The organism is Variovorax sp. UMC13 (genome assembly GCF_014170375.1).
Lineage (GTDB): Bacteria > Pseudomonadota > Gammaproteobacteria > Burkholderiales > Burkholderiaceae_C > Variovorax.
The window spans coordinates 1-57671 of record NZ_LZZW01000005.1 but is presented as its reverse complement, the minus strand read 5'-3'; the positions used below and the strand labels follow the sequence as shown (position 1 = coordinate 57671).

At 68.9% G+C, this 57671-nt stretch carries 44 protein-coding genes and 1 pseudogene (1 of these 45 running past the window's edge); 17 read left to right on the top strand and 28 right to left on the bottom strand.

The window, feature by feature from the left end:
- From A9977_RS03470 to A9977_RS03445, 6 genes are all read left to right on the top strand, one after another.
- Window positions 1-106, top strand: partial view of a sialic acid TRAP transporter substrate-binding protein SiaP gene (locus A9977_RS03470; protein ID WP_183023488.1) — the 3' end only. It extends 905 nt beyond the left edge of the window; the window shows 106 of its 1011 coding nt (coding positions 906-1011); its start codon lies off the left edge, out of view; it ends in the stop codon at window positions 104-106.
- A 166-nt stretch (window positions 107-272) separates the two neighbouring features.
- Window positions 273-827 (top strand): TRAP transporter small permease, encoded by a 555-nt coding sequence (locus tag A9977_RS03465; protein ID WP_183023487.1) that lies wholly within the window; start codon window positions 273-275, stop codon window positions 825-827.
- A gap of 12 nt (window positions 828-839) precedes the next feature.
- On the top strand, window positions 840-2234 hold the full coding sequence (locus A9977_RS03460) for a TRAP transporter large permease (RefSeq protein WP_183023486.1): 1395 nt from the start codon (window positions 840-842) through the stop codon (window positions 2232-2234).
- 42 nt (window positions 2235-2276) lie between these two features.
- The gene (locus A9977_RS03455) at window positions 2277-3803 is read left to right on the top strand and encodes a UxaA family hydrolase (protein WP_183023485.1); all 1527 of its coding nucleotides are present in this window, start codon (window positions 2277-2279) and stop codon (window positions 3801-3803) included.
- Between the two features lie 147 nt (window positions 3804-3950).
- Window positions 3951-5036: a malate/lactate/ureidoglycolate dehydrogenase gene (locus A9977_RS03450; protein WP_183023484.1), complete on the top strand. Its 1086-nt coding sequence runs from the start codon at window positions 3951-3953 to the stop codon at window positions 5034-5036.
- A 145-nt stretch (window positions 5037-5181) separates the two neighbouring features.
- Window positions 5182-6621, top strand: coding sequence for a catalase (locus A9977_RS03445; protein ID WP_183023483.1), 1440 nt, complete (start codon window positions 5182-5184; stop codon window positions 6619-6621).
- A gap of 25 nt (window positions 6622-6646) precedes the next feature.
- On the opposite strand, the gene slmA is transcribed toward A9977_RS03445, so the two are convergent.
- Window positions 6647-7294: a nucleoid occlusion factor SlmA gene (gene slmA, locus A9977_RS03440; RefSeq protein ID WP_183023482.1), complete on the bottom strand. Its 648-nt coding sequence runs from the start codon at window positions 7292-7294 to the stop codon at window positions 6647-6649.
- A gap of 132 nt (window positions 7295-7426) precedes the next feature.
- On the opposite strand from slmA, the gene galE reads away from it, so the two are divergent.
- Entirely contained in the window at window positions 7427-8446 is a 1020-nt protein-coding gene (galE, locus tag A9977_RS03435; RefSeq protein WP_183023481.1) for a UDP-glucose 4-epimerase GalE, read from the top strand.
- Window positions 8447-8555: 109 nt separating this feature from the next.
- Here galE and argB read toward each other — a convergent pair whose 3' ends face one another.
- From argB to A9977_RS03420, 3 genes are read right to left on the bottom strand one after another with little or no spacing between them, the layout of a single operon-like run.
- Window positions 8556-9449, bottom strand: coding sequence for an acetylglutamate kinase (gene argB, locus A9977_RS03430; protein ID WP_183023480.1), 894 nt, complete (start codon window positions 9447-9449; stop codon window positions 8556-8558).
- Window positions 9446-10774 carry a flippase gene (locus A9977_RS03425; RefSeq protein ID WP_183023479.1) on the bottom strand — a complete coding sequence of 443 codons (1329 nt, stop codon included), beginning with the start codon at window positions 10772-10774 and terminating at the stop codon, window positions 9446-9448. Before A9977_RS03425 ends, argB begins: the two co-directional genes overlap by 4 nt.
- Before the next feature lie 25 nt (window positions 10775-10799).
- Entirely contained in the window at window positions 10800-11894 is a 1095-nt protein-coding gene (locus A9977_RS03420) for a glycosyltransferase family 4 protein (protein WP_183023478.1), read from the bottom strand.
- A gap of 44 nt (window positions 11895-11938) precedes the next feature.
- Between A9977_RS03420 and A9977_RS03415 the strand changes: the two genes are divergently transcribed.
- The 3 genes from A9977_RS03415 (at window position 11939) to A9977_RS03405 (ending at window position 14354) form a co-directional block, all read left to right on the top strand.
- Complete coding sequence (locus tag A9977_RS03415) at window positions 11939-12691, top strand: glycosyltransferase family 2 protein (protein ID WP_183023477.1); 753 nt, start codon at window positions 11939-11941, stop codon at window positions 12689-12691.
- Between the two features lie 152 nt (window positions 12692-12843).
- Window positions 12844-13647: an ABC transporter permease gene (locus tag A9977_RS03410; RefSeq protein ID WP_183023476.1), complete on the top strand. Its 804-nt coding sequence runs from the start codon at window positions 12844-12846 to the stop codon at window positions 13645-13647.
- A gap of 2 nt (window positions 13648-13649) precedes the next feature.
- Entirely contained in the window at window positions 13650-14354 is a 705-nt protein-coding gene (locus A9977_RS03405) for an ABC transporter ATP-binding protein (protein WP_183023475.1), read from the top strand.
- A 33-nt stretch (window positions 14355-14387) separates the two neighbouring features.
- On the opposite strand, the gene A9977_RS03400 is transcribed toward A9977_RS03405, so the two are convergent.
- The 14 genes from A9977_RS03400 to rfbB all read right to left on the bottom strand — a co-directional run bounded on the left by A9977_RS03400 (window position 14388) and on the right by rfbB (window position 29108).
- Window positions 14388-14819, bottom strand: a complete 432-nt coding sequence (locus A9977_RS03400; protein ID WP_183023474.1) for a hypothetical protein — start codon at window positions 14817-14819, stop codon at window positions 14388-14390.
- Window positions 14820-15797, bottom strand: a complete 978-nt coding sequence (locus tag A9977_RS03395) for a glycosyltransferase family 2 protein (protein ID WP_183023473.1) — start codon at window positions 15795-15797, stop codon at window positions 14820-14822.
- Complete coding sequence (locus tag A9977_RS03390; RefSeq protein ID WP_183023472.1) at window positions 15782-16159, bottom strand: GtrA family protein; 378 nt, start codon at window positions 16157-16159, stop codon at window positions 15782-15784. Before A9977_RS03390 ends, A9977_RS03395 begins: the two co-directional genes overlap by 16 nt.
- A complete protein-coding gene (locus A9977_RS03385) occupies window positions 16160-18244 on the bottom strand; it encodes a hypothetical protein (protein ID WP_183023471.1) in 2085 nt (694 codons plus the stop codon).
- Window positions 18245-18316: 72 nt separating this feature from the next.
- A complete protein-coding gene (locus A9977_RS03380; RefSeq protein ID WP_183023470.1) occupies window positions 18317-19258 on the bottom strand; it encodes a methyltransferase domain-containing protein in 942 nt (313 codons plus the stop codon).
- 75 nt (window positions 19259-19333) lie between these two features.
- Window positions 19334-19885, bottom strand: a complete 552-nt coding sequence (locus A9977_RS03375; protein ID WP_183023469.1) for a D-glycero-beta-D-manno-heptose 1,7-bisphosphate 7-phosphatase — start codon at window positions 19883-19885, stop codon at window positions 19334-19336.
- A complete protein-coding gene (locus tag A9977_RS03370) occupies window positions 19882-20589 on the bottom strand; it encodes a nucleotidyltransferase family protein (RefSeq protein WP_183023468.1) in 708 nt (235 codons plus the stop codon). Before A9977_RS03370 ends, A9977_RS03375 begins: the two co-directional genes overlap by 4 nt.
- Entirely contained in the window at window positions 20586-21122 is a 537-nt protein-coding gene (locus A9977_RS03365) for a D-sedoheptulose 7-phosphate isomerase (protein ID WP_183023497.1), read from the bottom strand. Before A9977_RS03365 ends, A9977_RS03370 begins: the two co-directional genes overlap by 4 nt.
- Before the next feature lie 41 nt (window positions 21123-21163).
- On the bottom strand, window positions 21164-22204 hold the full coding sequence (locus A9977_RS03360) for a dehydrogenase (protein WP_183023467.1): 1041 nt from the start codon (window positions 22202-22204) through the stop codon (window positions 21164-21166).
- Between the two features lie 8 nt (window positions 22205-22212).
- Window positions 22213-25635, bottom strand: a complete 3423-nt coding sequence (locus A9977_RS03355; RefSeq protein WP_183023466.1) for a glycosyltransferase — start codon at window positions 25633-25635, stop codon at window positions 22213-22215.
- Between the two features lie 66 nt (window positions 25636-25701).
- A complete protein-coding gene (rfbC, locus tag A9977_RS03350) occupies window positions 25702-26250 on the bottom strand; it encodes a dTDP-4-dehydrorhamnose 3,5-epimerase (RefSeq protein WP_183023465.1) in 549 nt (182 codons plus the stop codon).
- Window positions 26247-27134, bottom strand: coding sequence for a glucose-1-phosphate thymidylyltransferase RfbA (gene rfbA / locus A9977_RS03345; RefSeq protein ID WP_183023464.1), 888 nt, complete (start codon window positions 27132-27134; stop codon window positions 26247-26249). Before rfbA ends, rfbC begins: the two co-directional genes overlap by 4 nt.
- Window positions 27135-27150: 16 nt before the next feature.
- Entirely contained in the window at window positions 27151-28041 is an 891-nt protein-coding gene (gene rfbD / locus A9977_RS03340) for a dTDP-4-dehydrorhamnose reductase (RefSeq protein ID WP_183023463.1), read from the bottom strand.
- Window positions 28038-29108, bottom strand: a complete 1071-nt coding sequence (gene rfbB, locus A9977_RS03335; RefSeq protein ID WP_183023462.1) for a dTDP-glucose 4,6-dehydratase — start codon at window positions 29106-29108, stop codon at window positions 28038-28040. Before rfbB ends, rfbD begins: the two co-directional genes overlap by 4 nt.
- A 324-nt stretch (window positions 29109-29432) precedes the next feature.
- Here rfbB and A9977_RS03330 point away from each other — a divergent pair, with 324 nt between their 5' ends.
- From A9977_RS03330 to A9977_RS03310, 5 genes are all read left to right on the top strand, one after another.
- The gene (locus tag A9977_RS03330; protein WP_183023461.1) at window positions 29433-30860 is read left to right on the top strand and encodes a mannose-1-phosphate guanylyltransferase/mannose-6-phosphate isomerase; all 1428 of its coding nucleotides are present in this window, start codon (window positions 29433-29435) and stop codon (window positions 30858-30860) included.
- Window positions 30857-31999 (top strand): GDP-mannose 4,6-dehydratase, encoded by a 1143-nt coding sequence (gene gmd / locus A9977_RS03325; RefSeq protein ID WP_259651799.1) that lies wholly within the window; start codon window positions 30857-30859, stop codon window positions 31997-31999. Before A9977_RS03330 ends, gmd begins: the two co-directional genes overlap by 4 nt.
- Before the next feature lie 11 nt (window positions 32000-32010).
- Complete coding sequence (locus tag A9977_RS03320; protein ID WP_183023460.1) at window positions 32011-32454, top strand: phasin family protein; 444 nt, start codon at window positions 32011-32013, stop codon at window positions 32452-32454.
- Window positions 32455-32566: 112 nt separating this feature from the next.
- Window positions 32567-33241, top strand: a complete 675-nt coding sequence (locus A9977_RS03315) for a TetR/AcrR family transcriptional regulator (RefSeq protein ID WP_183023459.1) — start codon at window positions 32567-32569, stop codon at window positions 33239-33241.
- A 62-nt stretch (window positions 33242-33303) separates the two neighbouring features.
- On the top strand, window positions 33304-34152 hold the full coding sequence (locus tag A9977_RS03310) for a hypothetical protein (RefSeq protein WP_183023458.1): 849 nt from the start codon (window positions 33304-33306) through the stop codon (window positions 34150-34152).
- A 33-nt stretch (window positions 34153-34185) separates the two neighbouring features.
- Here A9977_RS03310 and A9977_RS03305 read toward each other — a convergent pair whose 3' ends face one another.
- Window positions 34186-34941, bottom strand: a complete 756-nt coding sequence (locus A9977_RS03305; protein WP_183023457.1) for a hypothetical protein — start codon at window positions 34939-34941, stop codon at window positions 34186-34188.
- A gap of 85 nt (window positions 34942-35026) precedes the next feature.
- On the opposite strand from A9977_RS03305, the gene A9977_RS03300 reads away from it, so the two are divergent.
- Entirely contained in the window at window positions 35027-35281 is a 255-nt protein-coding gene (locus A9977_RS03300) for an acyl-CoA-binding protein (protein ID WP_183023456.1), read from the top strand.
- A 49-nt stretch (window positions 35282-35330) separates the two neighbouring features.
- Here A9977_RS03300 and A9977_RS03295 read toward each other — a convergent pair whose 3' ends face one another.
- The 3 genes from A9977_RS03295 to A9977_RS03285 form a co-directional block, all read right to left on the bottom strand.
- Window positions 35331-36461 (bottom strand): aminopeptidase, encoded by a 1131-nt coding sequence (locus A9977_RS03295; protein ID WP_259651798.1) that lies wholly within the window; start codon window positions 36459-36461, stop codon window positions 35331-35333.
- The gene (locus A9977_RS03290) at window positions 36458-38533 is read right to left on the bottom strand and encodes a molybdopterin-dependent oxidoreductase (protein WP_183023455.1); all 2076 of its coding nucleotides are present in this window, start codon (window positions 38531-38533) and stop codon (window positions 36458-36460) included. The genes A9977_RS03295 and A9977_RS03290 overlap by 4 nt, the downstream gene beginning before the upstream one ends.
- Window positions 38534-38614: 81 nt before the next feature.
- On the bottom strand, window positions 38615-39535 hold the full coding sequence (locus A9977_RS03285) for a LysR family transcriptional regulator (protein WP_183023454.1): 921 nt from the start codon (window positions 39533-39535) through the stop codon (window positions 38615-38617).
- Between the two features lie 182 nt (window positions 39536-39717).
- Here A9977_RS03285 and A9977_RS34140 point away from each other — a divergent pair.
- Window positions 39718-40104, top strand: a pseudogene (locus A9977_RS34140) (FAD-binding oxidoreductase); the annotation flags it as partial.
- Between the two features lie 223 nt (window positions 40105-40327).
- On the opposite strand, the gene A9977_RS03275 reads toward A9977_RS34140, so the two are convergent.
- The 6 genes from A9977_RS03275 to A9977_RS03250 all read right to left on the bottom strand — a co-directional run bounded on the left by A9977_RS03275 (window position 40328) and on the right by A9977_RS03250 (window position 57577).
- Window positions 40328-41680, bottom strand: a complete 1353-nt coding sequence (locus A9977_RS03275) for a trypsin-like peptidase domain-containing protein (protein WP_259651797.1) — start codon at window positions 41678-41680, stop codon at window positions 40328-40330.
- Between the two features lie 17 nt (window positions 41681-41697).
- On the bottom strand, window positions 41698-42168 hold the full coding sequence (locus A9977_RS03270; protein WP_183023452.1) for a hypothetical protein: 471 nt from the start codon (window positions 42166-42168) through the stop codon (window positions 41698-41700).
- Window positions 42165-42923, bottom strand: a complete 759-nt coding sequence (locus tag A9977_RS03265; RefSeq protein ID WP_183023451.1) for a serine protease — start codon at window positions 42921-42923, stop codon at window positions 42165-42167. The genes A9977_RS03270 and A9977_RS03265 overlap by 4 nt, the downstream gene beginning before the upstream one ends.
- 167 nt (window positions 42924-43090) lie before the next feature.
- Window positions 43091-55843 carry a filamentous hemagglutinin family protein gene (locus A9977_RS03260; protein WP_259651796.1) on the bottom strand — a complete coding sequence of 4251 codons (12753 nt, stop codon included), beginning with the start codon at window positions 55841-55843 and terminating at the stop codon, window positions 43091-43093.
- A 197-nt stretch (window positions 55844-56040) separates the two neighbouring features.
- Window positions 56041-56985: a nucleotidyl transferase AbiEii/AbiGii toxin family protein gene (locus A9977_RS03255; protein ID WP_183023449.1), complete on the bottom strand. Its 945-nt coding sequence runs from the start codon at window positions 56983-56985 to the stop codon at window positions 56041-56043.
- The gene (locus A9977_RS03250; protein ID WP_183023448.1) at window positions 56978-57577 is read right to left on the bottom strand and encodes a hypothetical protein; all 600 of its coding nucleotides are present in this window, start codon (window positions 57575-57577) and stop codon (window positions 56978-56980) included. The genes A9977_RS03255 and A9977_RS03250 overlap by 8 nt, the downstream gene beginning before the upstream one ends.
- Window positions 57578-57671 lie beyond the last annotated feature (94 nt).

Sequence of the window (57671 nt, the reverse complement as noted above, 5' to 3'; positions counted from 1 at the left end):
CACGGTCGACAAGAACGCCTTCCGCGACGCGGTGCTGAAGAACACCAAGCCGACGGATCATGGCTACCGCCAACAAGACTACGACCGCATCCTCGCTATCCGTTGACTGGGGTGCAGGACGCTGCTGCGCGCCGCGATCCTGCGTTTGCGATGCTCGACGTACAGGAGTACGTCTGCGCTTCTCAACGCAGGCTTGCGGCGCTCGCCAAGCGTCCTGCATCCCCCTTGAGGCTGTCGAGAAAAAACCAGAACCACAACACGATGGAGATGCGATGAGCGAGAAATTGCTGGGGGATGACGGGGAGTTTCATGTGACCGACGAGGCGGTCGACCTGTCGGGCACGACGGTCGAGGCCTGGGCCGCGCTGGGGATCTTCTGGGCACTGGGGCTGACGGTGCTCTACCAGTTCGTCACGCGCTACGTGCTCAACGATTCGGCCGCCTGGACGGAGGAGATCGCACGCTACCTGCTGATCGGCGTGGTGTTCATCGGCGCCTCGATCGGGGTGGCGAAGAACAACCACATCCAGGTCGACTTCTTCTACCGCCACATGCCGACGCGCATGGGCAAGGCGCTGGGCATCGCGGTCGACGTGCTGCGCACGCTGTTCTTCGTGGCCGCGGTGGTGATGACGGTGCAGATGATGATCAAGATCGGCAACAACGCCGCCATGACCATCGTCGACCTGCCGATGAACATCGTTTACGGCGTCTGCCTGCTGGGCTTCGTCGCGATGCTGGCGCGCTCGCTGCAGGTGAGCTGGGTGCACTGGCAGCGCGGCTACTGCGTGCTCGAGCGCCCCGAGTCCACGATCCAGGACCGCTGAGGGGAAGACGCCATGCTCAAGATCGCCTTCCTCCTCTTCATGAGCGCCGGCCTGCCGGTCGCCGTGGCCATGGCCGGCGCCTCGCTGGTCTACATCTACTGGTCGGGCAACCTGCCGCCCTTCGTCGTGATCCACCGCATGGTGAGCGGCATCGACAGCTTCCCGCTGCTGGCCGTGCCCTTCTTCATCCTGGCCGGCAACCTGATGAACAACGCAGGCATCACCAACCGCATCTACAACTTCGCGCTCGCGCTGGTGGGATGGATGCGCGGCGGGCTGGGCCACGTCAACATCCTGGGCTCGGTGATCTTCTCGGGCATGAGCGGCACGGCCATCGCCGATGCGGCCGGCCTGGGCACGATCGAGATCAAGGCAATGAAGGAACACGGCTACTCGACCGAGTTCGCGGTCGGCGTGACCGCGGCCTCGGCCACGCTGGGCCCGATCATTCCGCCCAGCCTGCCCTTCGTGATCTACGGGATGATGGCCAACGTCTCGGTGGGCGCGCTGTTCATCGCGGGGCTGATGCCCGGCGCGATCATGACCATCCTGATGATGCTCACGGTCGCCTACTACGCGCACAAGAACGGCTGGGGCGCCGACGTCAAGCTGGTCTGGCCGCGCGTGATCAAGGCGCTGGTCGAACTGCTGGTGGTCTGCGTCTGGCCCATGGCGCTGTGGTTCGCGGTCGACACGCTCGGGGTGCCCGCGCAGCCGGCGGTGCTGGTCGCGCTGGTGATCCTGTTCGTGGCCGACAAGGTGTTCAAGTTCGAGGCCGTGCTGCCCATCATGACGCCGGTGCTGCTGATCGGCGGCATGGCGACCGGCCTGTTCACCGCCACCGAGGGCGCGATCGCGGCCTGCGTCTGGGCGATGGTGCTGGGCTTCTTCTGGTACCGCACGCTCAAGTGGAAGATGTTCGTGCGCGTGTGCCTCGACACGGTGGAGTCCACCGCGACGGTGCTGTTCATCGTGGCCGCGGCCTCGATCTTCGGCTGGATGCTGACGGCCACCGGCGTGACCGCGGACATCGCGACCTGGGTGCTCAATTTCACCAAGGAGCCCTGGCTGTTCCTGCTGCTCGCGAACCTGCTGATGCTGTTCGTCGGCTGCTTCCTCGAGACCACCGCCGCCATCACGATCCTGGTGCCCATCCTGCTGCCGATCTCGACCCAGCTGGGCATCGACCCGGTGCACTTCGGCGTGGTGATGGTGCTGAACCTGATGATCGGCGTGCTGCACCCGCCCATGGGCATGGTGCTGTTCGTGCTGGCGCGCATCGCCAACCTGAGCATCGAGCGCACGACGATGGCGATCCTGCCCTGGCTGGTGCCGCTGCTGCTGAGCCTGGCGCTGATCACCTACTGGCCGGCCACCGTGTTGTGGCTGCCCAAGCTCATGCAATGAGTTCCTTCTTGTCCTTCTCTCTCTCAAAACTACGAGCCCTCGATGACCCCTTTCATTCGCCTCCACCCATCCGATGACGTGGTGATCGCCCGCAGCCAGCTGGTGGGCGGCACGACGGTGGAGAACTTCACCGTGCGCGGCCTGGTGCCGGCCGGCCACAAGGTGGCGGCCCACGCCATCGAGGCCGGCGCGCCGGTGCGCCGCTACAACCAGATCATCGGCTTCGCCAGCAAGCCCATCGCCGCGGGCGAGCACGTGCACACGCACAACCTCGACATGGGCCCGGACAAGGGCGACTTCGCGCGCGACTACGCCTACGGCGCCGACGTCAAGCCCGCACCCGCGCGGCGCGAAGCGACCTTCATGGGCATCAAGCGCGCCGACGGCCGCGTGGCCACGCGCAACTACATCGGCGTGCTGACCAGCGTGAACTGCTCGGCCACCGCCGCGCGCGCCATCGCCGACCACTTCTCGCGCAAGACCAACCCGCAGGCCCTGGCCGACTACCCGAACGTCGACGGCATCGTCGCCCTCACCCACGGCACCGGCTGCGGCATGGACACCCAGGGCATGGGCATGCAGATCCTCGAGCGCACGCTGACCGGCTACGCCACGCACCCCAACTTCGCCGCGGTGCTGGTGGTCGGGCTGGGCTGCGAGGCCAACCAGATCAAGGCCTGGCTCGACACCGGCCACCTGGCCGAGGGCGAGAACTTCCGCACCTTCAACATCCAGGACACCGGCGGCACGCGCAAGACGGTGGAGAAAGGCGTTGCGCTCATCCAGGAGATGCTGCCGCGCGCCAACGCGGTCAAGCGCGAACCCTGCAGCGCCTCGCACATCACGATCGGCCTGCAGTGCGGCGGCTCCGACGGCTACTCGGGCATCAGCGCCAACCCGGCGCTGGGCGCGGCGGTCGATTTGCTGGTGGCGCATGGCGGCACGGCCATCCTCAGCGAGACGCCCGAGGTCTACGGCGCCGAGCACCTGCTGACGCGCCGCGCGGTCAAGCGCGAGGTCGGCGAGAAGCTGGTGCAGCGCATCAAGTGGTGGGAGCACTACACCGAGATCAACCAGGGCGAGATGAACAACAACCCCTCGCCGGGCAACAAGGCGGGCGGGCTCACGACCATCCTCGAGAAGTCGCTGGGCGCGGTGGCCAAGGGCGGCACCAGCAACCTCGAGGCGGTGTACGAGTACGCCGAGCCGGTGACGGCGCACGGCTTCGTCTACATGGACACGCCAGGCTACGACCCGGTGAGCGCCACGGGCCAGGTCGCGGGCGGTGCCAACCTGATCTGCTTCACCACCGGCCGCGGCTCGGCCTACGGCTGCGCGCCTTCGCCTTCGCTCAAGCTCGCGACCAACTCGGCGCTGTGGAAGCGCCAGGAAGAGGACATGGACATCAACTGCGGCGAGATCGTCGAGGGCACGGTGTCGATCCAGGAGATGGGGCAGCGCATCTTCGAGATGGTGCTGGCGACCGCCTCGGGCGAGCCGTCGAAGAGCGAGAAGCATGGGTACGGGCAGAACGAGTTCGTGCCGTGGCAAGTGGGCGCGGTCATGTAATTCGCCGCCCTTTCTTGCTCCCTCTCCCTCCGGGAGAGGGCGGGGGTGAGGGCCCGCGGCTTCCCAAGCCGTGCGCCCGCTTCGACGCAACCCCCATCCCAGCCTTCCCCCAGAGGGGGAAGGAGCCAAACACCCAGGAGCTTTCGAATGTCCAGAACCGTTTCCGCCGCCCTCCTTCGCCAACAGGTGGCCCAGGTGCTCGCCGCCGCCGGCAGCGCCCCCGCCGAGGCCGAACAGGTCGCGGCCAACCTCGTGCTCGCCAACCTCAGCGGCCATGACTCGCATGGCATCGGCATGGTGCCGCGCTATGTCGATGCGGTGGCCGAAGGCGGGTTGAAGCCCAACACGTCCGTCGCGGTCACCGCCGACATCGGCACGCTGCTGGCGCTCGACGGCCAGGGCGGCTACGGGCAGGTGGTGGGCGTGCAGGCGATGGAGATGGGCATTGCGCGCGCGAAGCAGCACGGCAGCTGCATCTTCACGCTCGCGCATGCGCACCACCTGGGCCGCATCGGGCATTTCGCGGAGATGGCGACGGCGCAGGGCCTGGTGGCGATGCACTTCGTCAACGTGCTGTCGCGGCCCGTGGTCGCGCCCTGGGGCGGCGGCGACGGGCGCTTCGGCACCAACCCCTGCTGCATCGGCGTGCCGCTGGCCGGTGCCGCGCCCTTCATCCTCGACTTCGCGACCAGCCGCGTGGCGCAGGGCAAGATGCGCGTGGCCCACAACAAGGGCGAGCGCATCCCGCCTGGCTACCTGATCGACGAACAGGGCCGGCCCACCGACGATCCGGGCGTGGTGGTGGTGCCGCAAGCAGGCAGCGGAGGGCCCGCGGGCGGGCCGGGTTTGTTCGGCGCGCTCATGACCTTCGGCGAGCACAAGGGCTATGGCATGGCCGTGGCCTGCGAACTGCTGGGCGGTGCGCTCAGCGGCGGCGGCACCTGGCACCGGCCCGCGGACACCGCGCGCTCGGTCTTCAATGGCATGCTGACGGTGCTGATCGACCCCGCCAAACTGGGCACGCAGGCCAGCTTCGCGCAGGAGGCGCAGGGCTTCGTCGACTGGCTGCGCCAGAGCCCGCCAGGCGCGGGCTTCGACCACGTGCAGATCGCGGGCGAGCCCGAACGCGCGGCACGTCTGGCGCGTGAGCGCGACGGCGTGGTGGTCGACGACGCAACTTGGGGCGAGATCGTGGCGGCGGGCGCGAAGCTGGGCGTTTCCGTGACGGCTTGATGTCGGCGTCGTGCGGCATGCACTTGCGTGTCTATGAAGCGCTTCGGAAATTCCTATGGGCTTTGCATTGCGCGGTGGATAGCACCGAACCACAATGGACAGGCAGTCGATAGCCCGTTGCTATTTTTGAAAGGAAGCTCCACCGATGTCCAAACTCACCACCGCCTTCGGCGCCCCCGTCGTTGACAACCAGAACAGCCTGACCGCCGGCCCGCGCGGCCCGCTCCTGTCGCAGGACGTCTGGCTGTTCGAGAAGCTGGCCAACCTCAACCGCGAGGTGATTCCCGAACGCCGCATGCACGCCAAGGGCTCGGGCGCCTTCGGCACCTTCACCGTCACGCACGACATCACGCGCTACACGCGCGCCAAGCTGTTCAGCGCGGTCGGCAAGAAGACCGAGATGTTCGCCCGCTTCACCACGGTGGCCGGCGAGCGCGGCGCGGCCGATGCCGAGCGCGACATCCGCGGCTTCGCGCTCAAGTTCTATACCGAGGAAGGCAACTGGGACCTGGTCGGCAACAACACGCCGGTGTTCTTCCTGCGCGATCCGCGCAAGTTCCCCGACCTCAACAAGGCGGTCAAGCGCGACCCGCGCACGAACATGCGCAGCGCCACCAACAACTGGGACTTCTGGACCAGCCTGCCCGAGGCGCTGCACCAGGTCACGATCGTGATGAGCGACCGCGGCATCCCGTCCAGCTACCGCCACATGCACGGCTTCGGCTCGCACACCTACAGCTTCATCAGTGCCAACAACGAGCGCTTCTGGGTCAAGTTCCACATGAAGACGCAGCAGGGCATCCAGAACCTGACGGACGCCGAAGCGGCCGCGCTCGTGGGCTCCGACCGCGAGAGCCACCAGCGCGACCTGTTCGACGCGATCGAGCGCAAGGACTTCCCGAAGTGGACCGTGTTCGTGCAGGTCATGCCCGAGGCCGATGCCGACACCGTGCCCTACCACCCCTTCGACCTGACCAAGGTCTGGCCCAAGAAGGATTACCCGCTGATCGAGGTGGGCGTGATCGAGTTGAACAAGAACTCGGAGAACTTCTTCGCCGACGTCGAGCAGAGCGCCTTCGCGCCCAACAACCTGGTGCCCGGCATCAGCGTGTCGCCCGACAAGATGCTGCAGGCGCGGCTGTTCGCCTACTCGGACGCGCAGCGCTACCGCCTGGGCGTGAACCACCACCAGATCCCGGTGAACGCCGCGCGCTGCCCGGTGCACAGCAATCACCGCGACGGCGCGATGCGCGTCGACGGCAACTACGGCGGAACGCCGCACTACGAGCCCAACAGCTTCGGCCACTGGCAGGAACAGCCCGACTACCGCGAGCCGCCGCTGAAAATCAAGGGCGACGCCGACTTCTGGAATTTCCGCGAGGACGATGCCGACTACTACAAGCAGCCGGGCGACCTGTTCCGCCTGATGAGCCCGGCCCAGCAGCAGGTGCTGTTCGAGAACACCGCGCGCGCCATGGGCGATGCGCCGGACTTCATCAAGCAGCGCCACATCGACAACTGCAGCAAGGCCGACCCGGCCTACGGCGCCGGCGTGGCGCAGGCGCTCAAGCAGCTGCAGGGCTGAACACGGCCGACGCCGCGTTCCTTCTTCAGAGCATCAGTTGGACGGCGGCGTCCAGGTGCTCCGAAGGCAGGCGGCGGAAGCCCGAGCGCACGAAGCGCTGCAGCCGCCCCACGACGAAGGCGGTGAGCGCACCCGCGCGCACCTGCGCATCGACCGTGGGCATCGCGGAGCCGTCGGCCACCGCGACGTCGCGCAGCACCTGGCGCAAGGTGGCCTCGATCTTGTCGAAGAACTGGTTCATGCGGCTCTGCAGGCGCTCGTTCTCGTAGACCAGCGCATCGCCCACCATGACCCGCGTCATGCCGGGATTCTTCTCGGCGAACTGCACCACCATCGTCACGATGCGCGCGGCCCGCTCGCGGCCCGCGCCGTCGCGTTCGGCGATCTGGTTGACCAGCGTGAACACGCTCTGCTCGATGAAATCGATCAGGCCCTCGAACATCTGCGCCTTGCTGGCGAAGTGCCGGTAGAGCGCGGCCTCGCTGACCTCGAGCTGCGCGGCCAGTGCGGCCGTCGTCACCCGCTCGGCGCCGGGTCGCTCCAGCATCGCGGCCAGGGTCTGCAGGATCTGCACGCGACGCTCGCCGGGCTTCGGCCGCTTGCGAACAGACGGCTGAGCCTCGGACAACGGGGCAGAGTCGCGGGACGGGGCGCTGGTCTCTTCGTTTTGCATGGGCGGCGCGCGCAAATGTAAAAAAATGATTCTCTCACAGGGCGGTGAGTGCGTGCCAACTGCGCGCCTCGACGGAAGCCCTCCGCGCGTCGCGCAGAATACCCGCTTTGACCTTCATGGGATGAACAAGCAATGCAGAAGAACATCCTGGTGACCGGCGGTGCAGGCTTCATCGGGAGCCATACCTGCGTGGCCTTGATCGAGGCCGGCTACATGCCGGTGATTCTGGACAACCTCGGCAACAGCGACGTGCGGGTGCTCGAACGGCTGGCGCGCATCACCGGCACCACGCCGGCCTTCATCGAAGGCGATGTGCGTGATCGCGCCTTGCTCGACCAGGTGTTCCGTACGCACGAGATCGCGGGCGTGATCCACTTCGCCGGCCTCAAGGCCGTGGGCGATTCGGTGGCCGACCCGATCGGCTACTACGACAACAACGTCCACGGCACCTGGGTGCTCGCGTCCGCGATGCAGGCGGCCGGCGTCCGCACGCTGATCTTCTCATCGTCCGCCACGGTCTATGGCGAGCCCGACAGCTCCCCCATCCCCGAAGGGGCGCCCTGCCGGCCGGCCAATCCCTATGGCCGCTCCAAGCGCATGGTCGAGGAGGCGCTGATCGACCTGCAACTGGCCCAGCCCGAGTGGCGCATCGCATTGCTGCGCTATTTCAACCCGGTCGGCGCGCACGAGAGCGGGCTGATCGGCGAGCACCCGCAGGGCAAGCCCAACAACCTCATGCCCTTCGTCTGCCAGGTGGCGGTGGGCCTGCGCGACAAGCTGTCGGTGCACGGCGGCGACTACCCCACGCCCGACGGCACGGGCGTGCGCGACTATGTGCACGTGATGGACCTGGCCGAAGGCCATGTGGCAGCGCTGCGCCATGCCGAAGCAGCGCCCGGACTGGTCACGCTCAACCTGGGCACGGGCACCGGCGCATCGGTGCTGGAAGTCGTCAAGGCCTTCGAACGCGCCAGCGGACGGACGATCGCCTGCGAGGTCGGCCCCCGCCGCCCGGGCGACGTGCCGGCCTACTGGGGCGATCCGGCCCTCGCCCAGGCCACGCTGGGCTGGCGCGCCCGGCGCGGGCTCGACGCGATGTGCGCCGACAGCTGGCGCTGGCAGCAGGCCAACCCCCGCGGCTACGCGCCCTGAATGTTTTGAGCGTGAGACACCGCGGAACCGGCTTTGCCGGGCCGCGGGTGTCGCCCCCGGAAGGGGGAAGGCGAAGCGACACGCAGTGCGCGAGCCTTCGGGGGAGAGCCTACCTTGCTCTGATCATCGTGCCGTAGGCCTGATCGGTCAGGATCTCCAGCAGCATCGCGTGCGGCACGCGGCCGTCGATGATGTGCACCGCGTTCACGCCGCTTTTGGCGGCATCGAGCGCGCCCTCGATCTTCGGCAGCATGCCGCCGGAGATGGTGCCGTCGGCGAACAGTTCGTCGATCTCGCGCGCGCTCAGGTTGGTCAGCAGGTTGCCGGCCTTGTCGAGCACGCCCGGCGTGTTGGTCAGCAGCATCAGCTTCTCGGCCTTGAGCACCGTGGCCAGCTTGCCGGCCACCACGTCGGCGTTGATGTTGTAGCTCTCGTTCTCCTCGCCGAAGCCGATCGGGCTGATGACCGGGATGAAGGCATCGTCCTGCAGTGCCTTCACCACGCTGGGGTCGATCGAGACGATGTCGCCCACCTGGCCGACGTCGTGCTGCACCGTCGGGTCGCTGCGATCGGCCAGCTTGAGCTTCTGGGCGCGGATCAAGCCGCCGTCGCGGCCGGTCAGGCCCACGGCCTTGCCGCCGGCCTGGTTGATCAGGCCCACGATGTCCTGCTGCACCTCGCCGGCCAGCACCCATTCGACGACCTCCATGGTCTCGGAGTCGGTGACCCGCATGCCCTGGATGAAATGGCCCTTCTTGCCGAGCCGGTTGAGCGCAGCCTCGATCTGCGGCCCGCCGCCGTGCACCACCACCGGGTTCATGCCGACCAGCTTGAGCAGCACCACGTCCTCGGCGAAGTCGGCCTGCAGGGCCGGATCGGTCATGGCATTGCCGCCGTACTTGATGACGATGGTCTTGCCGTGGAACTTGCGGATGTAGGGCAGCGCCTGGGCCAGGATCTCGGCCTTGTCGCGGGGGGGGATGTTGAGGACGGGGTCGGTCATGAGCGTTCCGTTTCGGAGGTTGCCAAATTGTGCCGCAATGGCGGCGCGAGTCCGCGCGCGAAGACCTGCCGTTGTGCCACCAGCAGCAACAGCACCAGGTCGACGCCGACGCGGCCGGTCCAGGCCAGGGCCGCGCCGATCAGGCCGAACTGGTACAGGCCCGCGAGCAGCATGGGAAAGTAGAAGGCGGCCTCGACCAGGTGCAGCTGCGCGGTCAGCCGCGCCAGGCCGGCCGCCTGCACCGCGGCGAAGGGCACGAAGGCCACGCCATTGAGCAGCAACCCCAGCGCGAAGATCGACACCACCGGCGCGGAATGGTCGGCGAAATCGGCGCCGAGCCACAGCGTCAGGCCCGCATGCGCGCCCCAGGCGATCAGCGCGCACAGCGGCAGCAATGCCAGCGCCACCCATCCCACGCACCGGTGGTAAAGGCGCCGGGCCGCCTCGAGGTCGCGGGCCATCAGCGAAGCCAGGCGCGGGAACAGCGCCCCGGTGAGCGCGCCGGGCAGGATCAGCACGCGCGCCAGCACCTCGGACGGCACGGTGTAGTAGGCGACGACGGCGGCGCCCAGCACCCCGGAGATCATGAAGCGGTCGGCCGTGACCATCAGCGGGCTGATCACGTTGGAGACGGTCATCCACAGGCCAAAGGACATCAGATGCCGCAGGTGGCGGCGCTCGATCGGCACGCCGCGGAAGCCACCACCCAGCCTCCTGCGCACCAGCACCCAATGCGCCAGGCCGAACACGGCGCGCGCCGCGATCAGCGCCGCCACGATCGGCACCAGGAACGGGCCGAAGAGCAGGACGCTGAGGGCCGGCAGCCCGAAGTTGGCCACGCCGAGAAGCATGCGCAACAGGTTGACGTCGCGAAAATCTTCGTAGGCCTCCAGCACGCCGCGCAGCCCGACGGTCGCGGTCGTCAGGGGCACGCCCACCGCCGCGATCAGCAGCGCATGGAAGACATCGGCGTGCAGCGGCTCGGACACCTTCAGCACATGGGCCGCCAGCGCTTCGGCGGCGAAAGCCAGCACGACACCGCCCAGCGCGCCGGTCGCCGACGCCAGCATGAGCCCGCTGCGCACCAGCGAGGGAATCTCGGTGCGTCGATCGGCGGCCAATTGCTGCGCCACCTGCTGCGTGAGCGCCCGCCCCAGGCCCAGGTCGAACAGGCTGAAATAACCGACCAGCGCCCACACCAGCGTGAGGATGCCGAAGCGCTCGACGCCGAGCGCATGCAACAGGTAGGGAATGAACACCGCGCCCGCCAGCAACGGCAGGCCCGCGCCCGCGAGGTTCCACACCACGTTGCGGCGCAAGGACATCTTCGCGCTCAGTGCGACGCGAGGGTCACGGCTTCAACCAGCGTGGAACCTTGAAGCGCACGATCATCAGGTAGGCCGCCACGTAGGTCGCGACGAACAGCAGCGTGCACAGCATCAACACCAGGGTGTTGTTCCAGAACAGCACCGCTGGCACGACCGACAACGCGGCGAACATCCAGAGGTAGGGCGAGGTGCGGTTGTTGCGCGCCAGGAGCTGCCGCGCCTCGTCGTCGGAGAAGGCGACCCGGACGATGCGCCTGAAGATCAGCTGGTGGAAATGCAGCGCATCGGCCGTGCCGGGCGACTGCCCACGCGCGAGCTTGCGGTAGATCGAGAACAGCGTCTCCCACACCGGGTAGATCAGCAGCAGCATCGGGAACCATGGCGAGACATTGGCGTGGCGCTGCACCAGCATCACGCAGGCCACCGCGATCACGATGCCCCAGACGTAGGCCCCGCCGTCGCCGGCGAAGATGCGGCCGCTGGGATAGTTCCACATGAGAAAGCCCAGCGTGGCGCCGAACAGGCAGATCACCATGACCGCCAGTTGCCGGTCGCCCACCTGCAGCGCCACATGCGACACCGCCAGGCAGACCAGCACCGCAACCGTGCCCGCGAGCCCGTTGTAGCCGTCGATGATGTTGAAGGCATGCGGCAGGCCGCCGATGGCCAGCACCGCGATCAGCATCGCACCCCAGGGCACCAGCGCCACCCAGCCGTCCACGGTGGCAAAGCCGGTGCGGTACACGCCCAGGCCCAGCAGCCAGCACAGCAGCAAGGCCGAACCCAGGGTCAAGCCCAGGCGGTAGCGCACCGGCACCCGCTGCGTCATGTCCTCCACGATGCCGCCCAGTACCGCGGGCGCGATGCACAACAGCATCAAGGCCGCGGCGGCCAGCGGCCAGCCGACGTTGAAGGGGTCGCCGAACAGGCCCGCGAACAGCCAGGCCACGCCGGTGCCCAGGAAGATGCCTGCGCCGCCCAGGCGCGGCACATGGCCTTTGTGGAAGCGTTGAGGCATGTCGGCCGCATAGAGGCGCGCGTGACGGCGCGCCCGTCGCATGAACACCAGCACGGCGAACGCGGAGACGACGAAACTGACAACGATCAGGGCAATCATGTGGGGAGTGTGCGGGACCTAGAATTCCCGAGCGAAATTAGACCATGCCGACATCCTCCCCCCCGCACAAGCCCATCACGGTCTCGATCGTCAGCCATGGCCAGTTGGGCCTGATCCGGCCCCTGCTGGCGCAACTCGACCGCTGGTGCACGGCCTCGATCGAGAAAGTGGTGCTCACGCTCAACATCCCCGAAGCCGACCTGCTGGAAGGCATGGACTGGGGCTTCCCCGTCGAGCGCATCGAGAACCCCGCGCCCAAGGGCTTCGGCGCCAACCACAACGCAGCCTTCGCGCACTGCGCCACGCCCTGGTTCCTGGTGCTCAACCCGGACATCCGCCTCGACGGCGACGTGCTCGCGCCGCTGATCCTGCAAGCCGGCGCCGACAGCGGCCTGCTGACGCCGCGCATCCTGGAACCGGGCAAATCGGCGCCGGAGGCGCACCGGGCCCTGATCACACCGGTGGAGATCCTCACGCGGAATCGGCCCGGCTACGTGGCCCCGTCGCAGCCCGCCTGGATTCCCGGCCTCTTCATGCTGTTCCGCAGCGCCACGTACGCGCAGATCCACGGCTTCGACGAACGCTTCTTCATGTACGGCGAGGATTTCGACATCTGCGCCCGCGCGCAGCTGGCCGGCTGGAAACTGCAGGTGGCGGAACAGCTGCTGGCAAGGCACGAGGCCCAGCGGGCCAGCCATGCCAGCCGCCGGCACCTTTACTGGCATGTGACCAGCCTGTTGAAGGTCTGGACCTCGGGGGCGTTCTGGCGCTACGTCCTGCAACACAGGGGTCGGTAAAATCGGCGCTCTCTCTATCGCGTCCGCCCCAAGCACGCCCTCCATTCATTTCCTACTGCGCATCCTGCCGGTCTCCCACGCGCCCAGCGCGACCCAAAAATGACACCCCTCTCTGACATCGCGCCTTCCTGGGCGCATCGGTCCACCGCGCCATGAGCCAGGCGCACTCCAACCTGCATCGCAGCGCCTGGGCCGACTGGTGGGAAGGCACCCGCCGCACCGACATCTGGTGGACGCTCGCCTGGTTCGACATCGTGCTGCGCTACCGCCGCTCGATGCTCGGCCCCCTGTGGCTGACGCTCAGCATGGGCGCGATGATCGCCGGCATGGGCCCGCTCTACAGCTCGCTGTTCGGCACCAACCTGTCCAAGTTCTTCCCCCACCTGACGCTGGGCCTGATCTTCTGGGGCCTGTTCTCGGCGATGGTGACCGAAGGCTGCAACGCCTTCATCGGCTCGGCCCACTACCTGAAGCAGGGCTACTTCCCGATCAGCCTCTTCGTGTGGCGCAGCATGTCGCGCAACCTGATCCAGTTCCTGCACCAGGTCGTGCTCTACATCCCGGTGGCACTCTGGGCGGGCATCTCGCTGTCGTGGTCGGCGCTGCTCGTGATCCCGGCTTTCGTGCTGCTGCTGATCAACGCGCACGCGATCGGCCTGGTGCTGGGGCTGGTGTGCACGCGCTTCCGCGACGTGACGCAGATCGTGACCAGCCTGATGCAGATGCTGATGTTCCTCACCCCCGTGTTCTGGATGCCCGAAGGCTTGCCGGGACGCGCCCGGTACATCCTCTGGAACCCCTTCGCGCAGATGCTCGACCTGCTGCGCACCCCCCTGATGGGCGGCACGGCCACGCTGCACAGCTGGCTCGGCATTCTCGGCTGGACGGCGGGCGGCCTCGTGATCGCCACCCTCCTCTTCGCGAAGTACCGTCGTCGCGTCGTCTACTGGCTCTGAACATGGCGCTCATCTCCCTCAAAAACGTCTCGGTCAGCTTTCCCATCTACGGCGCGGGCTCCGCGTCGCTGAAGAAGACGCTGGCGGCTTCGGTCACCGGTGGCCGCTTCGGCAAGGAAACCGGCGTGAACGTGGTGCAGGCCCTGCACGACATCAACCTGGAACTGAAGAGCGGCGACCGCCTGGGCCTGCTGGGCCACAACGGCGCCGGCAAGTCGACCCTGCTGCGCACGCTCGCGGGCGTCTACGAGCCCTCGGCCGGCGACTTCGTCCGCCAGGGCACCGTGGCCAGCCTGATCGATCCTTCGCTGGGCATCGAGCCCGACGCCAGCGGCATCGAGAACATCATGCTGCGCGGCCTGGTCATGGGCATGAGCCGCAAGCAGGTCGAGGGCCTGACGGCCGAGATCTGCGAGTTCAGCGGCCTGGGCGAATACGTCAACATGCCGGTGCGGACCTACTCCACCGGCATGCTGATGCGCCTGGCCTTCTCTATCTCGACCAGCGTGCAGGCGGACATCCTGCTGATGGACGAATGGCTGTCCGTGGGCGATGCGGAGTTCACAGAAAAAGCCGAGAAGCGGATGAAGGACGTGGTGTCGAAATCCGGCATCCTGGTGTTGGCCTCGCACTCGCCGGAACTCATCGCGCGCGAGTGCAACAAGGTTGTCCGCCTGGAGCACGGGCGCCTGGTGGCCGCCCCCTGACCCGTCCGGGGCCGCTGCCGCGAGGCGGCCTCGTCAGCCTTCGCAGAGTCCCTTGAGAAACGCGGCTTGCGCCAGCACGCGTTTCGTGCGCCCGTCGACCAGGAAGAAGGTGGTCCCGGGCACTACCCACTCGCCGGTGTCGGCGCGTCCGGTGGCACCGCTCGCGCTGGCGAAGGTCTTCCAGCGCCAGCCCGCATCCATCACGCCGAGCAGCACGTCGCCGCCCGTGCCGCGGTCGAGACTGGTGGCATCCCATGCCACCGACACCCGCACCGGCGAGACGCCCGCGCCGCACCCCGAGCGCGCGGGCTCGATGCGCAAGACCCCTTCGGGCGCCTCGCGCAGATCTAGCAATGCCTGCCCCGAAACGAACTGCTTGGGCGACAAAGGCAGGGGATCGCGCCATTTGCATCCGCCCATCGCCGCCAGCAGAACGACAGCCCCGATCCAACGTGCGGTGCTCACTTAGGACTCTTCCAGTTCGCCGAGTTGCAGATGCAGCGCGTGGACCGGCTGGCCCGTGACGTCGTAGTTCAGCCAGGACAGCAGCAGCTGCATGCCCAGGATGATGGGGAGCGCGGCCGTCATGACCACCCCGGCCGAGGCCGCGTGCGCGGAGCCATGGTTCTCGATCCAGTGGTAGCCGCCATAGATCATTCCGAACAGCAACAGCGGGATAGAGAGAACCAGTTCGATGGACGCCATCGAGAAGTCGGCGATGAAGTAGCGGCGCACGATCCTCTTGAGGAAGTTCCTGAGATTCCCCTTCATGAAGGGCCATACGACCTGCAGGGGCCGCAAGCTGGACGGCTCGTCGTCGTACACGGCCTTCATGGGCATCTCGGTCACGACGGCGCGCAGGCCGTTCAGCCGGAAGAGCATGTCGGATTCGAAGAAGTACCTTTTCGACAACTTCGAGAGATTCAGTTCGCCCAGCACGCGGGCATGGATCGCGGTGAATCCGTTGGTCGGGTCGAACAGTTGCCAGTAGCCGCTCGACAGCTTGGTCATGAAGGAAAGCACCACGTTCCCGAACAGCCTCAACGCGGGCATGGAGTCCACGCTGCCGGACATGTGGAAGCGGTTGCCCTTGCTGTAGTCCGAAATTCCCTTGACGATCGGGCGGCAGAGCGCGGGGATCAGTTCGGGCGCCATCTGCCCGTCCGCATCGATCTTCACGACGATGTCCGCGTCCGTCTCGAGTGCCGCAGCATAGCCCGTAACCATCGCCCCGCCGACCCCTTGGTTCTCCGCATGGAAGATCACGCGCACGCGCGGGTCGGTGCAGCGCGCGACGACCAGTTCGCCCGTCTTTTCCGGACAGGCGTCGTCGACCAGGAAAATCCACTCGACGTCGCGACCGACTCTCTCGATCACCTTCAGTACGCGCTCACCTGCCCGAAAGCACGGGATCACCACAGCAACTCTCATACGTACACCCATGCTCTCGAGATAAAAAATGACAGGACGGCCATCAACGCCTCGATCCCCAGCTTGATCGGAACGACTCCCGCCTCGGGAAAACTGTAGATCAGCAGATTCAACAGCGCGGAACTCAGGGCCGTGAGGAAGACCCAGAGCAAGGCCAGACGAACGAAGGCCCGGCCGCCGACACGGCGCTCACCTGAGGCGCCGCGAAAGGTGATGCTGCCGTTCAACAGGAAGCCGAAGACGAAGGCCGTGAAGCGGGAGAGAACATTGGCGCCCCATGGATTGACGTCGAAGGACAGCAGCAGCATCAGCACGCCGGCGTCGAGCGCCACCTGAAGACCGCCGAACAGCAGGAAGAAGACCAGTTGTCGCATCTAGAGCAATCGCAGCCAGGCGCTCAGGTCCCGCGCCTTGTAGAGGGCGCCCGGGCTGACCGCGTCCACCGGCAGGGAGAATCGATAGAGCATGTACTTCGACGTCTCGAAATCCACGCTCGCCTTCTTCAGGGCTTCGGCCAGTGCGGGCGACACCGTCTGCGAACGCGTCACGAGCACGAAGTCGATGCCGGTCTGCGCAAAAAGACGGCGCCATGAGGCACCGCTCGCATCCGCATCGGCAGCTTCGCTCGCCGCCTTCATCGTCGGGTCGTACCAGACACCGGTGAATGCCCGGCCAGCAAAAGGCGCGAGGTAGGGACGCTCGGGATCGGCCAGGTACACCGAGTAGGCCGGCCCGGCCCGGGCCTTGAGCACGGCCGCCGCCTCGACCTCGAAGGCATAGGCGTTGGCGATGCCTTCGTGGATGTCCGGTCGAAACTTGCGCACGAACGACAGCTGGTTCTTGAGCGTGTCATCCCTCAGGGTGTGACTGGTGGCGGGCAGCAACACCACGTTCGTCACCGCCAGCAGCCCGATCCCCAACGAGGCGACCCGAGGGGTCAGCACCTGCTGGCCGACGAAGAGGCACAGGGGAATCATCGCGATGACCAGCGGCGCGATGTATCGGAAGTACTGCACCAGGCCGAACATCAGCGTGCCGGCCACGAGCAGCACCAGCATCGGCACCCTCGTCTTCCGAAAGCACAGGCCAAGCAGCGCGAAGGAACTCAAGAAGAACAGCGACACGCCGGCGCCGCCGGCACGGCTTTCCTGGAACCGATTGGTGTCGAAGGACACATCCCACACGGCGCGCCACGACAGCTCGGAAAGCCAGCGCGGATCGATGAAGTTGCGCAGCGGAAAATAGGGAGAGCTGAAGACCCCGTTCGCCAACGGCAGGAAGGGATTGCCCGTGAGGAAGGCTGCATAGAGGTAGCTGGAGGCGAACAGGCCACAGACGACCAGGGCCAGGATCACCAAGCGGCCGCGAAATTCCCTCCGCAGCGACGGAAGAAGCGCCAACAGGAAGGGCAGCGCGACCAGCGCCTGCGAGGCCTTCAGGGTGGCCATGAGGCCACACAGAAGGAGGAAGCAGCACCAGACCCGCGCCCCGGGGTCCCTGCTCTTCAGCAACAGAAACAGCATGCCCAGCGTGACGGCCGTGACCTCGTTCTCGGCCTGAGCCGTGCCGAGCAGTCCGCTGACGAAGGGCTGGCTGGCGAACAGGGCGATCGAAAGCCACCGGTTGGTGACGGTCAACCCGAGCACGTCGCCGATGGCCCACAGGGCGGCGCATGAAACCAGGAACCAGGCGATGTTGGCCGCATTCCGGCCATCGTCGTCGGCCAGCACGCCGATGATGGCCTGGACCACGTCGGAACCCCAGGGCGCCGCACCCCACACCTGGCTCGCCAGGTCGAACCTGAAGTGCGCCAGCTCGCGCAGCTGGAACGAGAGCATCGAGTGGTAGGCCAGTTCGTCGTACTGGATGGTCGGTTGCCAGACGGTGGTCAACGAGACGAAGCACACGGTCAGGGCCAGGACCATCGGGAACCTGGGCCCCTTGCGTTGGGCGAGCAGCCAGCGCGTCGCGGCCGCGCGCAGCTCGGGCATTTCCTTTCGGTTGAGCCAGAGGATCAGCGCCAGCACGGCGGTGTAGACCGGCGCGGTGTGCACGCGATAGGGCAGCAGCCAACCCACGCTCGCAGCGATCAGGAAGGTGCCGACGAGCAGCGCGCAGAAGAAGCGCCCCACCCCCACGTCCCGGGTGAAGCGCAGGCCCAGCAGAGTGGCGGCGAGGAAGAACAGGAACGCCGCCCCGAGTGTCGCGATCGGCACGAACCATGACGTCACCACGAGAAACAGGAAGAAATGGATCTCGACCAGGGGCACGCGGAACCGGCAAAAGCAGCAACTCGCGAGCAGGAGGATGACGGCCAGGACGCCGAACGGCGTCGCATGGGGTCCGATCTCGTGCCAATTGACCCGCGTGGCGGCGCCGTATCCCGCGCAAGCGAATCCGAGAACGAAGACCCCGGTCCACAGCCACCTCACCCATCGCCCTCTCGGCGTCTCCAACATGTCCATTTTTCTTGACTGACTTCTCATCGATTTTCCACCAGGCGTCCTCACCGGGCCCGCGGGCCACGGCCCTCAAAAGACCCTGGACAGCAACTTCTTGACCATGCCCGGCGAACGCTCTCCGACCTTCCGGACCATCGCCATGCATTGCGACAGCTCACGGTCGAGCCGTGTCGCCCACAGCGCACGATCGTGCGACTGCGCCCGATAGTAATAGGCGCGACCGGAATCGAACGCTGCCTGGTAGATGAGGCCGGCCTCCTCCAGCAGCAGCTTGTTGGCCGCTAACGGGCCGTAGAAGCGCTGGGAGAAGTCATCCAGCGCGAAGTCGGGCTCGAACTCCGCGATGAACGCGAAGGACATGCCCGGCAGCGCGGACACCCTGAAGCCGTGGCGTGCGAACAATTCGGTCGCGCCGCGCAGGCCGTAGGAAATGATATGCCCGCGGCGGCGCGGGTCCAGGTAGCCGGGATCCTCGTTGCGCACATAGTCCGACAGGCCGGTGTTGAACAGCCACAGCGCGTTCTTCTGGCTGACCTTGGACAGCCCCTCGAGAAGCTCCGACAGCATCTTCGGTGTCAGATGCTCGACGACCTCGACGCAGACGCCTGCATCGAACTTGCCTTCGAGGTCGGACGTTTTCCCGACGCGGTAGTTCGGATGCGCGCTGTGCACTTCCGGGGGAAAGAGCTCGACCGCATGGAACAGGTCCTGCCGCGCCGGAAAGTGGCTCGACAGCTGGTCCAGAAGGTAGCCTGGCCCGGCGCCCACGTCGAGGAAGCGCCGGACCTCGCGGCGCGCGTACAGGATCGCCTGCCCCGCGCGCACCAACGCATCCGACTGCGCACGCTGGCGTGCCGAGTGATCCTCGACCTGCCAGTACGTCTGATCGTAGTCGCGCGGAGACTCGCCTGTGTCCATGGCCTCCAGCACGGCCGGATCGACGAAAAGGGTGTCGCACTCGCGGCAGGCGTAATAGGCGAAACCCTCGATATCGGCAAATGGGTCCGCCAAAGCGCCCTTCGAACACACAGGACAGTGCACATTCACAAGACGCTCCTTGTGGCCACAGAGGGCCATGCAGGGGGTTCAGGGGGCGGGCCAGAGTTGCTGCTTCAACGCGGCCAACGAGCTGACATTCTGCACAGTGCCATGGCGCACCTCGTGAGGATTGGCCTCGTCATTCAAAAGAAATATCCGTCCCACCCCCGCGGCCTGGGCCGCCGCGGCGTCTTTCGGGCTGTCGCCCACCATCACGGACCGCCCCGGCTCGATGTCGTGTTCGGCGATGGCCCGCAGGAGCATGCCGGGGGCCGGCTTTCGACAATCGCAGGCCAGCGCATAGGGGCCGAGGCCGTGCGTGGGATGGTGCGGACAGAAATAGATGTGGTCCAGCCGCGCGCCATGTTCGACGAAGCGCGCACGCATCCACTGCATGTAGCCGTGGAAGATCTCTTCCGTATAGAAGCCCCGGCCGATGCCCGCCTGGTTGGTCACGACCACCACGGGCCATTGGCGCTCGTTGGCGGCACGGACCAGTTCGAAGATGCCGGGCACGAACTGGGTGTCTTCGGCGCGATGCACGTAGCCGTGATCGACGTTGATCACGCCGTCGCGGTCGAGAAACAGCGCAGGCGTCACGGCGAACCGACGAGCGAAGGGATCTTCGTCTGCGCCAGCGCATAGTCGTCCGGCACACCGATATCGATGAAGGCCTCGACCGCGGGGAAGGCAGCGATGTTCAAGCGCTGCAACTCGCGCTCGAAGAAGTCCTGTTCGATGGAGAATTTCGCCGGCAACGCCGCCGAATCCAGCACGGCGCGCTCGATCAGGTAGACGCCGGCGCTGATGAAGCCCGGCCCCGGCGCACCCTTTGCGCGGAAGGCGGTGACCCGATGGCCTTCGTCGATGCCGATGGTTCCGTAGCGACTGGCGTCCTCCACCTGCGCGACCGCGAGTGTCACGTCGGCGCGGTGCCCCTGCGCGGCCTGCACCATGGCGGCCAGATCGACGACTGCGAGCGTGTCGCCATTGAGCACGAAGAAGGCGTCGTCCTCGATGCCGCGCGAGGCCTTAAGGATGGCTCCGCCCGTGCCCAGCGGTTCGTCCTCGACGACGTAGCGCAGTCGCATGGCGCCGAAACGGTCGCCGAAGGCGGCCTCGATCAATTCGGCCTTGTAGCCGGTCGACAGGTGGACGTCCCGCACGCCCTGTGCTTCGAGGGTGCGCAGCAGCCACCAGAGAAAGGGATGGCCGGCGACCGGCGCCAGCGGCTTGGGCAGTTCGGAGACGACGGAACGCAAGCGCGTACCGAAGCCGCCGGCCAGGATGACGACCGGCTTCATGGACGCGGGAACATCTCGGCCTCGACCAGGCCGCAGACGATATGGCCGATCAGCGCATGCCCTTCCTGGATCTTCGGCGTTTCGGTCGACGGCACTTCGATGGACAGGTCGCACAGGCCGGCGTCCGCCCAGCCGCGCTGGCCGGTGAAGCCGATCGTGTACAGGCCCGCGGCGCGCGCCTCCTTCATCGCCAGCAGCACGTTGGGCGACTTGCCGGAGGTGGAGTAGGTCCAGAGGATGTCGCCCTTCACCCCCACGGCCTGCACCTGGCGCGCAAACAGTTTCTCGTAGCCGTAGTCGTTGCCGATCGCGGTCATCACCGAGGTGTCGGTGGTCAACGCAAAGGCGGGAAGTCCAGGCCGGTCGTACATGAAACGGCTGACGAACTCGCCGGCGATGTGCTGCGCATCCGCGGCGCTGCCGCCGTTGCCTGCGAGCAGGACCTTGTTGCCCCGCCGGAATGCCGCGGCGATCTGCTCCGCAGCGGTCTGTATCTGCTGGCGCAGGCTGTCACTCGCGCGAATCGCCGTCATGACCGCGAGGGTCTTGTCGATCTCTTGTTCGATGAAATTTTTCAACTTTTTCTCCAGGAATGGGCGCCGCCCTCGGTGAAGTTGCAGGTGAAGACCTGGCCATTGAACTCGCTCAGCCGTTTCATGACGGCCGGCCGCTTGGACAGTTCGACGAAGAACATCATGAACCCGCCGCCGCCAGCCCCGGACACCTTGCCGGCGAGTGCACCCGCCGCGATGGCCGCATCGTAGACCTCGTCGATCGCCGAATTGCTGATGCTGCTGGCAAGCTTCTTTTTTTCTTCCCAGCCGGTACGCATCGAGCTGGCGAAAGCGTCCCAGTCGCCGCGCAGCACGGCTTCCTTCATGGCGCGGGCCTCGGCCTTGACGCGGTGCATCGCCTCCAGGGGCTTCTCGTCGCGCTGCTCGATGTGGGCCGTCTGTTCGGCGATGATCTTGGCCGACTCGCGCGAGACGCCGGTGTAGTAGAGCACCAGCGAGGACTCGAGCTCGGCCTTGATGTGGTGCTTCATGCGCAGCGGATTGACGATCACCCGGTCCGCATAGAACTCCATGAAGTTCATGCCGCCGAAGGTCGCCGCATACTGGTCCTGCTTGCCGCCCGCCATGCCCAGATCGTCACGCTCGATCTCGTAGGCCAGCTTGGCGATCTCGTACTCGCCGAGCGGCAGCGACAGGTATTCGCAGAAGACCTGCAGGATCGCCACCACCATCGTCGACGACGAACCCAGGCCCGAGCCGGGCGGCGCCTCGGAATGGGTGGTGATCGACACGCTCATCGGCTGGCCGTCGCAGAAGTCGCGCACGACCCGGTTGTAGACGCCGACGTGAAGGTCGAGCCCCTTGACCCGCGTCAGCACGGGCGCGGCCTCGCCCTGCCAGGACACGCCGCTGTCCGCGGCGATCAGCTCCACCGTGCCTTCGGGCGCCGGCGCGAGCGTCGCATAGGCGTACTTGTCGATGGTCACGTTCAGGACCTGGCCGCCGAAACGATCCGAATAAGGCGAGACGTCGGTCCCGCCGCCGCCCAGGCCCAGCCTCAGCGGTGCCCGTGCGCGCAGCAGCACCGGGCGGGTGGCCATGGAATTCTTCATAGGGTCCTCGACGCAGTTTTGGCGTCCACCGCGCAGGGCGGCGGCGCCTCGATGTCCAGCAAAAAGATCCGCCGCATGGCCTCGGGCGAGAAGTTTGCCGCCACATAGGCCGCGCCCTTTGCCGCGGCGTCGTTCCAGGCGGCCTGATCGCTCATCAGGTGCACGATGGCGTCCGCGCAGCCCAGCGCTTCGTCGCGCACCAGCGCCACCTCCGGCAGGCCGGCCAGCCCCTGCGCACCGACCGAGGTCGTCACGATCGGCAGCCCATGATGCAGCGCCTCGACGACCTTGCCCTTGACGCCCGCGCCGAAGCGCAGGGGAACCACCGCCACCGCGGCGCGGCGGTAGAAATCGGCCAGTTCGGCATCGCTCACATAGCCGGTGACGCGCACGTCGGGTGCGGCCAGCGCCTTGACTTCGGCCGTGGGATTGGAGCCCACCAGGCTCAGGCTCGCACCGGGAACGCGCTCCCGCACCAGAGGGAAGATCTCGTTCACCAGCCATTTGGCGGCATCGACGTTCGGCGGGTGTCCGAAGCCGGCAACGAACAGCAGGTGTGCCTTTTCACGCAGCCGTGGCACCGCATCGTCGCGTGCCGTGAAAAAGTACGGCACGATGGTGCGTGCCACGGCACCGGGAAGCCGGCGCTTGACCTCGTCGGTCTCGGTGTCCGAGGGATAGTAGATCGCGTCGACCTGCTCCCACACGCGTTCCTCGACCACGCGCATGTCCTGCGCCTCCTTCATGAGCTTGGCATCGCGCGTGCGCTCGTACTCGCCCAGCAGCCGTGCATAGTGAAGATCGTGCCCATAGAACAGGATCTTGGCCTTGGTATGGGCCCGGATCGTTGCCAGGTGCTGTTGCGCGACATGGGGACGGCTGAGCATCACGTAGTCGAGCTGCGACGCATGCTCCTTGGCCCACTGCGCAAACTCGCCGGCGTACTCGTTGCCGTAGTAGACCTCGATGCCGCGCTGCTGCAGCTGCGCCGTGTACTCGGGGTCGTGCCAGAGATTCGACGGCCAGAACTTGACGTTGAGTCCCATGTCCACGAGCACGTCGAGGAAACAGCGCATGCTGCGCGATCCCGCATCGCGGTCGGGCTGCGGCACGTAGTGGTCGATCACCAGGATCGTCCTGCGCCCGGTCGAACGATCGCGGGCATTGAACGGGTTGACCCCGTTCTCGAAGTGGCACTTGCTCAGTTCGGGGGCCCAGCGCTCACGGAACTTCTTCTGGTTCGCGAGCTGGTAGGCCTTGATGCCCGATCCGGTGCTGGTGCCATGGGAAATGCCTTCATAGTGGATCACCACCGACTCCGGCTGGTAGAGCACCTTCTTGCCGGCGGCACGCACGCGGAACGCCAGATCGGAATCCTCGCAATAGGCCGGCAGATAGAGTTCGTCGAATCCGCCCAGCTGGTCCCACAAGGCCCTGGGCAGCAGCAGCGAGGCGCCCGAGCAATAGTCGACTTCCTTGACGTAGTTGTAGACGCTGCGCGAGGGATCGTCGAGCCGGCCGTAGTTCCAGGCCGAACCGTCGCGCCAGAGGATGCCCCCGGCCTCCTGCAGCCGGCCATCGGGATACACCAGCTTGGAACCCACCATGCCGCATTCGGGCATCGTGTCGAACAGGCGCAGCATGCTGTCGAGCCAGTCCGGCGTGACCTCGGTGTCGTTGTTGAGCAGGTAGACGTAGCGTCCGCGCGAAGCCTTCACGGCCGCATTGCAGGAACGCAAGAAGCCGAGGTTGACCGGGTTCTCGAGGAAGCGCAGGCCCGGCACGGGCTTGAGGCGCTGGATCTCGGCGTCGCCGGAGGTGTCCTCCGCCACAATCACCTCGATCGAGGCCGCGGGCAGATGCCGCGCGATGGACCGCAGGCAGGACAAGGTATGCCGCAGGTTGCCGTAGGTCGGGATGATCACCGAGACCTCGGGAGCCTCGACTCCATCGAAGCGCAGCGAGGCCAGCACCTCGTCGTAGCGCTCCTCAGGCACGGGGCCCTCGCCCACCGGCTTGGGCGGCGCCTTGTCGCGCTGGCGCCGCCACACCTCGTAGTGCACCACGCCCTCGAACAGCGGCCCCGCGACCCGGTACGCGACCTGGACCAGACGGTCCTTGGCATTTCGGGACAGCGGGAGGCTGCCGTAGGCACGCTTGCCCCAGCGCACCGCATGCGGCGCAAGCATGGCGCGCAAAGTCGACCATTCGCCCCGCAGGACGCGCGAGGCCATCCGCAGCGGCATGGTCACGCGCCAGCTGGTCGAGGCCTGCATGCGCTGCACGACGGACCGCGCCGCGTCCAGCTCACTCTGCAGCCCACTCTGCTGCTGCTTGTAGAGCGTGCCGACGCGCCGGTGCTCGCGCTCCTTCTCGGCGACGGTGTGCTCCGCCAGGCGAAGCGCCGTCTCCAGCGCCTCACGGTCGGCCTGCTGCCGCGCCCGTGCCGCCTGCGCCGTCTCGGCCTCCGCGCGCAACGTGCGAATGGTCGTCTTCAGCGCCTCGAGCGCCGCCCCATCCGCCGGAAGCACCTGTGTGTCGGGCAGCTGTCCGTGCGAATGCACGATCGATGACGCCGCGTGCGGCCTGAGCGTGCCCGCGCGCTCGTAATCGGCCTCGAGTTCGCGGCACACGCGCTGAAAAGCCGCTTCGCCGTCGACGCCTTCTTCCTGCTCCCAGGTCTTGAGCCGGTCGATCAGGTCGTAGGTGCCTCGCAGCAGGCCCACCGCGACCGGGTACCCCGATGCCGTCTCCGTGGATTTCGGCTGGTAGCGATCGATGCGGTCGTGCGCGAAGGCGCGCAGGTCGTTGCCGGCATGCTCCGGGCGGGCGCGATCGGGATTGGAGGTGTAGCGGTTGGCCTTGTCGATCCACTGCGCCACGTTCTTGTGCGACAGGTGATGCAGGCAGGCGCCGCTCTCGGGCGGAATCCGGAAGACGTCCGCGTCGTCGTAGCGCACGCCGTCATGGACGGTCGGGCGGAACTGCACGGCATCGCGCCGGAAGAAGCGCATCTGATGTTCGGGCCAGTAGTAGGCGCGCTCGTCGTGCTGGCCCAGGATGTAGTGGCGTTGCGGAATCAGGTACACGGCGGCGCGCGGCGCGGCCAGTTCCCGCTCGATGAAGCGGATGCCGTCGACGCTCAGGCACTCGTCGTCGTCGAGGCAGACGATCCATTCGTGCGTGCACTGCGCGACCGCGAAGGCACGCGTCTGCTCGACCACCGGGCTCCAGGGTACGGAGATGACCCGGTCGGCGAAGCGCGCCGCCAACTCCGCCGTGCCATCGGTCGAGGACTTGTCGATGACGATCAGTTCGTCGACGAAGGACAGGCCCTTGAGGCACGTGACGATCAGGTCGGCCCGATTGAACGCGACCACGACGCCGCTGACTTTTTCCCTACCTTGACCGATTGGCACTGCGTGCTCCCTTCCCATCATTCATTGCCGGATCCGCACCCGCGGCAGCCCGCCGCGCCACCGAGCTCAAGAAAAGACCTCGGCGTCCTGAAGCGAGCGGCCTTGGCGGTCCTTCTCGGACAGCGCGGGGGTCAAACCCTGCACGGGCCATGCGATGCCGATGCGCTCGTCGTCCCAGGCAATGCAGCGCTCGTGCGCCGGTGCGTAGTAGTCGGTCGTCTTGTAAAGGAAGTCGGCGGTCTCGCTGAGCACCAGGAAGCCGTGCGCAAAGCCCGCGGGCACCCAGAGCTGGCGCTGGTTCTCTTCCGTGAGCTCGACGCCGACCCATTGGCCGAAGGTGGGCGATGCCTTGCGGATGTCGACGGCCACGTCGAAGACCGCGCCGGCCACGACGCGCACCAGCTTGCCCTGCGGTTGCTGCAATTGGTAGTGCAGCCCGCGCAGCACCCCCTTGCGCGAGCGCGAATGGTTGTCCTGGACGAAGTCGACATGGCGGCCGACCGCCTCGTCGAAGGCCTTCTGGTTGAAGCTCTCGAAGAAAAAGCCGCGGGCGTCGCCGAAGACCTTGGGTTCGATGATCAGCACGTCCGGGATGGCCGTGGGGGTTGCCTTCATGCGCGCACTCTTTCCGCCAGCAGGTGGCTCAGGTATTTGCCATAGCCGCTCTTGTGCAACGGCGCGGCCAGTCTGGCCAGCTGCTCGCTGTCGATGAAGCCGCCGCGCCAGGCGATCTCCTCGGGACAGGCGATCTTCAGGCCCTGGCGATGCTCGAGCGTGGCGATGAACTGGCCGGCTTCCAGCAGGCTCTCGTGGGTGCCGGTGTCCAGCCAGGCATAGCCGCGCTGCATGATCTGCACGTTCAGCTGGCCGCGCTCCAGGTAGGCCTGGTTGACGGCCGTGATCTCGAGCTCGCCGCGCGCGCTGGGCTTCACCGCCTTGGCGATGTCCACCACCTGCTTGTCGTAGAAGTACAGGCCGGTCACCGCGTAGTTGCTCTTGGGCTGCTCCGGCTTCTCCTCGATGCTGCGGGCCTTGCCCTGCGGATCGAAGTCGACCACGCCGTAGCGTTCCGGGTCCTGCACGTGGTAGGCGAAGACGGTCGCGCCCGCGGCTTGCGCGTCGGCGCCGCCGAGCAGCTGCGCGAAGTCATGGCCGTAGAAGATGTTGTCGCCCAGCACCAGTGCGCTGGGCGCGTTGCCGATGAACTGCTCGCCGATCAGGAAGGCCTGGGCCAGGCCGTCGGGGCTGGGCTGAACCGCGTACTGCAGGTTCATGCCCCACTGGCTGCCGTCGCCCAGCAGCTGCTGGAAGCGCGGCGTGTCCTGCGGCGTGCTGATGATCAGCACGTCGCGGATGCCCCCGAGCATCAAGGTGCTCAGCGGGTAATAGATCATGGGCTTGTCGTAGACGGGCAGCAGTTGCTTGCTCATCGCCAGCGTGGCGGGATGCAGCCGGGTGCCGGAGCCGCCGGCCAGGATGATTCCCTTGCGATTGGTCATGTTCTGGGTCTCGTTGTCAGAGCGTTTCGCGCAGCATGCGCGCCACGCCGACCTGCCAGTGCGGCAGTGTCAGGCCGAAGGTCGACTGCAGCCTGGTGGTGTCGAGCCGCGAGTTGTGCGGCCGCGTCGCGGGCGTCGGGAAGGCGCTGGTGGGCACCGCGTCGACCGCTTCCGGGCCGGCCTTGAGTTCGACGCCGGCCGCCTGGGCATGTTCGATGACGAAGCGTGCATAGCCATGCCAGCTCGTCTCGCCGCCGGCCACCAGGTGGTAGAGGCCGGCCTTGTGCGGATCGGCCAGCGTGGCGCGGATCGCATGGGCCGTGACATCCGCCAGCAGCTCGGCGCCGGTCGGTGCGCCGAACTGGTCGTCGATGACGGTCAGCCGCTCGCGCTCCTTGGCCAGGCGCAGCATGGTCTTGGCGAAGTTGCCGCCACGCGCCGCATACACCCAGCTGGTTCGGAAGATCAGGTGCCTGGCGCAGTTCTGCGCCACCAACTGCTCGCCCTCGCGCTTGGTGCGGCCGTAGACGCTCAGCGGGCCCGTGAGGTCGTCTTCCTTCCATGGTGCGCTGCCGCTGCCGTCGAAGACGTAGTCGGTGGAGTAGTGCACCATCAGCGCGCCGACCTGCTGCGCCGCTTCGGCGACCACGCCGGGCGCGGTCGCGTTGAGGGTGCGCGCGAAATCCGCTTCGCTCTCGGCCTTGTCGACCGCCGTGTGCGCGGCCGCATTGACGACGACGTCGGGGCGCAGCTTCAGCACGGTCTCGGCCAGTTGCTCGGGGCGGCTGAAGTCGGCGTGGAAATCCGTGCTGTCGAAGTCCAGCGCCACCAACTCACCGAGCGGCGCCAGGCTGCGCTGCAACTCCCAACCGACCTGGCCGCCTTTTCCCAGCAGCAGCACCTTCATGCGACAGCCTTGGCGTCGTATTGCTTCTGGACCCATTCGCGGTACGCCCCGCTCTGCACGTTGCGCACCCAGTCGCCGTTGGCGAGGTACCAGGCCACGGTCTTGCGGATGCCGCTGTCGAAGGTCTCGGCCGGCTTCCAGCCCAGCTCGCGTTCGAGCTTGCGCGCATCGATCGCGTAGCGGCGGTCGTGGCCCGGGCGATCGGTCACGTAGCGGATCTGTGCCTTGTAGGGCTGGCCGTCGGCGCGCGGGCTCAGTTCGTCGAGCAGTGCGCAGACGGTGTGCACGATCTCGATGTTGGGCTTCTCGTTCCAGCCGCCCACGTTGTAGGTCTCGCCCAGCCGGCCGGCCTCGAGCACGCGGCGGATCGCGCTGCAGTGGTCCTTCACATACAGCCAGTCGCGCACCTGCATGCCGTCGCCGTACACCGGCAGCGGCTTGCCGGCCAGCGCGTTGACGATCATCAGCGGGATCAGCTTCTCGGGAAAATGGAAGGGACCGTAGTTGTTCGAACAGTTGGTGGTCACTACGGGCAGGCCGTAGGTGTGGTGCCAGGCCCGCACCAGATGGTCGCTGGCGGCCTTGCTGGCCGAGTACGGGCTGTTGGGCTCGTACTTGTTGTCTTCGGTGAAGGCCGGGTCGGTGGCCGACAGCGAGCCGTAGACCTCGTCGGTCGACACGTGAAGGAAGCGGAAGGCGGCCTTCTGGTCGGCCGGCAGCGCGCTCCAATACCCGCGCACCGACTCGAGCAGGCGGAAGGTGCCCAGCACATTGGTCTGGACGAAGTCCTCGGGTCCGTGGATGGACCGGTCGACGTGCGACTCGGCCGCGAAGTTCAGCACCGCGCGCGGCCGGTGCTCGGCCAGCAGCCGGTCGACCAGCGCGCTGTCGCCGATGTCGCCTTGCACGAAAACGTGGCGTGCGTCATCCTTGAGCGAAGCCAGCGTCTCCGGATTGCCCGCATAAGTGAGCTTGTCGAGATTGACGACCGGCTCATCGCCTTGGGCCAGCCAGTCGAGTACGAAGTTGGCGCCGATGAATCCGGCGCCGCCGGTGACAAGGATCATGTGGGAGAAGCTTCTGGGGTCTGTTGAATCGGCCGTCGGTCGGCCCTAGCGCTTCATTATCCATGGCACATTGCAAGCCAATGGCACCTCGGGGCACCATGTATCCGTCATGTTGCAACGGTCGAATCCATGTGTCGGTGTCATACGCAGTGATACCCCGGGCCCTTCGCGCCAAAAATAGGGGAATACGCCAAATGAAGCACACGATTGGAAACAATTAGCAGCTAAAGTAAGAGTTCTTTAGTTTTACTTCTTCAGAAGCCCCAGGCCTCGAAAAGAACCACTGTGTCGTCCGTCATCACCGCCTCATTTCCGCGAAATACCATGACAAATTCCATACATCCGGTTGTTCTTTGCGGTGGCAGCGGCACGCGGCTGTGGCCGCTCTCGCGCAAGTCGCTGCCCAAGCAATTCGCGCCGCTGATCGACGGCAAGAGCCTGCTGCAATTGACCTTGGAGCGCCTGCAGGTGCTCAACTCGCGCATCACCTGCGTCGCGGCCGATGACCACCGTTTCCTGGTGCAGGAGGCGATGGACGCCGCCGGCGTCGGCGGCACCCAGCTGCTCGAGCCCATGGGCCGCAACACCGCGGCCGCCATGGCCGTGGCCGCCCTGCTGGCCGCCCCCGACGACCTGCTGCTCTTCGCGCCGGCCGATCACCACATCCCCGATGCCGCGCTGTTCGCCCAGACCGTGCGCGCCGGCATCGACGCCGCGCTGGCCGGCAACATCGTGACCTTCGGCGTGGTGCCGAGCTTCCCCAGCACCGCCTACGGCTACATCGAATCCGGCGCGGCGCTGGCCGCGGCGCCGGGCAGCCAGGCCGTGGTGCGCTTCGTCGAGAAGCCCAACGCCGAGGTCGCCCAGTCGCTGCTGCTCAAGGGCGGCTACTTCTGGAACGCCGGCATCTTCCTGGTCCAGGCCTCCACGCTGATCGCGGCGCTGCGCGAGCACGCGCCCGACATCCTTGCCGCCTGCCAGCAGGCCACCCAGGCCCCGGCCACCGACGGCAGCTTCGTGCGCCTGAACCGCGAGGCCTTCGAGGCCTGCCGCAGCGAGAGCATCGATTACGCGGTGCTCGAGAAACACCAGCAGATCGCCGTCGTGCCCTTCGCCGGCGCCTGGAGCGACGTGGGCAGCTGGAACGCCGTGGCCGGGCTCTATCCGGCCGACGACGAGGGCAACCGCCTGAGCGGCATGGCCAGCGCGCTGAATGCGCGCAACACCTTCGTTCACGCCCCGCTGCGCCCCGTGGTGGCCCTGGGCACCGAGGACCTGATCATCGTGGACACGCAGGACGCGGTGCTGGTGGCCAGCGCCGCCTGCGCCGAGCAGGTCAAGGACGTGGTCGCGATGCTCAACCGCGAAGGCCGCAACGAGGCCACCGAGCACCGCCGCGTGGCGCGCCCCTGGGGCGCCTATGACAGCGTGGACAACGGCGAGCGCTTCCAGGTCAAGCGCCTGACGGTCAAGCCCGGCGCCAAGCTGTCGCTGCAGATGCACTACCACCGCGCCGAACACTGGGTGGTGGTCAAGGGCACGGCCAAGGTCACGCGCGACGAGGAGACCATCCTGGTGCGCGAGAACGAATCGGTCTACATCCCGCTGGGCACGGTCCACCGGCTCGAGAACCCCGGCAAGACGATGCTCGAAGTGATCGAGGTCCAGTCCGGCAGCTACCTCGGCGAAGACGACATCGTGCGCTTCGACGACACCTACGGCCGCGTCGCGCTGGTCGCACACACCAAATGAGCAAGCCCACCATGACGATCCCCAAGAAAGCACTCATCACCGGCATCACGGGCCAGGACGGCTCCTACCTGGCCGAATTCCTGCTGGAAAAAGGCTACGAGGTGCACGGCATCAAGCGCCGCGCGTCCTCGTTCAACACCGACCGCATCGACCACCTCTACCAGGATCCGCACGAGAAGAACCGCAAGCTGCACCTGCACTACGGCGACCTCACCGACACGAGCAACCTGACGCGCATCGTGCAGCAGGTGCAGCCCGACGAGATCTACAACCTGGGCGCGCAGAGCCACGTGGCCGTGAGCTTCGAGGCACCCGAGTACACCGCCGACGTCGACGCCATCGGCACGCTGCGGCTGCTCGAGGCCATCCGCCTCCTGGGCCTGCAGGACAAGACGCGCTTCTACCAGGCCAGCACCAGCGAGCTCTACGGCCTGGTGCAGGAGATCCCGCAGCGTGAGAGCACGCCCTTCTACCCGCGCAGCCCCTACGGCGTGGCCAAGCTCTACGCCTACTGGATCACCAAGAACTACCGCGAGGCCTACGGCATGTACGCCTGCAACGGCGTGCTGTTCAACCACGAAAGCCCGCGCCGCGGCGAGACCTTCGTCACCCGCAAGATCACGCGCGGCCTGTGCAACATCGCGCAAGGCCTGGAAGCCTGCCTGTTCGTCGGCAACCTGGACGCGCTGCGCGACTGGGGCCATGCCAAGGACTATGTGCGCATGCAGTGGATGATGCTGCAGCAGGACAACGCCAAGGACTACGTGATCGCCACCGGCGTGCAGTACAGCGTGCGCGACTTCGTGCGCAAGACTGCGGCCGAGCTGGGCATCACGCTCGACTTCGTCGGCACCGGCGTCGAAGAGAAGGCCGTGGTGCGCAGCGTCGAGGGCGACGCGGCGCCGGGCGTGAAGCCGGGCGACGTGGTCGTCTCGGTCGACCCGCGCTACTTCCGTCCGGCCGAGGTTGAGACCCTGCTGGGCGACCCCTCGCTGGCCAAGAAGGACCTGGGCTGGATCCCCGAGATCACGCTCGATGAGATGATCAGCGAGATGGTCGCCAACGACCTCGAGGCTTCGCGCCAGCATTCGCTGCTCAAGACCCACGGGTACCGCGTCGCCGTCAGCAAGGAAGACTGAGGAACACTGCCATGGCAACGAAGGACGACGACAAGAAGGCCGACCCGATCAAGGACTCCGCCCAGCAGATCTGGCTGGCCGGCCTGGGCGCCTTCGCCAAGATGCAGCAGGAAGGCAGCAAGGCCTTCGAGGCGCTGGTCAAGGACGGCGCCGGCATGCAGAAGAAGACCCAGCAGGCGGCCGAGGAAACGCTGGCCCAGGCGCAGAGCCGCATGGCGGGCCTGGCCAGCGAGCTCGGCACCAAGACCGCCGCCGGCTGGGGCAAGCTGGAGAACATCTTCGAGGAACGGGTGGCGCGCGCGCTGGCCAACCTCGGCTATCCCTCGATCGAGGAATTCAACGCCCTGCGCGAGCGGGTCGAGGCCCTCGAGGCCCGGCTCCAGGCCGGCGCCCCGCAGGACGAGCCGGCGGAACCGCCCCGCCCGCGCCGCCGCACACCGCGCAGCGAAGGCTGAGAAACCCCGCGCCACGGCGCGGCCTTCTCTCGCGCGACGTCACCCCGCCGGCATCCACTTGCGCTAGAGTGGGGCCAGAGACAAAAAACGGCTGACATCACAAGGCGGACTTATGGCCAAGAAGGCGCCGCGCCGCACTGCCGAGCGCATCCTCGAAGCAGCCCTCGACCTGTTCAATCGTTTCGGCGAGCCGAACGTGTCGACGACGCTCGTGGCCGGCGAACTGAACATCAGTCCCGGCAACCTCTACTACCACTACCCGGCCAAGGACGAGCTGATCAACCGGCTCTACAGCCAGTACGAGGCCGAGCTCGACGAACTGCTGCATGCCAGCGAAGGCGTCGGCGACGTGGAAGACGCCTGGTTCTTCATGCACAGCCTGTTCGAGCTGCTGTGGCGCTACCGTTTCCTCTACCGAGACCTCAACGACCTGCTGAGCAAAAACCGCCATCTGGAAACCCAGTTCCAGCTGGTGCTGCAGAACAAGGCCGCCGCCATCCGCGCGCTGCTGTCCGGCCTGGACCGCGCCGGCCACCTCGACATCGACCCGCGCGAGGTCGACACCCTGGCCCAGAGCATGGTGGTGGTGCTGACCTACTGGCTGAGCTACGAGTACGTGCGCAACCCGCGCGAGGCGCTCGAACCGGCCCACGCGCAGGGCGCGCTGCTGCGCGGCGCCCACCACACCCTGCACCTGCTCACCCCCTACCTGGTGCCCGAACAGCGTCGGCATTTGCTGACATTGAGCCGGGCCTACGAAGGCGAAGATGCAGCCCTGACGGCCTAGCGACGACAGCACAAGAACCCGGCGGACGAGACAACGACGCAGCCATCACCCGAGACAACACCATGGCCACGCAGGACTTCCAGCCCCTCTCCCTGTTGCCCCCCGGTTGCCACGGCCCGGCCACCGATGCCGCCGCGGCGATGCACTGGGTGCCCTTTCCCTACGACGACATGCCGCGCTTCGACGCGCGGAACCTGCCGGCCCAATGGCCGCGGCTGCACGCCGGCCATGCGGCGCCGGCCCCGACGGTGCCGGCGCTGGTCGACGGCTGGGCGATGTACCACAACGGCGAGTTCGCGCAGGCGGCCGCGCTCGGCCTGCAACTGGGTGCCGAAGGCCTGACGCTGGCCAACCAGGCCACCGCGGTCTACGCCAACTACCTCGAACCGCGCGAGAGCGTCCGCCTCGCCCTGCTCCTGCAGGTGGCCGAGCGGGCCGCTGGCCAGGCAGCGGTCGAGCCCGACAACTGCCACGCGCTGTTCTGGGAGGCCTATGCGCTGGGCCGCTATGCCCAGGGCATCAGCGTGGCGCGTGCGCTGGCGCAGGGGCTGGGTGGCAAGGTCAAGCTGGCGCTCGAACGCGTGATCGCGCTCCAGCCCCGTCACGCCGATGCCCACCTGGCGCTGGGCGCCTTCCATGCCGAGGTGATCGACAAGGTCGGCCCGCTGGTCGGACGCATGACCTACGGCGTGCGCGCCGAGACCGCGCTTGCGCTGTTCGAGCGCGGCCTCGGGCTCAACCCGGACTCGGCCAGCGGCTGGATGGAATACGGCCGCGGGCTGCTGATGCTCGAGGGCGACGCCCGGCTGGCCGATGCCATGGCGCTCTACGAGAAGGCCGCCGCCCTGGCGCCGGCCGACGCGCGCGAACGGCTCGACGTCGAACTGGCGCGGGCCGGCCTGCGCGACTGAGCGCGACTGCGGTCACCGCCGGCGGCGACCGCGTCAGGCCGCCGAGCCGCGCTTCTTCACGACCAGCGTCATGCTGTCAGCCGCGCCCATCAGTTCCACGCCGCATTCGCAGCGGTAGGCGTGGTAGTCGAAGTTCGACGATCCGCAGCGCCAGCAGGACGTCGGCAGGGTCGCCCGCTTGAACATGTGGATCGAGGCCACCGCGCCGAACAGCGACTCGATGTCGTCGGCGTCGAAATGCGCCCCCCGGGCCAGGCCATCGCGCACCGCGGGCGTGAGCGGCCGCCCGCTCCTCAGCAGGTGCTCGAAGGCCAGCAGCACCGACAAGGAGGTCTGGGCGGGACGGGTGCCGAACTCCTCCTGATAGAGCGAATGCGCGGGATGGCTGGTGTGGATGTCTTCCAGGATGTAGGTGCCCCCGGCCTGGAGGGCCTGCAGGCCGTGCTTGAGGCAGGTGGACTGGTGCTTCGGCATGTGCGAGCCGTCCTCGATGATCAGCTGGATGCCGGGCACCTCGGCCAGCACCTGCACGACCTGCGACGCGTCGTCCTGGTCCATCTGCCGGTAGCGCACCCTTGGATGCAAAGGCCATTCGGGTTGGACCGGCAGGATGTCGGCGCCGGTGATCGAGGCCTCGGGAAAACGCTCGATCAGCCAGCGGATCGAGTGCCCCTTGAAGACGCCGAATTCGATGACGGCGCCGTCGATCTTCGGCGGCAGGTGCAGCGCGTAGAAATCGAGAAAACCATGCCAGAACGATTTGTCGCTTGTCGCTAGAAGGGGGCTCATGCGGCCGATTGTGCCGCCCGGCCTCGGGGATCGCCAATGCGCGCATCCCTTAAGATGCCCGACCCTTTTGCGTGAGCCCTTCGCCATGTCCGACCTGCAATCCCTCTTCGAAGCCGCCCAGGCCAACTCTAAGCTGCTGGCCGAACGCCCCGACAACCCGACGCTGCTGAAGATCTACGGCCTGTTCAAGCAGGCCACCGAGAGCGACAACACGGCCAAGCGCCCCAGCTTCAGCGACATCGTCGCGCGCGCCAAGTGGGACGCCTGGACCGCGCAGAAGGGCCTGTCGTCGGACGAGGCCAAGCAGAAGTACATCGACCTGATCGAATCCCTGCGCTGAGCACGTGCAATGAAGCGGCTGCGCGCCCCGACCCCGCATCGATGCAGGCTCAGGGCGTTCGCGACGCTTCCTTCTCACGTTCCGAGTGCTGCGCCGTGAGCGCTGCTCCGGCCTGCAGCGCCGCATGCCGCTCGGCCTTGGGCAGGGCCGCCATGCGCCGGACCTCGGCGTAGAAGCGCGGCCAGTCGCGGCCCTCGCGCTCGAACAGGGCCTCGAAACCCGGCACTAGGTCGTCGTAGGCCGCCTGCGCGCCGAAGGCCGCGTTGTTGGCGCGCGCCACCCAGCCGTCGTAGGCCGCCTGCTGGCGCGGCGGCCAGCCGCTGCGCAGGATGGCGAACTCGGCCCGGAAACCCTCCATCACCGCGCGCTTCTGTTCCTCGACCGCGGCCCAGTCCTGGGCCTTGGCCTGGGGCGAGCTGTAGACCGCCTGCAGCCGCTGGCGCGTGGCCAGCGTGAGCGCGCGGAACTGCTGGCGCCGCGCATCGAACTGCGCGTACTCGGTGCGCGCCGCCTCGCTGGCCTGGGTGGCGAGCCAGCGCCCGCCGCCGATGCGTTCGACCGCGGTGGCGAAGGATTCGTTGAAGGAAGTGTCGCCCGACGCGTAGACCAGCTGGTGCGAGAGCTCGTGGAAGATCAGCCGCGCGAGTTCGCCCTCCGGGTAGCCGATGAAGGTGCTCAGCAGCGGATCGCCGCCGGCCCAGTTGAGCCAGCCCAGCGTCGAGTAGGCCGGCACCGGGTACACCGCCGCCTCCAGCCCCTTGGCGCGCTGGCTCTGCGCCTCGGCCTGGGCCAGCGCCTCGTCGTAGTAGCCGCGGTAGCCCACGCAGCCCGCCACCGGGAAGCACCAGGTCTGCAGGGTCAGCGAATAGGGCGGCGCGGCCACCACGTTCCAGACCGCGGCATTGCGGTGCAGATCGGCATAGCCGGTGTAGCTCGGGTTGTCGGGCAGTCCCAGTTCGGTGACCGCGAAACGCCGGATGCGCTGCGTGAGTTCGAGCTTGGCCTTGAGCGCCGCCGAGGTACTCGGGTCGTCCAGCCACTGGGGCACGGGCCGGGCCGCGCGCATCACGTGGAGGTGGCCGCTGGCCGACTGCCAGTAGTAGCCGAGGTCGGCGCAGCCCGAGAGCCCGATCAGCCCCACCACGCCGGCCGCGAGCATCCCGCGCCGCAGGCGGCTCATGGCAGGCGCTCCACCTGCACCAGGCAGTCGTAGAAGGTCGGGCCGCGGCCGATGTCGGTGAGCCGCTGGCTGGTGAGCTCGTTGACGTTGGTGCCGTCGTGGCCCAGCTTGCGCCACCAGATGCCCAGGCCGTGCACCACGCCCGTGCGCGCGCGGCGCGACACCTCGGCCCGGCAGCGGTGCTCGCCACGCCCGTTGAACACCCGCACCATGGCGCCGTTCTCGATGCCGCGCGCCGCGGCGTCGTCGGCGTGGATCTCCAGCAGCGGCTCGCCCTCGATGGCGCGCAGGCTGGTCACGTTGACGAAGGTCGAATTCAGGAAGTTGCGCGCCGGCGGCGAGATCATCGCCAGCGGATACGCGGCCGAGCTGCCGGCCGGTTCGTGGTTGGGCACATGGTCGGGCAGGCCGTCGGCGCCCTGGGCCGCGAGGCGCTCGCTGAAGAACTCGCAGCGCCCCGAGGGCGTGGGGAAGTTGCCCTCGGCAAAGGGCGCGTCGGGCAGCCGCAGCGTGGTGAAGCCCTGGGCGTGCAGCTGTTCGACGTCGATCGCGCCGGGCGCGAAGGCGGCGCGGCACAGCGCCTCGTCGTCGTCGGCGAAGCAGGGCTCGTCGAAGCCCATGCGCCGCGCCAGTTCGCGGAACACCCAGGCGTTGCTGCGCGCCTCGCCGCGCGGCGCCACCGCGGGGCGGTTGAGCAGCACGTCGGTGTGGCCATAGCTGGTGTGGATGTCCCAGTGCTCGATCTGCACGCTGGCGGGCAGCAGGTAGTCGGCATAGTCGGCGGTGTCGGTCTGGAACTGCTCGAGCACCACGGTGAACAGGTCCTCGCGCGCGAAGCCGGCCGCCACCTTGGCCGACTCGGGCGCGACCGCCACCGGGTTGCTGTTGTAGACCACCACCGCCTGCACCGGCGCGCCGCCCGACAGCGCCCGCGCGTCGCCGTTGAGCGCATCGCCGATGCAGCTCATGTTGATGGTGCGCGGCCGGCGGCCGGCCAGCAGGTCGGGCCGCTGCAGCGCCGCGCGGTCGACCGGATAGGCGCCCGAGCTGCTCAGCAGCACGCCGCCGGCCCGGTGCCGCCAGGCGCCGGTCAGTGCGGGCAGGCAGGCCACGGCGCGGGCCGCGTTGCCGCCGCCGCGCACGCGCTGCATGCCATAGTTCAGCCGGATGGCGGCGGGCTTCGTCTGGCCGTAGTCGCGGGCCAGCGCGACGATCTGCGCCTCGGGCACGCCGCACACCGCCGCCGCGCGTGCTGGAGGCCACTGCAGCGCGCGTTCGCGCAGTGCGTCCCAGCCCACCGTGTAGCGTGCGATGTAGTCGTGGTCGAGCCAGTCGTGCACGATCAACTCGTGCATCAGCGCCAGCGCCAGTGCGCCGTCGGTGCCGGGCAGCAGCGCGATGTGCTCGTCGCACTTGTCGGCCGTCTCGGTCTTGCGCGGGTCGATGCACACCAGCCGGGCGCCGGCGCGTTTGGCCGCCTGGGCGTGGCGCCAGAAATGCAGGTTGCTGCCGATCGAGTTGCTGCCCCAGATCAGGATCAGCCTGGCCTCGGCGAAGAACTCGACCCGCATGCCCACCTTGCCGCCCAGCGTCAGCGCCATCGCCTCGCCGCCCGCGGTCGAGCAGATGGTGCGGTCCAGCAGCGAGGCGCCCAGCTTGTGGAAGAAGCGGCGGTCCATCGACTCGCCTTGCACCAGGCCCATGGTGCCGGCATAGCTGTAGGGCAGGATGGTGCTCGGGTCATGGGCCGCCAGCGGGCCCAGCCGGCCCGCGATGGCGTCCAGCGCCTCGTCCCAGGAGATGCGCTCGAATTGGCCCGAGCCCTTGGGCCCGCTGCGCTTCATCGGATACAGCAGCCGCTCGGGGTGCACGCTGCGCTCGAGGTAGCGCGAGACCTTGGTGCACAGCACGCCGCCGGTGTGCGGGTGCGCGGGATTGCCCTGCAGCTTGACCGCCACGCCGTCCTGCACGGTGGTGACCAGCGCGCAGGTGTCGGGGCAGTCGTGGGGACAGGCGCCGTGGACGGTCACGGCGGGGGAAGGCGTCGAGGCGGAAGCCGGGGGGGCGAGCATCGGGCGAGTCTAAGTTCTAAGTCGCCTCCGCGTGGCGCGCCGCGCAGACGTCCGCCCTGCCCGCTCAGCTTTGCGTGCCGTTCAGGCGTCGGCCGGCGCGGCCCACTGCGGGAGCCAGCGCATCAGGTGTTCGGCGAAGCCTTCGGCCGCCGGTGACAGGTGGCGTCCATTGGGGCGGTAGAGGCAGACCGTGCGCACGGTCTCCGGGTCGACCACGCGCCGCATGACCAGGCCGAGCGAGGCCGCTATCACGCCGACGTAGGCCGGCGCCAGCGTGGCCGCCAGCCCCTGCGCCGCGATGCCCAGCGCGGTCGAGACGTTGTCCACGATCTCGACCGGCGTCACGCGTTCGCCCTCCGGCATGTTCAGGTGCATCTGCGCCACGCTGCGCTCGTGGTCGCGCCCGGCGGCCACCAGCGGCGTGCCCTGCAGGTCCGCCCAGCGCAGCTGCTTGCGGCGTGCCAGCGGATGCGTGCGCGCGCACCAGAGCACCCAGAGGCTCTCGAACACCACCTCCCGGCCGGCGTCCGGGCCGATGGGGCGGTCCGGCCCCACGGCGAGGTCGACGTCGCCGGCGACCACCGCATCGACCAGCGTGTCGACCGAGACGTCCTTGATGCGGATGATCACCCGCGGCCGCTCGGCCTGGTAGGCCCGGATCGCTGCGGGAATCGCCGCGCTGGCCAGGACCAGCGGCGCCCCCACCCGCACGATGCCGGCTGCCCGATTGCGCAGGTCGGAGGCCGCGCTTTCGGCGCCTTGCACATGGCGCAGGATGCTCTGCGCCGAGCTCAGGAAGTCCATGCCCGCGCTCGACAGGCTCACGCGGCGGGTGGTGCGGTCAAACACGCGGAAGCCCAGCAGGCCTTCCAGCTCGGCCACCAGTTGGCTCACGGCCTGGGAGGTCATGCCCAGCAGCTGCGCGGCACCCGCGAAGCTGTGCTGGTCGGCGACGGCCACGAAGGCCTCGATCTGGCGCAAGGTGAAGCGGGTCAGCGGCATGCATCGATTATCAAGTGGGCCTTGATGATCTGCCGGAATCCATTGTTTGTGCACCGGCGAGTGGCTGAAGACACTGCATCCCCATCGCAGACACACGCCACCCAGGAGCCTTCTTCGTGCCGGACACGCCGCTTCATCCTTCGCCCGCCCGCGCACCCGGGGCAGCGGCCGACGTGCTCGCGTTGAGCACCTTGCGCGAGGCCTTCTCGGGCCGGCTCCTGAGCGCGGCCAAGGACAAGGCGGCTTTCCTGACCGACTGGCGCCGGAAGTGGACCGGCGCCGCCTGGGCCGTCGCCCAGCCCGACAGCGCGCAGGACGTGGCCGCCATCGTGCGCTGGTGCCACGCCCACCGGGTACCGGTGGTGCCGCAGGGCGGCAACACCGGCCTGTCCGGCGGGGCCACGCCGGACGACAGCGGCCGCGCGCTCGTGCTCTCGCTGGCACGGCTGAACCGGGTGCGCGCCATCGACCCGGTCAACAACACGATCGAGGTCGAGGCCGGCGTCACGCTGCAGCAGGTGCAGGCGGCGGCCCGAGAGGTCCAGCGGCTGTTCCCGCTGAGCCTGGCTGGCGGCGCGCCCGCGCCCAGCACCGCCAAGCAGCCCGCCAGCAACCAGTTGCGGGCGCACAGCGCCATGCTTGCCATCGGGAGTCGCGCGTCCTGTGGTCCATGCCGATCGATGAGTCGCACCGCGGCAGAATCGCCCGGCACGCATGCGCCGCGGATCGTAGGCAGGCGGCATGACCTTTCGGTGACAACGCGGCGGCCGACCGCCTCTCTGCACCGCCGCCTCAGCACTTGGCCTGGCCCACGCGTGCGCAGATCGGCACGAAGAGCCGGGTCGCGCCGCGCTGCACCAGCAGGGCCGCGGCGCCGTCCGCCAGCTCGAGTTCGTTGGCCAGCGTCTCGGCGCTGTCGATGGGCTGGCCGTTGAAGGCCAGGATCAGGTCGCCGGCCTGCACGCCGGCGCGCGAGGCGGCCGCGTTCACGCGCTGCACCAGCAGCCCGCCCTCGACGCGCAGCAGCTGCTGCTCGTTCGGCGCCAGCGGCCGCACCGCGAAGCCCAGGCGGGCCGGGGCCGAGGGCGCGGCGGGCGCGGTCCGGGGCGCGTCGTAGCCCTCGACCTGCACCTCGATCACGCGCTCGGCGCGGTCGCGCCAGACCACCAGCCGCAGCGTGCGCCCGGGCGGCTGCTCGGCGATCAGGCCCAGCGCATCGGCGGCCTGCACCACCTCGCGGCCTTGCACCTGGCGGATCACGTCGCCGGGCCGCAGGCCGCCGCGCTCGGCCGCGCCGCGCGGCGCCACGTCGTTGACCAGCGCCCCGGCCGGCCGCGGCAGGCCGAAGGTGTCGGCCAGCGCCTGCCCGACCTCCTGCACCGACACGCCGATGCGCCCGCGCGTGACGCGGCCGGTGGCCAGCAGCTGGTCCTTGATGCGCATCGCGGTGTCGATCGGGATCGCGAAGGACAGGCCCTGGTAGCCGCCGCTGCGGCTGTAGATGCGCGAGTTGATGCCGATCACCTCGCCCTGCAGGTTGAACAGCGGGCCGCCCGAGTTGCCGGGGTTGATCGGCACGTCGGTCTGCAGGAACTGCATTGCGTCGGCGCCGGGCAGCAGCCGGCCCTTGGCGCTCACGATGCCCGCGGTGACCGAGTTGCCGAAGCCGTAGGGCGAGCCGATCGCGACCACGCCGTCGCCCGGCTCGGCGCGCGCCGGATCGCCGATGCGCACCGTGGGCAGGCCCTGGGCCTCGATGCGCAGCAGCGCGATGTCGGAGGCCGCGTCGAGCCCCACCACCTGCGCCTTGAACTCGCGCCGGTCGGGCAGGGTCACGCGGATCTGCGTGCCGCGCGCGACCACGTGGGCGTTGGTGAGGATCAGCCCGTCGGCCTCGAGGATGAAGCCGGTGCCGAAGCTGCGCGTGTCGGCCGCGGGCTCGGCGCCCGGCACACCCTGCAACCCGCGGTCGCTGTAGCGCCGCGGCGGCGTGGCGTCGCGCTCGACACCGATGTGCACCACGGCCGGCCCCTGGGCCTTGACCAGCGCCGACAGGCCCGCGACCGGCCAGGGCGCGGCGGCCGGCGCGAGCGTGCACGCGGCGCCCAGGCACGCCGCGACCAGCCCCCGGCGCCACCCTTGCATGCGCGCGGCCATGGCGCTCAGGTGGCGGCCGTGAAGCTCAGCGTGAGCTGCAGCACCATGGGCTGGCGCATGTCGCGCGGCGGCGGCTCGCTCAGCGGCTGCGCGGTGAGCAGCGCACGCAGGTCGGCGTCGGCCTGCGCGTCGCCCAGCGAGTCGAAGGCCACGCGCTCGACCCGGCCGTCGGCCGCGACCCAGACCCGCACCACCAGCGGCGGCGGGGGCGGCGCGCCTTCGCGCAGCAGCCGTGCCTGCATCCAGGCATGCAGCCGCTGCACGACGGCGTCGGCCGGATCGCTGAGCGTGGACTGCAGCTGGTTGCCGGCCATGTTGGCGTAGCTGATCCAGTGCTGCGGCACCGGCGTCTGGGCCTGCACCGGCGCGCCCGTGGCGGCCAGGCCGAGGCCGACCAGCCCGCAGGCGCGCAGCAGGCGGCCCCAGCCGCGGCGCAGGGTCGAGAAAGAGGAAGAGGAGGCGGAGGAAAAGGTCATGGGGCAGTCGTGGAATCGATCGGTCGGGGTCCGCCGCACAGCACGCCGACGGAGAGCGTCGATGCACGGGCGGCCGGCGATTGGTAGGCGCTCAGCTGCGCGCTGGTGCTTTGCGAGAAGGCGATGCCGTGCGCCGCCAGGAAGGGCTTGATGGCCGCCACCGACACCGCGCGCACCTGCGTGGCGCCGGTCAGCGGCGCGGTCGACGACGTGCGGCTCAGCACCTGGCCCGACGCATGCGGCGCCGCGGCCACGCGCTCGACCACCACGCCCAGCAGCAGGCCGTCGGGGCCCAGCACGGCCGTGCCGCTGGCGCCGGGCCGCGCGCCCGACAGCAGCTGCAGGCCCTCGGCGCCAGGCACGGTCATCGCGTTGCTGCGCAGCAGCGCGCGGTCGGGCAGCCGCTGCAGCGTCTCGTAGGCTTCGGCGAACACGCCGACGCTGGTCGCGGGCAGCGCATCGGCCTGGGCCAGCGTGGCGCTCAGGTAGGGCTTGAGCGTGCTCTGCAGCACGGCCAGGTCGAGTCCGGCATCGACCGCGCGCACGCGGGCCTCGGCCACCTGTGCGCCCTTGATCACGAACAGCGACTTGCAGTTGGCCACCGCATGCGCGACCGTGAGCACCTCGCCCTCTTCGTTGAGGAACACGCCGCTGGCATTGGCCTCGGGCGCGGCCGCGGCCGGCATGGCGCAGGCGAGCAGCACCCCTGCCGCCCAGAGGCTGGCGCGCGTGGATCGCGGCAGGAAGGAGAACATGGTGGCGGTCGGTCGTCGGGTGGGTCGGGCGCGCACCGCCTCCTGGCGATGCGCGGCCCTGATCCAAGACGGAACAGCGCGCGCGCCACTGTCGTTTGTCACAAAAACTTCATGAAGAAAAAGGCGGCGCGCACCGCCTGGTGCGCGCCGCCCGGTGCCGAAGCCCCTCAGCGCGGCAGCCGGCGCTGTTCGGCTTCGGTCAGCCGTGCGCGCTGCGCCGGGTCGAGCGCGCCCTGGCCCAGCAGCTGGAAGGCGCTGTCCGGGTCGTAGCGCACCGCGCGCTGCAGGCCACCGGGGGCTGGGCGCGCACCGGTGTCGGCCGGCTCGGACGGCAGCGCCTCGGTGCCGAAGCCCAGCACCCGCACCGTGAACACCGAAGGCAGCGCCTGGCGCGAGGCCATGCGCTCACGCTGCAGCACCTCCTGCGCCGCGCCCGCGGCCTGCGAGGCGGCCGCGCTGGCGTTGCTCAGCGCGCCCACGTTCACCGCCGCCACGGTCGGGATGCCCACCGACTGGCCCTTGACCTGGATGTTGGCCGCGTTCACCACCTGCAGCGCCGCCAGGTTGACGTTGCCCGACACCCGGATGCCGGCCTCGCCCGCGTCGATGGTGCCCAGCGGCGCGATCAGGTCGATGTCGCCCGCCGGCACCTCGGCGATCGGCGCCAGCGTCGCGATGCCCGCGCCCGTGCTCGGCACATCGGAAGACAGCGTGACGTTGCCCCAGCTGTCGTAGACCCGCTTGGGCGGCGTGTAGACCACCGTGGTCTTCGAGCCCCGGCCCGCGTTGATGTCGCCCTCGGCCGACCAGCCCAGGATGCCGCCGCCGAAGGTGGTCATGATCCGGCTCTGGCCCAGCAGGATGCTGCGCAGCGAGTAGATCGCGATGTCGCCCGCGCCCTGGGTCAGCACGCCCGCGCTGGCCGGCGGCGCCTCGCCCTCGACGCCGAAGACCTGGCGGCCGCCCGGCGTGAGCAGCTGGATGTCGCCGCCGAACAGCGTGCGCACGAAGCCGCTGCGCACGATGGTCGTGCTGACGCCGTCGGCAACCGTGGTGCGCGTGCCCCGGAACATCGTGAGGTCGCCGCGGTCGCCGGCCTCCGTGGCGGGGAACAGCGCGGCGATGGCATTGCGTCCGCGCAGGTAGCTGCCGAAGCGCGTGCTGTCCGCATCGTTGTACTCGCGCCCGCCGGCCTGCAGTTCGGCGAAGTAGACCTGGCGCGCGAAGATGCGCTGCTGCGCGGCCGGCAGCGCGTCGAAGAAGGCGCGCGCCTCGGCCGCCGTGCCCTGGAAGCCGTAGCCATTGTCCTTGTCGACCAGCCACGCGAGCAGCTCGGCTTCATAAGTCTTCACGACCTTGCCCGGCTGGTCGGCCAGCGGCGTGCCCACCTGGGCGCGGTTGCCGGCATCCAGGTAGCGCGCCAGCAGCCCGCTGTAGTCGGGGCCCTGCGCACCCACGCCGGCCAGCATCGCGATGCGCGCGCCGGGCCGGCTGTCGCCCGGCACCACCGGCCCCAGGCTGGCCACGCCCGCGCGGTCTTCCATCTGGATGTGGCGCCCGGCGCTGATCTCCAGCGTGCCGGGGCCGGCGACGCTGAAGTTGCCGTAAAGGATGTCGCGGCCCGCCGACACCACCGACACGTCGGTCGGATCGTTGTGCGCGAACAGGTTGCCCGAGGTCGTGTAGATGGCGCCGTAGCCATAGCCCGTGCCGATGCCCTGGCCGATGGGCGTGCCGCTGCCGACGATGTCGCGACCGGCCATCATCCAGACCGGCTGCCCGGCCTCGTACCAGGTCTGGCCGGCGCGCGTCAGGTCGTTCGGCGCAAAGACGTTGATCCGCCCCGTGGCCACGCCCACCAGGTCGCCGCTCACCGCATAGAAGCGCACGGGTTCGCTGCCGTGTTCGCTGCCTGCCGAGACGGTGTTGGCCCCGAGCGCGAACAGCGGCCGGCCGATCTCGACGACGTTGCCGGCAAGCGCCAAATTGCTCACTCGGGTGCCGTTCGCCAGCGTGCCCTGGAAGGCCGGATGGAAGGGCGTGGCCATCGCGCTCTCAGCCGCGCCCGAGGGGCTGACGGTGAAGCCGCCGCCGTAGATCGACTCGCTGGCGAGGAACTCCAGCAGGCTGTTGGACGATGGCGCGAGCACCAGCGCGCCACCCGCTGTCGTCGTGTTGGCCGTGGCCATGCTGCCGTAGTAGAGGCTGCCGCTGGCCGCAACCGCGCTCAGGATCGACGGGTAGACGTTGCCCATGTCGGTCGCGGGCACGCCGGCGTTGGCCATCTGCGGCGTCAGGTCGCCACCGGCCGAGAACAGGCGGATGGCGGTGTGGGGCGTCCACAGCGTGAACCAGCTTTCACCGCTGCCCGCGCCCGCGGCGCTGGTGAAGGGCGTGAGGTTCTGCAGCCCGGCCCGGCCCGCGTCGTTGGCGCCCATCACGACCAGGTCGCCGCGGGTGTCCAGCTGGTAGTTGGCATCGCCCGGCACCAGCACGATGCCGCCCTGCGCCACCGCACGCCCGGCCGCGAACGGATCGAGGGCGCGGCTGTCGCGCTCGGACAGCAGGGAGACGTATTGCGAATAGCGCAGCGACTGGGTGCCGATGGCGCCGGTCTGCAATTGCACGTCGCCGCGCAGATTGACGATGGAGCCGTTGAGCAGGCCGTTGGCCTGGATGTCATTGAGCGATTCCAGTGCGAAGGGGTTGAGCGCGCCGCCCACGCGCAGGCGCAGGTCGCCGCCGCCGGTGAGCGCCAGGCTGCCGTCGGCCAGCACGCGGCCGGTGCCGCCCACGGCCAGCACCAGGCCCTCGCTGCGCCGGTTGTTGCCTTCGTTGCGGACCGCCGTGCCGCGCTTGGCCACGATGCCCGCGTCGCCACCCACGTCCACGCGCAGGTCGCCGCCGCCCAGCGTGCCGAAGCCGGTGAAGCCCACCAGCGCATCGGCGCTGCCGCGCGTGGCGTAGCTGCCGAAGTTGATCCACCAGGCCGTGGCCTGGTCGCCGCCCGCACCGAAGGTCTGGCCGCTGCCCTGGCGCCACAGCCAGTTGGCGGTGTCGGGGCTGGTCACGCCGCCATCCGCCGGGTTGGGGCGACCGAAGCCGCCGACGGTGATCGCCTGCACCAGGTCGCCGGTCAGGTTGCCGCCGGCCTGCAGCGTCAGGTTGCCACCGCCGGCCGGGTACCAGGCGCGCGCCAGGCTGTCGGCACCGCCGTTGACGAGCTTCTCGTAGCCTTCGTTGCCATCGACCAGCACCGTGCCCTTGCTGCCCACGCCGCGGGGCAGGTTGTAGGGGTCGCCGGCCTGCGTGGCCTGCGACGAGGTGCCGGCCGTGTAGACGCCGTAGAGCGACTTCATGGCCAGGTCGCCCGCGGCGCGCAACTCGAGGTCGGCGGCGCCGGTGCGCAGCACGCTGAAGCGGGTGCTGCCGGGCAGGTGTTCGTATTCCGTCACCGCGCTGGAGGCGCAATACGAGGGCGAGGTCGAGCAGAAGTAGGCCGCACTCTGCGTCGGGTCGCCGGTGGCATCGCGCAGCCACTGGTCGTCGATGGGCTGGCCCGCGACGACCTCCGGCAGCCCGATCTCGTCGGCCGCCTGCTGCGTCCAGGTGTAGGCGGAGATGGGCGCGCAGTAGGACGGGTTGTCCGCGCACAGCGCCGCGGCGGTCTGGTACGCGCCCTCGCTGAGTTGCTGGGCGATTTCGTCGGTGATCTTTGCACCTGCCTCGAGGCCCAGGTCATCGGCCGCCTGCTGCGTCCACGCGAACGAGCCCTTGAACGGCAGCGCCTTGGCGAACAGGCCGTAGTGGGTGTCGGCCAGGCGCAGGTCGCCCGCCAGCGGGTGCTGCTGCAGCGTGCGCGCATCGGCCGCGCCGAGGTCGGCGCCGGCCACCAGCTGCAGCGACCACGACTGCGAGCCCTCGGGCAGCATCGCGGCCGCGCCCCAGAGCCGGCCCGTGCCGTCCGGGCGCAGGTCGACCGACGTGGCGTCGCCCGGCAGCTTGATGTTGGTGGCCGCAGGCAGCAGCGCACCCACCGGCAGCAGCGTGTTGCCATTCATCACATAGCGCGTGCCGATGCCCGGCAGCAGCACGCCCCTGGGCCAGACCATCGCGGCCAGCGTGGCGTTCGACGGCAGGCGCGTGCCGGCGTCCAGGCGCGTGCCCTGGGGCAGGGTCACGGTCTCGCCGACGATGCTGCCGGCCGCATGGAGGATCCGGCCCGAGGCATCGCGCACGTTCGCCGCCAGCACCGTGCCCGCGGCCAGCACCATCGGCGCCGCCAGCTCGCTGGCCACCGGGATCACCATGCCCGCACCGAAGGCGCGCGACTGGATCGGCAGGTCGAAGTTGAGCGCGGTGCCGCCCTCGAAGGCGGTGCCGTCGCCCAGCACGATGCCGGCGCGCGGGATCACCGTGTCGCCGCCGTAGAAGCTCATGCCCGGCAGCAGCAGCCAGCCCTTGTCGTCCGGCGTGGCGGGGGGCGGCGCGAAGCCGTCGTTGATGCTGCCGAAGATGTCGAGGTTGCCGGCCGCGCGGATGCGCAGGGTGCCGACCTCGCCCGAGCCGTAGACGCCGGTCTGCTGCGTGTGCGGGTTCAGGCTCGCATAGCGGTAGCCCGACAGGTCCAGGTCACCCGACACGACGAGGTCGCCGCCGGGGTTGGTCACCGCGTTGCTCACGATCTCGACGCCCGGGCGCAGGTGCAGGGCGTCGGCATAGGCCGCGCTGCGCAGGCCGGCCAGCTTGCCGTTCACCAGGCTGACGAGACTGTCACGGGCCAGCGCGGCATCGATGAACTTCGTGTTCTCCGCGTGCCTGCCGTTGAGCCAGGCCTGGGTGATCTCCTGGTAGGGCCGACCGCTGGCGGCCGGGGTGGCGATCAGCGGCGCGTCGTCGTAGCGCTGCATGCCGTTGACCGCGATGGAGCGCGCGCCGCGGATGTCGAGCGCGCCGCGCGCGTCGATGGCGATGTCGCCATAGACGGCCGCGTCGGGCGTGTTCGGCAGGCCGTTGGCGCCCAGGCGCGGGGCCGAGAGCTCCAGCGTGCCGCGTGCGCGGCCGTCGTTCTGGCCCGGCTGCGTGCCCACGGCCGCGGCCGTGCCGTGGCGCAGGTCGATGTGCGCGCCATCGGCCAGCGTGAGCACGCCCTCGCGCGTGCTCAGGTCGACGATCGCGCGGTTGGGCGAATCGATGATCTTGCCGTAGCTGTCCACGCGCAGCAGCGTCCCGTGCGCATCGAGCACGGCCGTGCCCGTCAACGTGAGTGCGTTCTTCGCCGCCAGGTGGATCTGGCCCACGCGCGCGCCGCTGGCGTCCACGGTGCCGGTGACCGTGAGGCTGCCGTTGTCCACCGACACGTTGATCTCGCCGGCCTTGAGGCCGTCGCCGATCGTGAGGTCGCCCTGCTTGAGCTGGAAGGTTCGGGCGCCGAACACGCCGCCCTCGTTGAGGCGCTGGTTGAGCGACGCGAACTGGCTGTCGAGCGTGCCGGCATCGCCCAGGCGCTGGGCGCGGATCTCCACGCCGCCCGCGAGGTAGGGCACCCGCGTGCCGCCCGCGTCGTAGTGGCCACTGCCGGTGCCGCGGAGCGTGCCCTGCAGGTCGACCACGCCGGCCTGCGCGCCCAGCGCCACGACCTTGAGCGTGCCGGCGCGGTTGTTCCGCGCCGACAGGTCGATCACCGAGCCCTCGGCCTGGCGCACGTTGCCGGCCAGGCTCTCCAGCGTGAGGTCGCCGCCCCAGCTGTACTTGCTCACGTCGTTGAAATCGATCTTGCGCCCGGCCAGGTCGAGCTGCGCGCGCGCGGTCAGCGTGAGGTCGTTCTGGGCCGTGATCACCAGCTTGCCCGTGGGCAGCGCCAGCGTGCTGTCGATCAGCACGTCGCGGCCCGCGAGGCGCAGTTCCGCACCGAGTGCGGCGTCGGCGGCCGACGCGATGGCTGGCGCGGTGCGGATCACGCGCAGGTCGCCGCCGGCGGTGATGCGCTGGATGGAACCGGCCTCGCCGGTCACCAGCGGCGCGTCGATCGTGAGGTTGCCGCCGCTGTAGGCGTAGCCCTTGGCCGCGTCGTAGGCGCCCTGTGCCTGGTAGACCGAGAGGCTGCCCTTGTGGTTGGACGTGATGCGATCGCTGGCCGTGAGCCGCACGTCGGCGAAGCCCAGCGCCAGCCGCGCGTCGTCGCTGGTGCCCGTGGGCTGCGTGCCGGGGCCGTAGCCGAATTCGATGCGCGCGGCCTCGATGGCCAGCGTGCCGCTGCCGGTGCCCGCACCGCCCGCGACCACCGCCGCCGGCGCGTCGGGCGCGCCCTTCCAAATCAGGTGCTGGGTGCGGAGGGTGGCCACGTCGCTCGCGTCGCCCGCGCCGTAGATGGCGGGCGTGCCCAGCACCAGCCGCGCCAGCGAGGACTTCCCGGTGGCCGGGTCGATGGTGTCGAGCGAGGCGCTGCCGAAGAAGCGCATGCCGCCGCTCGCGTTGAGCTCCAGCGTCTCGAGCGCCGGCGCGCCGTATTGCGTGTCGCCGCGCAGCAGCCGGTTCAGCACACCCTGGTTCAGCGCCAGGCCCGAGGGCAGCACCTGGCGCGCGGCCGCATCGGCCAGCACCGCGCTGTCGCCGACGTTGATGCCCTGCACCGCCAGCGTGAGGTTGCGCGTGCCGTAGCGCACGGTGTCGTCGAGCACGAAGCGGTCGGGCGTGGACAGCGCGATGGTGCCTTCGGAATACAGCTCGGTCACGCCCACGCAAGGCGAGACGGTGCAGGCGCCGACCTGCAGGCTGCGGTTGCCGTAGGTGTCGACGCTGGCGGGCACCGGCAGCATGGTGAGCACGCCGTTGGACACCGCCACCAGGCTGCCGGCCGAGCCCGCGTAGACGAAGCCGTCCGCCGAGTCGTAGGCGGCACGGCCCTTGCCGAGCGTGTGGATGCCCGCGCCCTGCTCGATCACGAGGTGGCTGGGGATCAAGGCGTTGGCGGCATCGGCCAGCAGGAACACTTCGGGTGCCGACAACAGCGCGCCCTGGCGCAGCGTGAGCTCGCTGGCGCCGCTGTTGAACATCACGATGCGGCCACCCGGGCCGTAGGTCACGTACTGGAGGCCGCCGAGCATGAGCCTCGATGCGCCCATGCGGTTGAGCGCATCGGCGCTCAACGTCACGCCTGTGAAGCCCGGCGTGGCGGCCGCCCCGGTGCCCGCGATCTCGATCTGGCCGCCGCCCGATCCCGCGATGGCGGCCACCGTGCCGCCGTAGCCGCCCTGGGCCGCGTCGAAGCGGCCGATGCCGTCGAACCGGAGCACGTCCTTGCCGGCGCCCGGCGTGAAGTTCAGCAGCAGCGTGCGCGCGTCCGCGGGCGCCATCGCGCGCGGCACGCCCTGGCGCGCGGCGTCGCTCAGGATGAACTGGTTGAACGTGGTCTCGTCGTACTGCGAGTAGCTGCGCAGCACCGCGGCCGGCGTGAGGATGGCCTGGCGGAACAGCGTGTCGCCGATGGCGGTGCGCGCCACGCTCAGCTGCGCGGCGGCCGACCACGAGCCGTTGCGCATCGCGCTGCTGGCCATGGCCGAACCCTGGCGCGCGGCGCTGCCGTTGAGCTCGACCCGGAAGGCGCCGGGCAGCAAGGCATAGGTCGAGGGCATCAGCGTGTAGGTGCCCGCGGGCAGGCCCGGCACGCCGGCGCCCAGTGTGATCCGCTGGCCAACCAGCGGATCGACCGCACCGCGCTCGTTCGCGACCGGCGCTTGCGGCGCCTGCACGCCGGGAACGATCGCATAGACCGGGTTCGTCGCCAGGCCCGGCAGGCTGAAGCTGCCGTCGGCCGCGTTGCGCACCAGCGGGTGGTAGCGCGCATCGGTCGAGCCGCCGCGGCCACCGATGAAGCCGGTGCCCGTGAGTTCACCACCGCCCGACAGGTCCAGCACCGCGCCGGCCTGCACGTTGGCACTTGCGCCGCCGAGCGTGAGGCCGGCCACCAGCGTCTGGCCGCGCGTGTCGGTGCCGCCCACACCGGTCAGTTCGACCTTCTTGCCGTCGTAGAGGTAGTTGAGGCCGTCGACCGTGCCGCCATAGGGCATCAGCAGGCCGTTGCCGCTGACCGAGGTCAGGCTGCCCGGCAGGAAATCGACGCGCGTCGTGTTCTGGTCGCCGATCAGCAGGTTGCCCAGCGGCACGCGCAGCACGCCGCCCTGCTCGATCACCGCGGCGCCCAGCACCAGCCGGCCGAACACCGCGTAGGGCACCGCCGGTGCGGCCTGGCCGTTGCCTTCGATGCGCAGCACCCGATCGGGCGCATAGCTGCCGTTCTGCTGCCGGCCGGCATAGATCGAGGCCGAGACGCCGGTGGCCGGGTAGATCTGCGCGGCCCGCAATGTGAGGTCGCCCGGGGTCGAGAGGCCCGTGACCGGCGCGCCGTTCGCGGACGGCGGCTTGTCCGTGAGGAAGCGCAGGTCGCCCTCGCTGACCAGCGTGAGATGGTCGAAGCCCAGCCGCTCGATCAGGGGCCCGGTCGGCGGCGTCGGGTCGCCGGCTGCCGGGCTCAGCGGGACGCGGCCGTGGATGCTGCTCATCGCGTACTGGGAACGCACGTCGATCAGGCCGGCGCGCACCTCCAGCTGGGCCTTGGAGGGCAGCCAGCCGCCGGTGTCGACGACGCCGATGCGCCCGCGGGTCACATCCTGAGAGCTGCTCTGCGTGATGCCCGCCAGCCGCACATAAGGTGCTTCGAGCGTGATGCGCGCATCGCTGCGCGCGCCGGCCGCCAGCACCAGCGCGCCGTAGATCGACAGGCTCTGGCCCAGCCGCAGGCTGGCGTTGTCCTCGAGGCTGATGCTGCCGGCGGTGAACAGCGCCAGCGTGTCGAAGCCGCCCCGCGCGAGGGTGTCCACGCCCAGGCGGCCGTGGCCATAGACCAGAGCCGCATCGGCCGCGCCCGGCGCCAGCACGGCCGGCAGGTCCGACGGGCCCTGCAGCCCGCCGATGACCAGTTCGCGATGACCGCGCACCGCGTTCTCGGCCAGCGTGTAGTCCGGCGTGCCGGCGCTGGTGCGCAGCTCGGGCGATTCCAGCGCGACCTGCAGCGTGCCGCCGGCCGCGCCCGCGCCGCCGGAATGGGCGCGCAGTTCGCCATTCAGGTAGAGGCCGTTGTTGGTGGCCAGCGCGATGCGCCCGCCACGGCTCGCGACCGCGACCGGGCCGGCATCGCCCATGTCGAGCACCGCGGCAGTGCCGGAGGCGTCGAGCAGCGCGCCCTCGCGCACCACGATGAAGCCGTTGGCCGCCGTGGCCGAGCCGTCGCTCTCCTTGATCTCGCCGCCGACCACGATGCTGCCGCCGTCGCGCACGATGCCGTAGCGCCGGCCCTGCGCATCGAGCGCGGTGGCGGGCGTGGCCGACACGTCGATCACCGCCTGTTCGCCGATCCAGATCGAGCGGCTGTGCGCCACGTCCACCGCGCGCTCCTGCTCGAGCCGCGTGAGGTCGAGGCTCTTGAGCGCGATGCTGCCGCCATGGGCCTGCAGCGTGCCCTGCAAGGTGAGCTGGCCCACGCTCAGCACCTGGATCGACTGGCCCGGATCGACCACGATCCGCGCGCCCTGCCCGATCAGCGCCGACACATTCGGCAACTCGGCCGCCAGCGTCTGCACCGTGCCCGCCTGCAGGCTCAGGCTCGCACCCGCGCGCTGCTTGAGCACGCCCTTGGCCGCGTCCTCGGTGTAGAGCGGCGGCGTCCAGGCCTGCAGCGCTGCGCCGGTGTCGGTGCCGGTCGCGAACTCCTTCGCCGCCGGCGTGACCCGCAGCACCGGCATCGTCACCTCGACCTGCGTGCCCTCGGCCACCGTGAGGCCGCCGTCGCCGATGAGGTCGTAGCGACCGAAGCCCTTGTCGAAGAAGTTGCCGGCCAGCACCAGCGTGCCGGGTTCGGCCGCGCCTGCAGCGTCGCCACCGATGCGGATGCGGCCCGTCTCCAGGCTCAGCGTGCCGCCGCCCGTGGTGCCGCCGCCGCGCAGCGCGCCCTCGATCGCCAGCACGCCGTCGGTGCTGCCGCCACCGGCGTTGGCCTGCAGCCGGATGTCGCCGCCCTTGCCGCCCTGCTGCGCCTTGCCGTCGGCCAGCAGTGCCGCGCCCGAGGACACGTCGATCGCGCTGCCTTCGGCCAGCCGCACGTCGCCGCTGCTGCGGATCGACACGCTGCCGCCGTCGCGCCAGGCCATCGCATGCGTGTCGGTCGGGTCGCGCCACAGGTTGCTCCACAGGCCGCGCGTGTCCAGCGTCACGCCCTGGGCCACCGCCACGCCCGCGCGCAGGCCCGCGGCGGCGCCCAGGCTGGTGGTGTCGTCGATGTAGTTGGTGCTGGCCTGCGTGAGCGTGTTGCCTAGGCGGATGCGGCCGCCGTGCGCCGTGAGGTTTGCGTTCACGGCCACCTGCGGGCCGTAGAGCGTGAGGTCGCCGCCATTGCCCAGCGTCAGTTCCGCCTCCACCGCGATCGAGCCCGTGGCCGCGATGCGCACCGCGCCCAACGCGAAGCCGTTGAGCAGCGTGGTGTCGAGGTAGAGCGTGCCCTGGCGCGCGGCCGGCAGCGCGGCCGTGAGGTCGAGCCCGGCGGCGATGCGCTCTGCGGTGTCGCCCAGCACCACGTCCTTCGCGCCCGCGGCATCGAGCCGTCGGTGCATCAGGCCGGTGCGCTTGTCGTAGAGCGCCGCATAGCTGCCGACCACCAGCTGCGCGCCGCGCGCCACCGCCTTCTGCGACTGGTTGTAGCCGTCGAGTGCGGCGTTCGGCGCCTGCGTCTGGCGCGGGCCCTGGTAGGTGTCGCCGACGATGCCGCCTTCGAGCACCGCGCTGCGCGTGCCCACCACCAGCAGGCCGGCGTCGCGGCCCACGGTGTAGCCGTTCTCCAGGCGCTGGCGCGCCGCGATCAGCGGGCTGTGGAAATACTCGGTGGCCTTGTCGCCCCAACGCTCGTGCGTGTCCTCGAAGCCCTTGTAGAGCCCGGTGTAGCGCAGGTCGCCCGGTGCCTTGTTCAATTCATACAGGCGGCCGTCGGCCCCCTTGAGCCAGCTCTGGTTGAGCTTGCCGGTCTGCACATCCAGCGTGCCGCCCGACAGGTTGATGGCCGAGCCGGCCTGCGTGACCACCTCGGCGCCGCCGAAGTTCACCACCCCGCCCTGGGCCATCCATTCGCCCACCGTGTGGCCCTGCGTGCCCAGGTAGCCGCCGACTTCCAGCAGGCCGCCGGCCGTGTACCAGCGGTCGCTCTCGTAGCCGTTGGCGCCCTTGGGCACGAAGACCAGGCTGCGCCGGTCGATCCACACGTCGTTGCTGTTGAGCGCCTTGCCGTCGCGGTTGACCGGTGCGTCGCGCTGCTCGTTGCCCTGCACGTTGATCTTGACGTTGTTGCTCTCCATCGTGAGCCGCACGCCCACCGCGCCCGCGACGTCGATCACCGCGCCGTCGCGCACCAGGCTGCGCCCGGCCGCGTTGACCACCACCTGGCCGCCGGTGGCCAGCGTGAGCGAGTCGCGCGCGAAGTCCACCGTGCCGCCGCTGGTGATCTCCACGCGCGAGAGGTCGCGCCGGTCGTTGCCGGCATCGATGATGTTGCCGCCGCCGTCCACCACCGGCGTCACCAGGCCCGCGCGCTGGCTGTCGAGGGCCGAGGCACCGCTGGTGTCGAGCAGGATGGCGGTGGTGCTGCCCGCGCCCAGGGTCACGGCGCCGGTGCTGCCGAGCGCGTTGAGGTGCACCGTGCCGCGCGTGTTGACCGTGGTGCTCGACACCACCACGCCGTCCTGGCGCACTTCGCGCCCGGTCAACGTGACGTCGCCCGTGGTCGCCGCGATCAGCCCGGTGTTGACCACCTTGCCGGCCGTCGTGCCGGCGTTCAGCGTCACGAGCGCCTCGTTGCCGCGCGTGGTCGAAGCCTGGTTGCCGTCGGTGCCCACGCCCTTGCGGATCGTGAAGCCATCGCCCGCGGCCAGCAGCGCCTGGCCGCCGGGCGTGGTGATGGCGCCCGCGTTGCGCACCTCGCTGCCCATCAGCAGCACATAGCCGCCGCCCTGCGTGGCCGTCTTCGGCGCCGGGGTCGTGATGCGCGCGCCGGCCTGCACGTCGACCTGGCCCAGCGCGTCCTTGAAGTTGGGCGTGTTGCCCGCCGCATAGATGCCGTTGGCCCTGAAGCCCGCGTCGTCGAGGTGGGCCGCCGCCGCCACCAGGTTGCGCGTGTCGACCTGGCTCGTGCCGCTGAACACGATGCCGTTGCGGTTGGCGATCAGCACCGTGCCGTCGGCCTTGATCTGCCCCTGGATCTGCGAGGGCCGCGCGTTCGGGTCGTTGACGCGGTTGAGCACGGCCCAGTCGGCCTGCTGCTTGAATTCGACCGTGGTGTTCTTGCCGACGTTGAAGGTCTCCCAGTTGAGGATCGCCTTGTCGGCGGTCTGCTGGATCGCGACCGTGGTTCGGCCGTCGGCCGTGCCCTGCGTGGGCGCGTTGGCGTTCAACCAGCCGGCCGTGAGGCTGTTCGTGTCGACCTTGAGGCCGCCCTCGACCATGCCGTCGGGCACGCCGCCACCGGCCGCGAGCGCCGCCGCGCGGGCCGCGGCCTGGGCCGCCTGCTGCGCCGCGATGCCGCGCGCCGCGAGGTTGAGGTTGTCGATCGAGCGCGCCAGCTGCGCATTGGCCTGCTGCTGCTGCGCCAGCGGATTGGTGAGCATCGACACCGGCTGGCCGTTGGGCAGCCGGCCGGTCGCGGCCGCGGTGTTCTGCGCCACGTTCTTCTGCGCCATCCACGCCGGGCTGAAGGCCCGTTGCGCCTGCGCCGCATGCATCGCGCCGCCGGCGGCGAGCATCACCGTGAGCGCACGCACCAGCGGCTTCATCCGCCGCACGCGCCGATCGCTGCGTGCAGGAACAGGGGTGGCGGGCTTCATCGGGGCAGGATGACGGGACAACATGACAGATTTCTTTCGAGGGCGAACGAATGGACGAAGGTCGTGGCCCTCACGCCGCGCATGCGGCGAGGGCCTCGTCCTTAGACGGATGCCGCGCTGGAAAGCTGTACGAATCTGCGCATGATTCGTGCATGTCATGGAACCGACATGAAGAAGCCAGTCCTTGGGCCTCGCTCCTACATGTCTTCGATGTGCCGATGGATGCGGGCGATCAGTGCATCGAAATCCGGTTGGCCCTGGTAATACAGCGCTTCCGTCTTGCGATACTCCCGAGCGAACAGCGCGCGCTGCGCCGGGTCGGCCAGAACGAAAGCCGGATTTCTGGCAATCACCTGTTCATCGCCGCGGCGAAAGCGCTGCGACTTGCGCTCCTGGTATGCCGGCTTCCGCATGAAGGACTGCACCTCTTCCAGGCCGAGCAGGCAATAGACGTCGTAGTAGTGCCGCAGGAAGTTGCCGGGAAATGCCTGCGCCTCGCCCAGGCGGCGGAACTTGGTGGAGATCGTCTGCAGCTTCTCGACGAAGGTGTGCGTCGGCGCGTAGCAGCGTACGGCGACGGCCCGGTTGTCGAACACGTCGACCCCGCGGTCACGGGCGAGGTCCAGGGCCCATGAGGAAATGGTGACCGGCCGATTGGGTGCCGTGTCGTCGAAACCCAACTCCAGCAGCACGCCGTCCTTGACGCCGGCCAGCACGGCGGCACGCGGCGTGTAGCTCAGCCGGATGCCGGCGCTGCGCATCTTGTCGTCATCGAACTGCGTGTCGCGTCCGACGCTGTCGATGCCCGGAATGCAGATGCGGGCCGCAAGATCGTCGTAGTACGCACGGCGCGAAGCGACATGCGCCGGCTTGTCCTGGTTGCAGCCCGTCTTCACCGCCATGCCCCTGGGCGGCTCGATGCGGATGTCGATGTCCTCGGAGAAGCGATGGATGAGGTCGAAGCCCTTGGAAAGGGACGTGCCGCCCTTCAGCTCGAACGCAAAGCCCTGCGCCTGCAAGCCCCACAGGCAATGCATGATCCAGTAGTCCTTCTCGACCAGCATGGGATCGAGGCCGCGTTCGTCGGCCACCAGCGCCAGCAGCTGATCGAAATCCCGCCGTGCATGCAGGAAGTCAGGCATCCATCCACTCGCGCAGGCGCTTGCGTGTCGCCACGCTGCCAAAGCTGTCGGTGGCACGCCGCAGCCGGTCCGCGTCGAACGAGGGCAGCTTGCCGCGTGCCTGCCGCAAGACCGCCTCGCGATCCTCCGCGAGCCCATCCAGATTGTTCAGCAGGTCGACGTAGAGGAATTCGGGCGTCAGCTTCTTGGGAAAACGCGGCTTGACGCGGAAGTCGAACTGCCGGTTGCCAAGACGGAAGACGCCATGGCGCTTGCGGTTGTAGACCAACGTGCGGTTGTAGAGCTGCGTGGTGCCCAGGCCCACGGCGTTGTAGGCCGAAGGAGAAAACACCAGAAAATCCTTGTCACGAAGGAAGCCGCCCACGACTTCCTCATCTGCCGGCGGCAAGGGGCCGTAACTGGACTGCTTGGGCGCAAGGTACAGCCCCTGGGCCAGCTTCTTCAGCTTCCCGACGGCCACCAGTTCACGCAGATGCCGGTCGACCGCGGTGGACAGGCGCGCCAGGTCCTCCCGGCGATACACGCGACCCGCTTGCAGCTGGCCTGCCAGGCGTTCGACGGCGTTTTGCGGAGATTCGACGGAAACCGGCATGGTTGAATTTTCATTGACGTTTCATGCATTTTATCGTTTTTCGGTGGCATGCCGTGCCGACATAAGATCAAGCGAGCCCCCGCCCGCCCATGAC

Coding starts and splice junctions, on each gene's coding strand:
- A9977_RS03465 (WP_183023487.1), top strand. CDS start 273: ATGAGCGAGAAATTGCTGGGGGATGACGGGGAGTTTCATGTGACCGAC.
- A9977_RS03460 (WP_183023486.1), top strand. CDS start 840: ATGCTCAAGATCGCCTTCCTCCTCTTCATGAGCGCCGGCCTGCCGGTC.
- A9977_RS03455 (WP_183023485.1), top strand. CDS start 2,277: ATGACCCCTTTCATTCGCCTCCACCCATCCGATGACGTGGTGATCGCC.
- A9977_RS03450 (WP_183023484.1), top strand. CDS start 3,951: ATGTCCAGAACCGTTTCCGCCGCCCTCCTTCGCCAACAGGTGGCCCAG.
- A9977_RS03445 (WP_183023483.1), top strand. CDS start 5,182: ATGTCCAAACTCACCACCGCCTTCGGCGCCCCCGTCGTTGACAACCAG.
- slmA (WP_183023482.1), bottom strand. CDS start 7,294: ATGCAAAACGAAGAGACCAGCGCCCCGTCCCGCGACTCTGCCCCGTTG.
- galE (WP_183023481.1), top strand. CDS start 7,427: ATGCAGAAGAACATCCTGGTGACCGGCGGTGCAGGCTTCATCGGGAGC.
- argB (WP_183023480.1), bottom strand. CDS start 9,449: ATGACCGACCCCGTCCTCAACATCCCCCCCCGCGACAAGGCCGAGATC.
- A9977_RS03425 (WP_183023479.1), bottom strand. CDS start 10,774: ATGTCCTTGCGCCGCAACGTGGTGTGGAACCTCGCGGGCGCGGGCCTG.
- A9977_RS03420 (WP_183023478.1), bottom strand. CDS start 11,894: ATGATTGCCCTGATCGTTGTCAGTTTCGTCGTCTCCGCGTTCGCCGTG.
- A9977_RS03415 (WP_183023477.1), top strand. CDS start 11,939: ATGCCGACATCCTCCCCCCCGCACAAGCCCATCACGGTCTCGATCGTC.
- A9977_RS03410 (WP_183023476.1), top strand. CDS start 12,844: ATGAGCCAGGCGCACTCCAACCTGCATCGCAGCGCCTGGGCCGACTGG.
- A9977_RS03405 (WP_183023475.1), top strand. CDS start 13,650: ATGGCGCTCATCTCCCTCAAAAACGTCTCGGTCAGCTTTCCCATCTAC.
- A9977_RS03395 (WP_183023473.1), bottom strand. CDS start 15,797: ATGGGTGTACGTATGAGAGTTGCTGTGGTGATCCCGTGCTTTCGGGCA.
- A9977_RS03390 (WP_183023472.1), bottom strand. CDS start 16,159: ATGCGACAACTGGTCTTCTTCCTGCTGTTCGGCGGTCTTCAGGTGGCG.
- A9977_RS03385 (WP_183023471.1), bottom strand. CDS start 18,244: ATGTTGGAGACGCCGAGAGGGCGATGGGTGAGGTGGCTGTGGACCGGG.
- A9977_RS03370 (WP_183023468.1), bottom strand. CDS start 20,589: ATGAAGCCGGTCGTCATCCTGGCCGGCGGCTTCGGTACGCGCTTGCGT.
- A9977_RS03365 (WP_183023497.1), bottom strand. CDS start 21,122: ATGACGGCGATTCGCGCGAGTGACAGCCTGCGCCAGCAGATACAGACC.
- A9977_RS03360 (WP_183023467.1), bottom strand. CDS start 22,204: ATGGCCACCCGCCCGGTGCTGCTGCGCGCACGGGCACCGCTGAGGCTG.
- rfbC (WP_183023465.1), bottom strand. CDS start 26,250: ATGAAGGCAACCCCCACGGCCATCCCGGACGTGCTGATCATCGAACCC.
- rfbA (WP_183023464.1), bottom strand. CDS start 27,134: ATGACCAATCGCAAGGGAATCATCCTGGCCGGCGGCTCCGGCACCCGG.
- rfbD (WP_183023463.1), bottom strand. CDS start 28,041: ATGAAGGTGCTGCTGCTGGGAAAAGGCGGCCAGGTCGGTTGGGAGTTG.
- rfbB (WP_183023462.1), bottom strand. CDS start 29,108: ATGATCCTTGTCACCGGCGGCGCCGGATTCATCGGCGCCAACTTCGTA.
- A9977_RS03330 (WP_183023461.1), top strand. CDS start 29,433: ATGACAAATTCCATACATCCGGTTGTTCTTTGCGGTGGCAGCGGCACG.
- gmd (WP_259651799.1), top strand. CDS start 30,857: ATGAGCAAGCCCACCATGACGATCCCCAAGAAAGCACTCATCACCGGC.
- A9977_RS03320 (WP_183023460.1), top strand. CDS start 32,011: ATGGCAACGAAGGACGACGACAAGAAGGCCGACCCGATCAAGGACTCC.
- A9977_RS03315 (WP_183023459.1), top strand. CDS start 32,567: ATGGCCAAGAAGGCGCCGCGCCGCACTGCCGAGCGCATCCTCGAAGCA.
- A9977_RS03310 (WP_183023458.1), top strand. CDS start 33,304: ATGGCCACGCAGGACTTCCAGCCCCTCTCCCTGTTGCCCCCCGGTTGC.
- A9977_RS03305 (WP_183023457.1), bottom strand. CDS start 34,941: ATGAGCCCCCTTCTAGCGACAAGCGACAAATCGTTCTGGCATGGTTTT.
- A9977_RS03300 (WP_183023456.1), top strand. CDS start 35,027: ATGTCCGACCTGCAATCCCTCTTCGAAGCCGCCCAGGCCAACTCTAAG.
- A9977_RS03295 (WP_259651798.1), bottom strand. CDS start 36,461: ATGAGCCGCCTGCGGCGCGGGATGCTCGCGGCCGGCGTGGTGGGGCTG.
- A9977_RS03290 (WP_183023455.1), bottom strand. CDS start 38,533: ATGCTCGCCCCCCCGGCTTCCGCCTCGACGCCTTCCCCCGCCGTGACC.
- A9977_RS03285 (WP_183023454.1), bottom strand. CDS start 39,535: ATGCCGCTGACCCGCTTCACCTTGCGCCAGATCGAGGCCTTCGTGGCC.
- A9977_RS03275 (WP_259651797.1), bottom strand. CDS start 41,680: ATGCAAGGGTGGCGCCGGGGGCTGGTCGCGGCGTGCCTGGGCGCCGCG.
- A9977_RS03270 (WP_183023452.1), bottom strand. CDS start 42,168: ATGACCTTTTCCTCCGCCTCCTCTTCCTCTTTCTCGACCCTGCGCCGC.
- A9977_RS03265 (WP_183023451.1), bottom strand. CDS start 42,923: ATGTTCTCCTTCCTGCCGCGATCCACGCGCGCCAGCCTCTGGGCGGCA.
- A9977_RS03260 (WP_259651796.1), bottom strand. CDS start 55,843: ATGAAGCCCGCCACCCCTGTTCCTGCACGCAGCGATCGGCGCGTGCGG.
- A9977_RS03255 (WP_183023449.1), bottom strand. CDS start 56,985: ATGCCTGACTTCCTGCATGCACGGCGGGATTTCGATCAGCTGCTGGCG.
- A9977_RS03250 (WP_183023448.1), bottom strand. CDS start 57,577: ATGCCGGTTTCCGTCGAATCTCCGCAAAACGCCGTCGAACGCCTGGCA.